Raw genomic sequence first — 56141 nt, forward strand, 5'->3', positions numbered from 1 at the left:
ACGGCGCCCCGAGGTTGACGATGAGCAACGCCGCCGGCGGCGGCAGCGTCAGCCGGGCGTACGGCGGCGCACCCTCCAGGTAGTAAAGGTCGTCGATCAGCCCGTCCAGCGGCGGTCGCGGCACTCTGGACACGTACTCCACGCCCACAGCATCGCCGACGCCCCGCCAGCATCGCGCGCGGGGATGCGGCGCCGACACCGCGTGAACAGCTTCGTGGCGTCGACAACAAGATCTCCACACTCCAGAAAGCTCGGTCGGCGCTCGCTGGTCTTCTCACCGCCACAGAACGCCCGGTCGATTGGCGATCAACCGCATAACGGGATTCCTGCTCCACGCGCAGGGAATGGTCGCTAGCGAAGGCTGACCCCAGTTGACCGTGAGCGCAGCCCTTGGCCGATGCTTCCTCTTGCGACAGAAGGAAGTTCGACCCAAGGGCCGCGGGGGTTAGTGTGCATGATGGCGGGCGCGAAGGCGCGCTCGGAGAGCTGGCGGCGTTTCGTTCTAAAGCATCACCGGAACAACTCGGCGTTGCGCGCCGCCCACTGAGCGACCGATTCGGCGGGGGTTCCTGTCAGCTCGGCAACGAACCCATTGGCCTGCTGAGCGTCGGCGACGCCGTCGGCAATCAATTCGAGATACCAACCGACTTCGTCACCCATGACTGGACGCAGCGCCTCCTCGGCCTCGGCCCTGCTGCACTGCTCGAAGGTGACGTTCACGCCGATACCGACGCCGATCTGCTCGGCGATCTGCGCACGCGTCAGCGCCTGCGGCCCGGTGAGCTCGTAGGACCGGCCGTAATGCGATTGCTCGGGCTTGACCAAAAGCGTTGCGGCCACGCGGGCGATGTCGTCCATCGAGATCGGCGCCTCGACCACGGACGGATATGGCTCGCGGACCGTGCGCGTGGCCTTGATGGGCTCGGACCACATCGCGAAGTTCTCCAGAAACTCCCCAGGCCCCAGCTGGGTGTTGACCACACCGGACGCTGTGATGGTGTCGGAGTGTTCTTGCCAGTGCGCACCGCCCGAGAGCGCGACGACGTACTCAACCCCTGCCTTCTTTATCAGGTCGAGCGTGGCGTCCAGCGTCTGCGGCAGCGGCGCCAGATAGACCCGTTCCACGCCGTCAAGAGCCGCGGGCAGCGACTCAGGATCGCCGAGGTAGCCGGTGATGGTATCCACACCGTCGGGCAGCTTGGCCCTGGCTGGGTTCTTGGTCAACGCGCGGATATCGTTGGCGCCCAAGTCGATCAGGTGATCAACAATGCGGCGGCCGATGTTCCCAGTAGCACCCGTCACGAGAATGGTCATGATTTCACGCTACGTGGTACCCATGACAGAATCGTGGGCATGCAAGCGGTGCTGTTCGACATGGATGGCACCCTCGTCGATTCCGAAAAGCTCTGGGACGTCTCGCTGGCGGCGTTGTACACCGAGCTCGGCGGCACGCTAACACCGCAAGTCCGGGCATCGATGGTGGGCGGCTCGGCCGAGGACACCATCCGGACCGTCTACACCGACCTCGGTTTGGCCATGGACCCGGTGGCGATGGCCGACTCCGACCGCTGGCTGCACGAGTACACCGCTGAGCTGTTCGCGGGCGGGTTGCCGTGGTGCGATGGCGCGCAGGAGTTGTTGGAAGCGCTTGCCGCCGAAGGAACCCCCATGGCGTTGGTCACCAACACCCAGCGCGCGCTCACCGAGAGCGCGTTGAACAGCATTGGACGCCACTACTTTTCTGCCACCGTGTGCGGCGACGAGGTACCGAGTGGCAAACCCGCGCCTGACCCCTATCAGCGGGCGGCGGCACTGCTGGACTTGCCGCCGTCGGCGTGCCTTGCCATCGAGGACTCGGTCACCGGCACCACGGCCGCCGAAGGCGCCGGATGCCCGGTGTTGGTGGTACCCAACGACGTAGCGGTGCCCCCAGGACCGCGGCGTCGGCACATCTCCTCGCTCGCGGAAGTGGCCGTCACCGACCTGCGGCAGGTTTTCGCCGAACTCAGCACACAGTTCGGAGAACGCACCGCCTGACGTGGCCGTAAGTGATTGACTGTGACTTCCATCACGCAACGCTGCGGAAGGGTGTCACATGACTCACGGACCTGTTGGCGATTCCGCAGCCAGTGTGGAGTACGAAGAAACCGAGCATGCCGGCCGCGTGATCCGTATCGCGTCGGTAGCCGCCCTCGGTGGCCTGCTGTTCGGCTATGACAGCGCGGTGATCAACGGCGCGGTCTCGGCGATCGAGGATGAGTTCGGCGTCGGCGGGTTCAAGCTCGGCTTCGCCGTAGCGTCGGCGTTGCTAGGGGCGGCTCTTGGCGCTGTCACCGCAGGCAGGCTCGCCGACCGGATCGGCCGGGTGGCCGTCATGAAGATCGCGGCGCTTCTGTTCTTGATCAGCGCGATCGGTGCGGGCCTCTCCTACAATTTCATCGGCAGCAACGACGACCATTACTTCGGGCTGCCGAGTGGCGTCTGGATGCTGGTCGTCTTCCGGATCGTCGGCGGTATCGGCGTCGGCGTGGCCTCCGTCATAGCTCCGATGTACATCGCGGAAACCTCGCCGCCGCGCATCCGCGGAAGGCTCGGCTCGCTGCAACAGTTGGCGATCGTGACTGGCATCTTCCTGTCACTGGCAATCGACTACCTGCTGGCGGCGCTAGCCGGTGGTTCCGGCGAAGAGTTGTGGTTGGGGCTGGAGGCCTGGCGCTGGATGTTCATCGCGATGGCGCTCCCGGCCCTGCTCTACGGTGTGCTGGCCTACACCATTCCGGAATCACCCCGCTACCTCGTTGCGAAATACCGCATTCCTGAGGCACGCAAGGTCTTGTCGGTATTGCTCGGTGAGAAGGCTCTCGAGCTCACGATCACCCGAATCCAGGAGTCGCTGAAAGCCGAGAAGCCGCCGTCATGGAGCGACTTGCGTAAGCCGACCGGTGGCATCTACGGCATCGTCTGGGTGGGCTTGGGGTTGTCGGTGTTCCAGCAGTTCGTCGGCATCAACGTGATCTTCTATTACTCCAACATCCTTTGGGAGGCCGTGGGATTCGGCGAAAGCGCCGCGTTCATCATCACGGTCATCACGTCGGTGACCAACATCGCGACCACGCTGATCGCGATCGCGCTGGTGGACAAGGTCGGCCGTAAACCGCTGCTGCTCGTTGGTTCGATCGGGATGGCGGTCACGTTGGGCACGATGGCGGTCATCTTCGGCCTCGTCGCAGAACTGCAGCCCAACGCCGAAGGGGAGTTGGTGCCGATCCTGCCTGGCGCCTCCGGTCCGATAGCCCTGATCGCCGCCAACCTCTTTGTGGTCGCGTTCGGCATGTCGTGGGGGCCGATGGTGTGGGTGCTGCTCGGTGAGATGTTCCCCAACCGCATCCGGGCGGCCGCGCTCGGCCTCGCCGCGGCGGGCCAATGGGTCGCCAACTGGTTGATCACCGTGACCTTCCCCGGGTTGCGCGATCACCTTGGCGCCGCGTACGGCTTCTACGCGGTGTGCGCGTTGTTGTCGTTCGCGTTCGTCTGGCAGTGGGTGGAGGAGACCAAGGGCATGCACCTCGAAGACATGCATCGCGAGGCCCATGCCGCGCATCCCGCTGCCCACTGATGTCCGTCGCGGCGAAACCGCCGTGACTTCGCTCGCGTGCGCGTGAAACAATCGCGTGCCGTGAAGACCTTCGAGGACCTGTTCGCCGAACTCACCGAGCGTGCCCGCACCCGGCCCGCCGGTAGCGGCACCGTCGCCGCGCTCGACGGCGGCGTGCACGGGCTTGGCAAGAAGATCCTCGAGGAGGCCGGCGAGGTGTGGCTGGCCGCCGAACACGAGAGCGACCAAGCGCTGGCCGATGAGATCAGCCAGTTGCTGTACTGGACGCAGGTCCTGATGATCTCTCGCGGTCTGACCCTCGACGACGTCTACGCGAAACTGTGAACGGCAATCTGCGCGTCGCCGTGCCCAACAAGGGCGCGCTATCCGAACCCGCCGCCGAAATCCTGTCGGAGGCCGGGTACCGCCGGCGTCGGGACCTCAAAGACCTCACCGTCCTCGACCCGGCCAACAACGTGGAGTTCTTCTTCCTGCGACCTAAGGACATCGCGATCTACGTCGGTTCGGGACAGCTGGACTTCGGCATCACGGGTCGCGACCTCGCGCAGGAATCCGATGCACCGGTCCGCGAGCGACTTGCACTGGGCTTCGGGGGATCGACCTTCCGATACGCGGCGCCTGCCGGACGCGAATGGCGTGTCGAGGACCTCGCTGGCAAGCGGATCGCCACATCTTTTCCCCATCTGGTGCGAAAAGACTTGGCGGCGCGTGGGATTGACGCAGCGGTCATCCGGCTCGACGGCGCCGTGGAGATTTCGGTGCAACTCGGTGTTGCCGACGCCATCGCCGACGTGGTGGGCTCGGGCCGCACACTTGGACTGCATGACCTGGTGGCCTTCGGCGATCCGCTGTGCGATTCGGAGGCCGTGCTGATCGAAAGCGAAAACGCCAGCACCGAAAGTGCGGCCGCGCGCGATCAACTGGCGGCGAGGGTTCAGGGCGTGGTGTTCGGCCAGCAGTACCTGATGCTGGATTACGACTGCCCGCGCACCGTGCTCGACGCGGCGACCGCTGTCACACCGGGGCTGGAGTCGCCCACTATCGCCCCGCTCGCCGATCCGGCGTGGGTCGCGGTGCGCGCGCTGGTGCCGCGTCGCGATGTCAACGCCATCATGGACGAGATCGCGGCAATCGGGGCCAAGGCGATCCTGGCCTCCGACATCAGGTTCTGCCGCTTCTGATTCGGCGCGTCCCGCGTCAATTTGCGTGTTAGCGTCCGGGTGTCGTTTTCACCGGTCCGAGAGGTTGCCATGACACAGGTCCTCGTTATCGTGCTCGCTCTACTGATCGGCGTGATCGCCGGCCTGCGGGCCTTGACCGCACCCGCGGTGGTGGCCTGGGGTGCGTTCCTGGGCTGGATCGACGTCGAAGGCAAGTGGTCGGAGTGGATAGCACATCCGATCACCGTCACGATTCTGACCATTTTTCTGCTGGTCGAGTTGGTCACCGACCAGCTGCCTAAGACCCCGAGCCGTAAGACTGCGCCACAGTTCATCACTCGACTGCTGATGGGTGCCTTCGCCGGCGCGATCATAGGCAGCGCGTTCTTCCATACCTTCAGCGCAATCGGGGCAGGTATCGTCGGCGCCGTCCTCGGCACGATGGCTGGCGCCGAGGCGCGTCAGCGTCTGGCATCGGCGCGCGATGGGCAGGATCGCCCTGGCGCGATACTCGAGGACATCGTGGCCGTCGGGGGCGGTTTCCTGATCGCGTTCCTCGTCAGCCTCCTCTGAACGGCCCACAGTGACAGAAAAATTCGACGCGATCATCGTCGGTGCCGGCCAGGCAGGTCCACCGCTGGCAGGCAGGCTCACGCAGGCGGGCCAAAAAGTTGCCGTCATCGAACGCCAACTGGTCGGCGGCACCTGCGTCAACTACGGCTGCATCCCGACCAAGACGCTGGTGGCCAGCGCCCACGCGGCCCACCTGGCCCGCCGCGGCGCCGAATACGGCGTTGGCACAGGCGAAATCACCGTCGACATGGCGAAGGTGAAGGCGCGCAAGGACAAAATCATGCTCGACGACAGGCACGGCCTCGAGTCGTGGATCGACGGGATGGCCGGTTGTACGTTCATCCGCGGGCACGCCCGCTTTGAAACTCCGCACACGATGCGCGTTGACGGGCAGGTGCTGGAGGCCGACAGGATCTTCCTGAACGTCGGCGGCCGCGCGGTGGCGCCCGACATGCCAGGGCTGTCCGACATCGACTACCTGACCAACGTGTCGATCATGGAACTCGACACGCTCCCAGAGCATCTCGTGATCATCGGCGGCAGCTACATCGCCCTTGAGTTCGCGCAGATGTACCGCCGCTTCGGTGCGCGTGTCACGGTGATCGAAAAGGGTCCCCGCCTGACGTCGCGGGAAGACGAGGACGTTTCGGCGGCCATCAAGGAGATTCTGGAAGCCGAAGGCATCAACGTCGTCGTCGGCGCCAATGCTATTCGATTCACCAAGCGCAACAACGGATTTGAGGTAGTTCCCAGCGAGGGCGCCGAACCTATCGAGGGCACACACCTATTGGTCGCGGTCGGGCGTGCACCCAATACCGATGACTTAGGACTGGACAAAGCTGGGGTGACGACCGATGAGCGCGGCTTCATCATCGTCGATGACCAGCTGCGCACCAACGTCGAGCACATCTGGGCGATGGGCGACTGCAACGGGCGAGGTGCGTTCACGCACACCTCATACAACGACTTCGAGATCGTCGCCGCCAACCTGCTCGACGACGACCCGCGCAGAGTGAGCGATCGGATAACCACCTACGCGCTGTACATCGATCCGCCGCTGGGGCGTGCGGGCATGACGGTCGACCGGGTACGCAAATCAGGCCGAAAAGCGTTGGTGGGCAAGCGGCCCATGACCCGGGTTGGGCGTGCGGTGGAGAAGGGCGAGACCCAGGGTTTCATGAAGGTGGTTGTCGACGCGGAGACGGAGGAAATCCTCGGCGCGGCGATTCTCGGCGTCGGCGGCGACGAGGTCATCCACGCGATCCTGGACATCATGACTGCCAAGAAGCCCTACACCGCGATCTCGCGCACCATGCACATCCATCCGACGGTCAGCGAGTTGGTCCCGACGATGCTGCAGGAGCTGAAGCCGCTGCAGTAGCGGACCGGCCGACGTTGAGCTGGCGCGTCACCAACGCGACCCGGTAGCCGAGGTGGTGGCATGTCCGCACATCGGAGGGGTGCACCTGGTCGGGGTTGGCGTCGACGTCGGTCTGGGCACCCGCACCCAGCCAGAAGCCGAGCCGGTTGAGGTCGTCCTCGCTGCCCGTCGAACTGTTCCAGCCCGCGCCCAAACCGAGATTCACCCAATGCATGTGGTGCTGGGCGGCGAAGACGGCCATCGACACCAGGGTGTTGACCTTGTCGCCGCTCTTGGCTCCGGAGTTCGTGAACCCTGCCGCGACCTTGTCCCGCCAGCTGCCGTTCATGCAGCGGCGTCCGGTTTGTTCGGCGAATGTCTGGAAGCCGGCCGACACGTTGCCCATATACGTCGCGCTGCCGAACACGATGCCGTCGGCGGCGTCGAGCAGATCCCACTGTGCATCGGTCATGCGGTCGACGGCGATGACGCTCACGGCGGCGCCGGCCTCCCTGGCGCCGGCCGCGACGGCGTTGGCCAGCACCGCGGTGTGCCCGAATCCCGAGTGGTAGGCGATCGCCAATTCTGGTGCGGCTATATGAGAACCGTTGTGCAGCATTCTAATTCGACTCCTGTCGGAATTGATTGACTTCCTGGCGCCGCGTTGTCCAATCCGGCATTTCCGTGCCGGACAGGTAGGCCGCCAGGCGATCGAGGTAGGCGTGGGTGCCGGCGAGGAACCCGCTGGCATTCCGCACGCCGAGGCCTCGATGAGTGAACCGGAGCAGGGTGCCGTCACCGTCGGCGGTTAATTCGTAGCGCACCACACCGTCCTCGACGATCGGTTGCTTCCATTCGTGTTCGAGGACATTGGGTGGGTCCCAGACGAGTATGCGGCCGGTCATGCGCTTGCGTTCGGGTGGCAACGGCGGACCCGTTGCCACCATTTCGATCATCCCGCCTTCGCGGGCATCGATCGTCGTCTCGCCGAACCACTGCTCGCGTTCGTTCGGATCGGTGATCGCCGACCAGACGATGTCGATTGGAAACGGCAGGCGCCGTTCGAAGTTCAGCACTGCACGGTCGCCGTCGACCGTCAGTCGCCCAGCGGGTCCACTCATCGTGACTCCTTGTGCTTGCGTTGCAGGTGTCGCTCGAGGGCATCGAGGTGATCGGCCCAGTAGCGGCGGTATCGGTCGATCCAGTCGTCGATCGCGACGAGTCCGTCGGCGCGCAGTGCATAGATCCGGCGCTGGGCGTCGGGGCGGACCTCGACAAGCCCGACTTCGCGTAGGACACGCAGATGCCGTGACACCGTCGGCTGGGTGAGGCCGGGAAGGGTCTCGACCAGTTCGCCTGCCGTGCGTTCACCGTCGAGGAGTGCGTCGAGCAGCGCGCGCCGACTCGGTTCGGCGACCGCTTCGAAAACATCCATGAGACCAGTATTGCAGAACGTCTATATAGACGCAAGCAAATATAGACTCTCAGCCGCGAGCGGCGCGAAGCAGGCGCAGCTGCCCGATCTCCGAGATGTTCTTGGTCAGTTCGATATTGACCCACAGCACGGTGTGCGCGACGGTCCGTCCGGCGTCGGCGCTCCATGGAAACGACGACGGAGCGCCCAGGTCGTCAGCGTTGGCGAGGACTTCGCGCCAGCTCGCTGACAACTCGCGCAGGCGCGCCACCGCGGCGGCACCGCTGCCCGGCCATGTGACGTCCGTGCGGTCGCGGGGCGTCGCACCGGTCAGGTGGTCGATGGTCACCGACCACCACCAGTCGATGTGCCACGTCAGCCATCCGATCGTGGGCACCGGCAGCGGGTCGGGCTCGTAGTCAGCCCAGTCGGGCCGCCACACACCGTCGGCGTCGGGGCGTACCGTCCAACACAGTGGCGCAGGCTCCCACATGAAGTCATCGTCGACGAGCGCCGACAGGTGCAGGTCGGCCAGCGCCCAAGCGAGATCGAACTGCCAAAGCAAACCGTCGATCATGGCCGCCGCTGCACCAACAGCGTCTGCGCCACATTGCCGATAAACCCTTGGCGGTCAAAGATTTCCGCGCTTGTGACGCCGATTCCGTCCGGGCCGATCGACCCCCGCGAGCGCAGCGCGAAGTCATTGCCTGCGGGTAACCGGTGTAGGTGCACGACCGTGTCGGTGTTCATAAACATGAACTGCTCGGGATCCAGTGCCGCGCCGGCTCCGTTGGCGCAATCGGCCACCAACGCCAGCCGCTGCAGGTCGGTCATCACCTCGTCGTCGACCAAGTGCTCGAGCGGACTGAGCCACACCACGGCGGCCTCGCCCTCAGCGGTGAGCTGCCTGCGCCAGCTCACCGCTTCGAGGTATCCGGTTGCGCCTTCCCAGCTGTGCGGCACCGCAATCGGATCACCTTCGACCAGCGGGGGAAAGCGATCGGTGACGACGTCGGTGGTGTCGCTTGTGGCCAGTAGCCACGCGCTCAACCGGGCGACCGCGCGGTGGCTCCCGTCCGGACGCGGCGCCGACATCTCGGCAGCCATCATCGAGATGCGTGAACCGGGCCGCTGCACCCACGCGCGAACCCGCACTGGCGCAACGGGGATCGCGCCGAGGATGTCCAGGGTCAACCGCCCGACACGCAATCCGGTGTCTACGGCGAGCTCCTCGACGAGCTTGGTCATCAGGGCCAGCGGCGGTGAACCGTGCTGGATTTCGGGATCCCAGTTGCTGCGGGTGCCGTCAGTGGATTCGAACACTTGAAAGTCGCCGTCGGCCTGCAGCCGACGGTAGTGAGCGCCGATCACGCAGCAGGCTCCGCGGAGCGCAGCACTGTGTCGTCTTCGGAGGCCGAGCCCTCGTCGAGCTTTTCCGGCCAACCCGGATACGGGGGCGGAGTGCCGCCGAACGCCGGACAGTGTGAGTGGTGGGCACACCAGTCGCACAGCCGCGACGGATGCGGACGGAAATCGCCTGTCACACCGGCGGATTGGATCGCGCGCCAAATCGCCATCAGGGTCTTCTCGAAGCGCAGCAGCTCGTCGAGGTCGGGGGAGTAGTCGAGGATCTGGCCGTCGGCCAGGTACAGCAACCGCAACCGGGCGGGGAGCACGCCCCGCGACCGCAGCAACGCGACCGCGTAGAACTTCATCTGGAACATGGCCTTGAACTCGGCGAGCGCCCGGGCCTCCGGCGGCGCCTTGCCGGTCTTGTAGTCGACGACGCGCAGCTCGCCGGTGGGCGCGACATCGATGCGGTCGACGAACCCGCGCAGCAGTGTGCCGTCTTCGAGTTCGACCTCGACACGCTGCTCGCAACACTGCGGGTCGAACCGCGTCGGGTCCTCGAGCCGGTAGTAACCCGATAGCAGCGCGCGCGCCTCGTCGAGCAGCTCGGCCCGCAGCGCCGGTTCGATGTCGTCGGCCAGGTCGGGCTGCTCGGCGACGATACGCTCCCAAGCGGGGTCGACGAGCGTCATCGCGGTGTCGCGGCCACGCTCGGCGGCGGGCAGGCCGTAAAGCTGCTCCAGGGCGGCGTGCACCACCGAGCCCCGAACCTGCGCGGTGGACGAAGGCTCTGGCAGCCGGTCGATCGCGCGGAACCGGTACAGCAGCGGGCACTGTTTGAAGTCACTGGCTCGCGATGGCGACAGCGCCGGACGCCGCGGGGCGGGCTCGTCACTCATAACAGCAGCGTAGGACGGCCCTCCGACAACCCCGCGCACCCGTCGCGGCGCGTCTACTGGCAGGCTTGCGCTGTGCCAAGGACCGGTCCGTTCGCCGTCGGTGATCGAGTGCAGCTCACCGACGCCAAAGGCCGGCACTACACGATGTTGTTGACGCCCGGCGGTGAGTTTCACACCCACCGTGGCCTGATCGCCCTCGACACCGTGATCGGGCTGCCTGAGGGCAGTGTGGTCAAGTCAACCAGCGGCGACCAATTCCTGGTGCTGCGGCCGCTGCTCGTGGACTACGTGATGTCGATGCCGCGCGGTGCCCAGGTCGTGTATCCCAAAGACGCGGCGCAGATCGTGCACGAAGGCGACATCTTTCCCGGCGCGCGGGTGTTGGAGGCCGGTGCCGGTTCCGGGGCGCTGACATGCTCGCTGCTGCGCGCCGTCGGGCCCGAGGGCCGCGTGATCTCCTACGAGGTACGCGACGACCACGCCCCGCAAGCTGCGCGCAACGTCGAGACGTTCTTCGGTGAGCGCCCGGCGAACTGGGAGCTGGTGATCGCGGACGTCGCGGCGTACGACGGTCCGGAGGTGGACAGGGTCGTGCTCGACATGTTGGGGCCGTGGGAAGTCCTTGATGCCGTCGCAGGCGCACTGGTGGCAGGCGGCGTCCTGATGATCTACGTCGCGACCGTCACCCAGCTGTCGCGGACCGTGGAGGCGCTGCGCGAGCAGCAGTGCTGGACCGAGCCGCGCGCGTGGGAGAGCATGCAGCGCGGCTGGCATGTCGTCGGCCTCGCCGTGCGCCCACAACACACGATGCGGGGCCACACGGCATTTCTGATCAACGTGCGCAAATTGGCGCCGGGCGCCGTCACGCCCATGCCGCTGCGGCGCAAGCGCCAGATCGGCGGCAGCGTCTAGTCGTCGGTGCCGCGGCGAAGCGCGCGGCGCACGGACAACAACTCCATCTCAGGACGCGACGCCACCAATCGTTCGGCGGCGTCCAGCACGTCGACCACGTGCGCGCGATCCGCGGCCACCACAGCCATGCCGACATTCGCGCGGCGGTGCAGATCTTGCGAGCCGGTCTCGGCGGCCGACACTGCGAATCGGCGCTGCAGTTCGGCGATTACGGGACGGATCGTCGATCGCTTCTGCTTGAGCGAACGCACGTCGCCAAGCAGCAGGTCGAACTCCAGCCAGCCGATCCACATGCCTGCTGGCTCAGCGAGTCGGTGTTGCCGTCGGCTCCTGGCCCAGCTGCAGCAGCATGTCGGCGGTCTGCCGGGTCACCTGCCAGGAGCCGTGGGTCGGGCTGAACTCCATCGGGAACGTGAAGTCGCCACCAGCCTGACGGTTGGCGGTCTTGATGATGATGTTGGCGACGACATTGCCCGGATGGGCTTGGGACCACGTGAGGTCGGTGGCCTCGAAGGTCAATGGCGTGAACCCGCCGTCGCGCAGTGCACGGCCGAACCGGTCCAGTGCCGCAGCGTCGTCGGCCGTCGCGTGTTCGACGAGGGCCACCTTGTCGGCGCCGGGGACATTGACGTCTGCCAGCCGGGCCATCACGTCGGTAAGTGCCGTGGGCGGCGGCAGTGGATCCATCGCGGGCGGCGGCGAAACCGGCGCCGCTGGTGGCTTGGTGATCGGCGGCGGTGACTCGACAGCCGCGGGCTGGCCGGACTTGTCGTCACCACCACACCCGGATAGCCCGAGCGCCGCCGCGATAGCGACGGCGCTCAGGACTGCTGCACGTGTGGTGCGACGCACCGGCTGCCTAGCCGACAGCCGACATCAGCGCCATGAGCGAGTCCTTGGACATCTGCCAGCCGGTGGGGCTGGGGCCAGGAACGAACGTGATGTTCTGGCTCGCGACACCGCCGGTGGCAGCCGTCGCGGTGACGTCCGCGGTGACCACGGCGCCGTTCTGGTTGACGTTCGCCAGGGTGAACGACAGCGGGAACTTGCCGTCGGCCTGTGCCTCACGCAACTTCGAGTCGGCGACCCGGCCTTCTATCCGGCCGATGCCTCCCTGGATGTAGGGCGCCTTACTGGCCGACAATCCGGGCGCGCCGAGTGCCTGAAGCGTCTGAAGCAGCGGAGCCTCCAGCTCGGGTGCCGGCGCCTGCGGCAGCGGGATGTCGAACACAACAGGCTGCACGGCCGGCGCGGCAGAAATCGTGCCGGATGCAATGGAAGTCACACCTGCCGCCGCTCCGCCTACTAGTGCGGCTGCTGCCACGCCGGTAACGAGGCTTTTCAGGGTCACGGTTTTCCTTTCGATGGGCCCAGCTGTTCTCAGAGGTTAACAAGTGTTGCTGGTGTGTCGAATTCCTACACCGCACACAAAGGCTGAATCGCCGGTAGCGTTGAAGTTGTTACTGCACCAATATTCGGTGCGGGAGGGAGCGCAACATGAGTGAGTCAGAGCGTTCGGAAGCCTACCCAGACGGTTTCTCGGCCCCCATGTCCAGCGATGATGCTGCCGAGTTGGAAGAGTTGCGTCGTGAGGCTTCCGTTCTGCGCGAGCAGCTGGAGAACGCGGTAGGTCCGCAGAGCGGACTGCGCAGCGCGCGGGATGTGCACCAGCTGGAGGCGCGGATTGACTCGCTCGCCGCCCGTAACGCCAAGTTGATGGAAACCCTCAAAGAGGCTCGCCAGCAGTTGCTGGCGTTGCGTGAAGAGGTCGATCGGCTGGGTCAGCCTCCCAGCGGTTACGGCGTGCTGCTCGGCGTTCAGGAAGACGACACCGTCGATGTGTTCACTTCCGGCCGCAAAATGCGCCTGACCTGCTCCCCGAACATCGACACCAAGTCACTGAAGCAGGGCCAGACCGTCCGCCTCAACGAAGCGCTCACAGTGGTCGAGGCCGGCAACTTCGAATCCGTCGGCGAGATCAGCACGCTGCGCGAGATCCTCTCCGACGGGCACCGCGCGCTGGTGGTCGGCCATGCCGACGAGGAGCGCATCGTCTGGCTCGCCGAGCCGTTGGTGGCCGCCGAGCACCTGCCGGAAAGCTACGACGACGACGAAGACGACGACGATCTGCGGCCACGGAAGCTGCGGCCCGGCGACTCGCTGCTCGTCGACACCAAGGCCGGATACGCGTTCGAGCGCATCCCCAAGGCCGAGGTCGAGGATCTGGTCCTCGAAGAGGTTCCCGACGTCAGCTACAACGACATCGGCGGCCTTGGCAGGCAGATCGAGCAGATCCGCGACGCCGTCGAGCTGCCGTTCCTGCACAAGGAGCTGTACCGCGAGTACTCGCTGCGCCCGCCCAAGGGCGTGCTCCTCTACGGCCCGCCCGGCTGCGGTAAGACGCTGATCGCCAAGGCCGTCGCCAACTCGCTGGCCAAGAAGATGGCCGAGGTCCGTGGTGACGACGCCCGCGAGGCGAAGTCCTACTTTCTCAACATCAAGGGCCCGGAGCTGCTGAACAAGTTCGTCGGTGAGACCGAGCGCCACATCCGGCTGATCTTCCAGCGGGCTCGCGAGAAGGCCTCCGAAGGCACCCCGGTGATCGTGTTCTTCGACGAGATGGACTCCATCTTCCGCACCCGCGGCACCGGCGTCAGCTCGGACGTGGAGACCACCGTGGTCCCGCAGCTGCTGAGCGAGATCGACGGCGTCGAGGGGCTGGAGAACGTCATCGTGATCGGCGCCTCCAACCGTGAGGACATGATCGATCCGGCGATCCTTCGGCCTGGCCGGTTGGACGTCAAGATCAAGATCGAACGGCCGGATGCCGAAGCGGCGCAAGACATCTTCTCGAAGTACCTCGTCGAGGAGCTGCCGGTGCACGCCGACGACCTCGCCGAGTTCGGCGGCGATCGCGGGGCCTGCCTCAAGGCCATGATCGAAAAGGTCGTCGACCGCATGTACGCCGAGATCGACGACAACCGGTTCCTTGAGGTCACCTACGCCAACGGCGACAAGGAAGTCATGTACTTCAAGGACTTCAACTCCGGTGCGATGATTCAGAACGTCGTGGACCGCGCGAAGAAGAACGCGATCAAGTCGGTGCTGGAGACCGGTCAGCCCGGTCTGCGTATCCAGCATCTGCTCGACTCGATCGTCGACGAGTTCGCCGAGAACGAAGACCTGCCCAACACCACGAATCCCGATGACTGGGCGCGGATTTCGGGCAAGAAGGGCGAGCGGATCGTCTACATCCGCACGCTGGTCACCGGCAAGAGCTCGAGCGCATCACGCGCGATCGACACCGAGTCGAACCTGGGTCAGTACCTGTAGCGGTCAGTCACGGGTCTGCGCGCGCAGCGAATAGCTGTTGGCCATGTCGTCCTGGGTGACGCATGCGTCCGCGGTTGTGGTGTCGATTCGTAGCGCGGACGTCAGCGTGCGCGGCTGGAAGGTCCAGCCGGTGGGCAGGGAAAGGCGCTTCGCCAAACCCGGCAGGTCGGACTGCGACAGCGAGGGATCGACTGTCTGGCTGAACGTCTGCATCACCCAGCGCTGCCCTTCGGGGTCGATGAGCTCGTAGACTTCGCGGCCCGCGTCGAATATGAACACCGCCTTCCGATTCACGCGATTGACCGAGTAGGGCGACGGATTCATCGACGCGAGCACCACGGTGGCTTGCCGCAGCATCTCGATACCCCCGAAGGCTTTGCGTTCCAAGGTGTCCCGGCCACTCTTGCCGATGCTGTCCATCAGCCAGTATCGCGGTCCGTTCAGCAATGCGGCCGCCGCGCCGTTCTCCGCCGCGATGGCCTGCGGGTCCAGCTTCTGCCACAGCTCGGCCGGACAGTCGTTGAGCGGAAAGGTGTTGTAGACCGTGGCCTCGGGTCCTGACTGGCCACTGTGGACGAGAAGCACCTCTCCGTAGCGCTTTCCGAACACGCCGTGGGTCAGGGTGACGTCGTTGCCGGTCACGGTTTCTCCATCTCCAGATAGGCGTCGCGGCCGGCCAGGCTCACAGCCACGTCGGCGACCAGCGGGTCGAAGAATCGTTGGCGGTACAGCGGATCGACGCTCGTGCTCACCGTGAAGTACAGCCCGGACAACACCGCGACGAAAAGCGACGTGTGTACGACGGTCTGCGGTATCGGTATGTGGATGCCGAACCACGTTCCCGCACAGGGCGGCTCGCCAACGGGGCAGCCTTCTTCCGCGGACCACAGGACTGTTACGTCGTCGGGTATCGCGATGATGCCCAACGCCATGAAGAACGCGAAGAGTCCGGCAGTGAAGAACACCACCTGGATCGCCTGCGCCACCACCATGACGGCCACGACGTTGACCTGCTCTGCCAGCGACAGCGGGGTACGGGCGGGCTGGTGGTCTGAACCAATGGCCAACGGGGTGTCGGCAAGCAGCTTGGCCGGATCGTCCTGCTCGGCGCGGTCCTCCCGCAACGCGAGGATCTCGTCCCGAATCGTGGTGACCATGAACAAAATCGCCACTAACGCCAGGAATCCGACTGTCTGCCAAAGTCTTTGACGAGTCATCCGGGCGGCCAACTGCCACAGCTCCCCGGTGAAGTACACGACCACCGTCAGCATGAGCAATGGCAGTGCACGGCTCATCAGCGTGCCAAGCGCACCGAACTGCACGATCGCAAACCGGAACGCCCACAAGACGATCGCGCCGAAGCCGAGGTACGTCAGCCAAACGGCCAGCAGCGCCACAATGGCGAACCCAAACGCCTCAGCGGCGGCGATCCCCGAGAATCCACTGTCGGCGAACGGAAGCCCGAACACGAACAGCGCCATCACCAACAGCGCCGCCGATCGCCTGCCGGCCTCACCGAGGGTGGTGTCCAGTTGATGCAGCAGATACAGCGCGAACGGGGCGGCGATCAGAAGCAACGTGAGGACGCCGAGCCGGATCACATATCCGAGGTCGGGGTCGCCATCGGTCAGTTCGGCCAGCATCATCGTTGCGGCGATCACCGCGCCGACACCGCTGACCATCGGGGCGGACCGCTCGATCAACGCCCGGGAGCGGACGCGCCGGGTTAGCACCAGGGGAAGACCGCGATGCAGGAACCATTCGTGGACCTGCCGCATGTCGGACACGGGCAACATTGTGCGCGATTGCGACGGCGTCGGCGGGTCAGCGCGCCGTGACGGCCGCGCGATACCTGTTGCGGGCTCTCAACGTGAGCCGCAGATCGTCGACGAGCGGATCGAAGAACCGTGTCCGGTACTCGGCGTCGCTGACGGTCCTGGCGCTGATGTACATGAATGTCAGCGCGCCCAGGAAGAACGTTATCTGAATCAACGAATCCGGCACCGGGATCGTCATACCGAGCAGGGTGCCGTCGCTGCGGCCGTTGCGCGTCCACGCCGCGAGCAGTTCGGGGGAGACCAGGATCAGACCGAGGATCAAAAAGAGCAGGGCGGTCATTGCCGCGATGATCACGATCTGGCTGAGTTGCGATGCGGCGACGACGAACAGGACGTTGAGCCGCTCGGCGCGGCCCAGCGGACGAATACTCGCCGGATCCGGCATCGTCTCGAACGGTGTTCCTGTCAGTCTCGCTGAGTGGTCGTCACTCGGATCGCCTGTCTGGATGATCGGTCTGACGCGGTCGGCGGTGACGGATACCACGAAGACCGCGGCGATCACGACGAGGAACAGCAGCGCGAGCCACAAACGCGGACGCGAGATCGTCGCCGCCATCAGCCACACCGGGGCGTTGAAGAAGACCAAAATCGTCAGCAACAGCAGCGGAAGGGCCCGCGTCGCCAGCGATGCCGCCGCAGCGAGATTCGACATCGTCATCTTCACGGCCCAGCCGCAGATCGAGCCTGCGCCGCAAGCGGTCAGAGCCAGAATCGCGGCGAACACCACGGCTTCGAAAACAAGGTCCACCAGTACCCGAGGGCTGGGGCCCCCGAGGACACCGCCGATGACTGCAACAGTCACCGCGACGGTCGCCGCAATGCTTCGGCCGCGCACCGTAGCGATGCGCGAAACCAGCCAGCCGACCAATGTCGCAACTGGCAGCACGAGGACGAGCAGCGCGAGGATGAACCAGTCCGTTCGGGTCGGATGGCCGTTGATGTCGATGGTGTGTTGCCCGGTGATGGCCACCACGAGCGCCGAGTTGGCCATGAAGACCGCGAACCCCGCCAGTGCGGGCGCCGACCGTGGCCACAGCCGACGGACCAGGGCACCGGGCCTCAGCACGGCGGGCAGACCTCGGTCAAGGAACCACGCATCGGCTGCCCGTCGTTGTGTCACGTCAATCATCGCGCGTCCTGCTCGGATGGCACGGTCGCAGGCTACTGCGCTGCGTCGCCTAGGCTGAGGCAATGCAGCGGATCATCGGAACCGAGGTCGAGTACGGCATTTCATCGCCGTCCGATCCGACCGCGAATCCGATACTCACATCGACGCAAGCGGTGCTGGCGTACGCGGCGGCCGCGGGGATTCAACGTGCGAAGCGCACCCGCTGGGACTACGAGGTGGAATCGCCGCTGCGTGACGCCCGTGGATTCGACCTGAGCCGCTCGGCCGGTCCGCCGCCTGTGGTGGACGCCGACGAGGTCGGCGCGGCCAACATGATCCTGACCAACGGCGCCCGGCTCTACGTCGACCACGCCCACCCCGAATACTCGGCGCCGGAATGCACCGACCCGCTCGACGCGGTGGTCTGGGACAAGGCCGGTGAGCGGGTGATGGAGGCCGCCGCCCGCCACGTTGCCAGTGTCCCAGGAGCGGCCAAGCTGCAGCTTTACAAGAACAACGTGGACGGCAAGGGTGCCTCCTACGGGTCGCACGAGAACTATTTGATGTCGCGCCAGACGCCGTTCTCGGCGGTCATCGCGGGCCTGACGCCGCATCTGGTGTCCCGTCAGGTGATCACCGGCTCCGGCCGCGTCGGCATCGGGCCGTCAGGCGACGAGCCAGGGTTCCAGCTCTCCCAGCGCTCCGACTACATCGAGGTCGAGGTCGGCCTCGAGACCACGCTCAAGCGCGGCATCATCAATACCCGCGACGAGCCTCACGCCGACGCCGACAAGTACCGGCGGCTGCACGTCATCATCGGCGACGCGAACCTCGCAGAGACGTCGACCTATCTCAAGCTCGGCACGACGGCGCTGGTGCTGGACCTCATCGAAGAGGGCATGGACCTGTCCGACCTGGCGCTGGCCCGCCCTGTGCACGCCGTGCACGTCATCAGCCGCGACCCGTCGCTGCGCGCGACCGTCGCACTCGCCGACGGCCGTGAACTGACCGGCCTTGCGCTGCAACGGATTTACCTGGACCGTGTCGCCAAACTGGTGGACAGCCGCGACCCCGACCCGCGCGCCGCCGACATCGTGCAAACCTGGGCCAACGTGCTCGATCTGCTCGAGCGCGACCCGATGGAATGCGCCGACGTGCTTGACTGGCCGGCCAAACTGCGGCTGCTCGACGGCTTCCGTCACCGCGAGAACCTGAGCTGGTCGGCGCCTCGCCTGCACCTGGTGGACCTGCAGTATTCCGACGTGCGGCTCGACAAGGGCCTGTACAACCGGCTCGTCGCGCGCGGCTCGATGAAGCGCTTGGTCACCGAGCAACAAGTGATCGACGCCGTCGACAACCCGCCGACGGACACCCGCGCCTACTTCCGTGGCGAGTGCCTGCGTCGGTTCGGCGCCGACATCGCCGCGGCCAGTTGGGACTCGGTGATCTTCGACCTCGGCGGCGATTCGCTTGTCCGGATTCCAACGCTGGAGCCGCTGCGGGGCAGTAAGGCGCACGTCGGGGCCCTGCTGGACTCGGTGGACAGCGCCGTCGAATTGGTGGAGCAGCTCACCACCTGAAACGTTCCGCCCACCTCGCGGAAGCCTTCCCGCCCACCCCCCGGCGGCGCGCTATCCCGGGCAATTCCCGCGTCGAACGGTAGTGTGGAGGAACCGGCGGGCAGCAGTAGGCCCGCCGATGACATACGCAGGAGGCAGCGATGGCTCAGGAGCAGACCAAGCGTGGCGGTGGCGGCGGGGACGACGATGACGTCACCGGTAGCACCGCTGCCGGGCAAGAGCGTCGCGAGAAGCTAGCCGAAGAGACCGACGACCTGCTGGACGAGATCGACGACGTTCTCGAGGAGAACGCCGAGGACTTCGTGCGCGCGTACGTCCAGAAGGGCGGACAGTGACCTGGCCGCATCGCGAACAGCTGGCCTTTCCCAAACTTCTCCCCGGAGCGCATTCCGTACCCATGGACTTGTCGTCCTTTTCTGACCTGCTGCGCCGTCAGGCGCCTGAACTCCTGCCCGTGAACTCCTCAGGTGCTGCGCCCATTGGCCCAAGCGATGCGTTGCCGCACGGCACGACGATCGTCGCGCTGAAGTATCCGGGCGGCGTCGTGATGGCGGGCGATCGCCGGTCCACACAGGGCAACATGATCGCGGGCCGCGACGTGCAGAAGGTGTACATCACCGACGACTACACGGCGACGGGGATCGCGGGCACGGCGGCCATCGCGGTGGAGTTCGCCCGGCTGTATGCGGTCGAGCTCGAGCACTACGAGAAGACCGAGGGTGTGCCACTGACGTTCCGCGGCAAGGTGAACCGGCTGGCGACAATGGTCCGCGGCAACCTCGGTGCCGCGTTGCAGGGCTTCGTCGCGCTTCCACTGCTGGCTGCCTTCGACCTTGACGACCCGAACCCGGAAGCGGCGGGGCGGATCGTGTCGTTCGACGCGGCCGGCGGCTGGAACCTCGAAGAAGAGGGTTATCAGTCGGTGGGATCGGGCTCCATCTTCGCGAAGTCGTCGATCAAGAAACTCTATTCGCAGGTGAATGACGCGGATTCGGCACTGCGGGTGGCGGTGGAAGCGTTGTACGACGCGGCCGATGACGACTCGGCGACGGGCGGACCAGACCTGGTGCGCGGCATCTATCCGACCGCAGTGATCCTCGGCGCTGAGGGTGCCGAGGATGTGGCGGAGAGCCGGATCGCCCAACTGGCGCGCGAGGTGATCCAAAGCCGGTCCCGTCAAGATACTTTCGGTCCCGACAGTGCTGCTCAGTCGCATGACGCGCGGGGAGATTCGTGAGCTTTCCATATTTCATATCGCCAGAGCAGGCGATGCGCGAGCGTTCGGAGCTTGCGCGCAAAGGAATTGCCCGTGGCCGCAGTGTGGTGGCGCTGGCGTACGCGGGCGGCGTGCTGTTCGTCGCTGAGAACCCGTCGCGGTCGCTGCAAAAGGTCAGCGAGCTCTATGACCGCGTCGGGTTCGCCGCCGTCGGCCGATTCAACGAGTTCGACAATCTGCGTCGGGGCGGTATTCAGTTCGCCGACACTCGCGGCTACGCCTACGACCGCCGCGACGTCACGGGCCGGCAGCTCGCCAACGTGTATGCGCAAACGCTCGGCACGATCTTCACCGAGCAGGCCAAGCCCTACGAGGTCGAGCTGTGTGTGGCCGAGGTCGCCCACTTCGGGGAAACCAAACCGCCTGAGCTGTACCGGATTACGTACGACGGCTCGATCGCCGACGAACCGCACTTCGTGGTGATGGGCGGTACCACCGAGCCGATCACAGCGGCGCTGAACGAGTCCTACTCGGAGAACCTCGACTTATCCGACGCGGTGAAGGTCGCTGTCGATGCGCTGAAGGCGGGCGCGGCCAACGGCGGTTCGGATCAGCGCACACTCGGACCCTCGACGCTCGAGGTGGCGATCCTCGATGCCAATCGGCCGCGCCGCGCATTCCGGCGGATCACCGGCTCGGCGCTGGAAGCAGTACTGCCGGAAGAGGATTCGGGTTCCGAGTCGAAGTCCGGCGAGTCATCAGACTCTTAGGGCGTTGACGACGGCCTCGGCGTCGTTTCGTTCGTTGTACAACCGCCACGCGGTGTCCGCCAGGTCGTCGGGATTCAGGGTTTCTACGGCAGCGGCACCGAACAGATCCGGATTGCCTTGCATCGCCTGGTGGATGTCGCCGCGTTCGATCAGGCCGCCGATTGTGATCGTGCCCGCATAGACTCCCGCAGGCTCCAGAGCCGCGTGAAGGGTGATCGCATAGTTGCGCAATGCGGCAGCGAAGAGGGCCAGACCGCCGAGCGATGGCATGGGCACGACACTGCTCAGGCCGCCGGCGAACAGCAGCCCGCCATCGCCGCGCGCGGTGAACTCAGGGATGAGCAGTGAGGCGAAGTCGACGGCGGGCACCACGCCTCGCACAGCCGATTCCGCGCCGGCCGCGTCAAGCGTGGTGATGTCACCGAACAACTGGGTGACCGCGGCAGGCCCGAAGTAGCCCACGTCAATGCGGCCGAACCGGGCGCGGGTGGCGCCGATGGCCGCGCGCAGGGCCGTCGGATCGGCGGCGTCGGCGGTGAACGCCGCCGCATCCACGCCGGCGTCGGCGAGTGATCGAAGGTAGCGGGCGTGGCGGGCGGAGCTTCGGGAGACCAGTGCGACGGCGTAGCCCTCGGCGCCGAATCGATGGGCTACGGATAGTCCGAGTCCAGGGCCGGCGCCGACCACGACGATGACTGGAGAAGAAGTTGAGGTCATGCTCAAGTTAGTACCACAATTTGAGTATCGCCTCAACTTAGCTAGAATCGGCTGGTGGCGACGATGCGGGCGGACGCTCTGCGCAACCGCGACCGTCTGACGACGGCCGCCGCAGAGCTGTTCGCCGAGCGCGGGGTGGACGTGCCGCTTGAGGAAATTGCGCGGCGCGCCGGGGTGAGCATCGGCACGCTGTACAACCATTTCCCAAATCGCGGCGCACTGCTCGATGCGGTGCTCCCCGAGCGACTGGCCGACATCGATCGGTTGGCCGCGGGGGCGATGTCCCATCCCGATCCGTGGCAGGGATTCGCCGGATTCCTCGATGGGCTGTTCACCATTCAGGCGGGCGACCGCTCGTTGAACGACGCGATCGCGCGCAATCCCGTCGGATCAGTCGACGTGACCGCCGAATGTGGGCGTGCCGGGGGAATGCTGGATGCGGTGGTGCGCCGCGCGCGGGACGCCGGCGCGCTGCGCGCAGACTTCCGCCGCGACGATCTGGCCACGCTGCTGTGGGCGATGTCGAAGGTGATTTCGATGTCGGAAGGCGACGACGCGGTATGGCGCCGCCACCTCGGCTTCGTGCTCGACGGGCTGCGGGCCCGCTAAGGGCAGGTCTCCTCGAGACGCACGACACCGAAGTCGATTTGGGTTTCGGTGGTGAACGTTTCGCCCGGCGGCGGTGTGGATGTGCAAACCATCCAGTGCCGGTCGCTGACCTGCATCCGGTCCTGCCCGCTGAGATCCGTCGAACCGGTGTAGGTAACCGCGCTGTGCGTCAGCGACTGAATGGCGTCCTGAGCGCCCTGCAGGTCCTTGCCGATCAGATCGGGCATCGTCCACTCGTCGGGCGCTGCCGTCGAAGGGGCCGAGCACGCAGCGATCACCATCGCGGCTCCGCACGCCGCGAATCGGCTCGACGCTCTCATCTGACCCCTTGCTGAGATCACCCGAGACTAAACCGGGTGGGTTAATTCTGCGCGTTCCTGTTGACGAGCGTGCGTATCGGGAGGACGATTTGTTGCGTCATACAGAGAACGTTGCGCTAATCGCAACAACCTAGGAGTGGGCCGCATGCCCAAAGTTGTGGTGATCGGCGCTGGCATCGTCGGTACCTCCCTTGCAGATGAGCTGACCGCGCGCGGGTGCACCGACGTCACCGTCCTGGATCGCGGGCCGCTGTTCGCGACCGGCGGTTCCTCATCGCACGCGCCGGGCCTGGTCTTCCAGACCAATCCGTCCAAAACGATGAGCACCTTCGCGCGCTACACCGTCGAAAAGTTCCGTGCTCTGCAGCATCCCGACGGGTGGGCATTCAACTCCGTGGGTGGGCTCGAGGTCGCCACCACGCCCGAGCGCTTGGCCGATCTACACCGCAAGGCGGGCTGGGCCGCTGCATGGGGAATCGAGGGTCGGCTCGTGAGCCCGGCCGAATGCCTGGACCTGCACCCGCTGCTGGACCGCGAGCGCGTCCTCGGCGGGTTCCACACACCCAGCGACGGCCTGGCCAAGGCCGTGCGCGCCGCCGAAGCCCAGGCGCGACAGGCGATGGCGCGCGGCGCGACCTTCCGGCCACACACCGAAGTCCTCGGAATCGCCGAGACGGCAGGCCGGGTCACCGGCGTACACACCACGGCAGGGGTCATCGACGCCGACATCGTGGTGTGCGCGGCCGGTTTCTGGGGCGCCCAGTTCGCCAAGCAGGTCGGGCTTGTTGTGCCGCTGGTGCCGATGGCGCACCAATACGCGCGCACCGGTCAGGTTTCCGCCCTGGTTGGCCGCAACACCGAACTGTCGGAGGCCGGGCTGCCCATCCTGCGACACCAGGATGCCGACCTGTACTTCCGCGAACACGTCGACCGCATCGGCATCGGCTCCTACAGCCACAAGCCCATGCCGGTCGACATGTCCACGCTGATGTCCGACACCGCGGGCGAATCGATGCCGTCGATGCTGCCGTTCACCGAAGAGGACTTCGCACCGGCCTGGCACGAGGCGCAGGAACTGCTTCCCGCACTGGGTGATTCAAAGGTCGAAGAGGCGTTCAACGGCATTTTCTCGTTCACGCCCGACGGCTTCTCGATCATGGGTGAGCACCGTGAGCTGAGCGGGTTCTGGGTCGCGGAGGCGGTGTGGGTCACCCACTCGGCCGGCGTCGCCAAGGCCACTGCCGAATGGATCATCGACGGCACTCCGTCCATCGACATCCACGAATGCGACCTGTACCGCTTCGAGGACGTCGCGCGCAGCCCGAAGTTCATCGAGCAGACCAGCTCGCAGGCCTTCGTCGAGGTCTACGACATCATCCATCCCTACCAGTTCCGCACCGCGCTGCGTGGTTTGCGGACCAGCCCGTTCTATGAGCGGCAGAAGGAACTCGGGGCTTTCTTCTACGAAGGTGCCGGCTGGGAGCGTCCCGCCTGGTTCGAAGCGAACGCCGAACTGGCGCAACGGCTTCGCTCCGACGGTCTGTCGTTCCCTGAGCGCGACGAATGGTCATCCCGCTTCTGGTCGCCGATCTCGATCGCCGAGGCGCACTGGACTCGGCACGCCGTCGCGATGTACGACATGACACCGCTGACCCGCTACGAGGTCGCCGGGCCCGGCGCCGCGGCGTTCTTGCAGCGGATGACCACCAACAACGTCGACAAGAGCGTCGGGTCGGTCACCTACACTCTGCTGCTCGACGAAAACGGGGGTATCAGAAGCGATATCACGGTCGCCCGGCTGAGTCCGAACGGCTTCCAGGTCGCCGTCAACGGGCCGATGGACTTCGACTGGTTGGCCCGCCACCTGCCGGACGATGTCACGCTGCGCGATATCACCGGCGGCACGTGCTGCATCGGCGTGTGGGGCCCGCTCGCCCGCGACATGGTGGCACCGCTGTGTCCCGACGACCTGTCCCATGACGCCTTCAAGTACTTCCGCGCCAAACAGACGTATCTGGACGCGATTCCGGTCACCATGCTGCGGGTGTCCTATGTCGGTGAACTCGGCTGGGAGATCTATACCAGCGCCGAATACGGTGCCGCGCTGTGGGACCTGCTCGCCGAGGCAGGCAAACCCCATGGCGTGATCGCCGCGGGCCGGATCGCTTTCAACAGCCTGCGGATCGAAAAGGGCTACCGCCTCTGGGGAACGGACATGACCGCCGAGCACAAGCCGGCCGCCGCGGGCGTGGGCTTCGCGGTGAAAATGGACAAGGACTTCGTCGGTAAGGCGACGCTGGATACTGAACCGCAGAATGTCCTGCGCAGCATCGTGTTCGACGAGCCAACCGCGGTGGTGCTCGGCAAGGAGCCGGTCTACACCGGCGGTGAGTGCGTGGGGTACGTGACGAGCGCCGGCTATTCGCCGACGATCGGCCGCACCATTGCCTATGCGTGGCTGCCGGCCACCGCCTCTGTCGGCGACAGCGTGTCGGTCGACTACCGCGGCACGCGGCACACCGCGGTGGTGCACGCCGAACCCGTGGTGGATCCCGAGATGGCCCGGATCAAGAGGTAGCGGAATGGGTTACGACGTCATCGTGATCGGGCTCGGTGGAATGGGCAGCGCCGCCGCCTACCACCTCGCCGCCCGCGGCCAACGAGTACTCGGGCTGGAGAGATTCACGCCGGCCCACGACAAGGGCTCCAGCCACGGCGGCTCTCGCATCGTCCGGCAGTCCTACTTCGAGGATCCGGCGTACGTGCCGCTGCTGTTGCGCGCCTATGAGCTGTGGGAAAAGCTCGCCGCCGATGCCGAGCGCGACGTGTACCGGCTCACCGGAGGGCTGTTCATCGGGCCGCCGGACTGCCTTACGGTCGCGGGCAGCCTGCGCGCCAGCCGGGAATGGGACCTGCCGCACGAGCTGCTCGACGCCGCTGAGATCCGCTGCCGCTACCCGAATTTCACTCCCAATCCGGGTGACATCGCGCTCTACGAGGCGAAGGCGGGCTTCGCCAGGCCCGAGATGACCGTCCAGGCCCACATCGATCTCGCCGAGCGCGCGGGCGCCACGTTGATGTTCGGTGAAGAGGTCCTCGACTGGAGCGAGACGGCCGGCGGCGTCACCGTCAGAACGGCGAACGCGACCTACAGCGCCGGGCAACTCGTCATCTGTCCAGGGGCGTGGGCGCCGCAGCTGCTCGCCGAGTTCGGCATCCCGATCACGATCGAGCGCCAGGTGCTGTACTGGCTCGACCCCGTCGGGGGCACCGACACCTTCGTCGACCATCCGATCTTCATCGCCGAAAACACCGACGGCATGCAGATCTACGGCTTTCCGGCGATCGACGGGCCGAACGGCGGGGTCAAGGTCGCGTTCTTCCGCAAGGGCATCGTCTGCACCCCGGACACCATCGACCGCACTGTGCACGACCACGAGATCAGCGAAATGCGTGACCGGGTCGCGCAATTGCTCCCGGCGCTCGACGGCCCGTGTCTGCACTCGGCGACATGCATGTACTCCAACACCCCGGACGAACACTTCGTGATCGCGCGTCACCCCGACTGCGCGAATATCACAGTGGCATGCGGATTCTCGGGACACGGCTTCAAGTTCGTCCCTGTCATTGGGGAGATCCTCGCCGACCTCGCCATCGACGGCGCGACCGGCCATCCCATCTCGTTGTTCGACCCGAAGCGACTGGTGACCACTTGACCGGCAATGTTCCCCCCCTACTCCCGCCCGCGATGCACCCACCTCCTGCACTGCGCACGACGCTCGGTGGGAACTACTACGTCAGCGACAGTGTCTTCGCCGCCGAGCAGGAACGCATCTTCGAGAACATGTGGTTCTGCGCGGTCAGGTCGTCGGATCTCGCGTTGCCAGGCAAGTTCAAAACGGTCCAGATCGGACGCGAGAGCGTGCTGCTGGTTCGTGGCCGCGACGGACTGCTGCGGGCCTTCCTGAACATCTGCCGCCACCGGGGCGCCCAGTTGTGCACCGAGCCGCAGGGCGAGGTGAAGCGCAACATCCGCTGCCCGTATCACTCCTGGACGTATGCGCTGGACGGCAAACTCATGGCCGCGCCCAACATCGCATCGCTGACCGACGAGACCGGCGCGGCCATCGACCGCTACCGGTTCGGACTGGTTCCCGTCGCGCTGACCGAGTGGCTCGGCTACGCCTGGGTGTGCCTGTCCGACACCCCGCCCCCGTTCGAAGATGTCATCGCCGAGACGACCGTGCGCCTTGGTGACTCCGACGCCATCAACCGCTACGGCATCGGTGGTTTGGACGTCGGCCACCGTGTCGTCTACGACGTGGCGGCCAACTGGAAGCTGATCGTCGAGAACTTCATGGAGTGCTACCACTGCAGCTCGATCCACCCAGAACTGGTCGGCGTGCTGCCGGAGTTCGCCAGGGGAATGGCGGCTCAGGCCAACGTCGGCCTTGGCGCCGAATTCGGTTCGCAGGTAGACGGATTCACGGTGGACGGCTCGACCGGATTCGAGCGGCTGCCAGGGATCACCGATGACCAGGACCGCCGCTACTACGCGATCACGGTCAAGCCGACGGTGTTCATCAACCTGGTCCCTGATCACATCATCTTCCACCGGATGTTCCCGATCTCGCCGTCGCGGACGATCGTCGAATGCGACTGGCTCTACACCGCCGACGTGGTGTCGTCTGGGCGGGACGTCTCGCATTCCGTAGAGTTGTTCCACCGCGTCAACGAGCAGGACTTCGAGGCGTGCGAGCGAACTCAGCCGGCGATGTCGTCACGGGCCTACCGGCACGGCGGAGTATTGGTTCCCGCCGAACACCACATCGCGGAGTTCCATCAGTGGGTAGTGTCCCGTCTCGCTGCTGAATGTCGCCGGCCGGGCGGCTCCGGCGACGGGCAGGTGGAGCGCGTGTGAACGGTGAACCAGATCTCTATATCGGTGGGCAATGGCGGCACGCCTCGGACGGCGGAACACGAGAAATCATCAACCCCGCCGACGGCAGCGTCGGCGCGGTCGTCGACGAGGCCACCCCAGATGACGCACGAGACGCCGTCGCGGCCGCGCGCACAGCCTTCGACGACGGCTCCTGGGCCGCCACCCCGGTTTCCGAACGCGCCGCGCTGCTCGACCGCATCGCCGACCTGCTGCAGCGCGACAAAGAGGATCTAGCGGCGCTGGAAACCCGGGACACCGGTAAGACCCTGGCCGAAAGCCGCATCGACATCGACGACGTCACCTCGGTGTTCCGCTACTACTCGCGGTTGGCCGGCGCCGAATCCGACCGGCTCGTCGACGTCGGCGATCCCGCGGTAATCAGCCGCGTGGTGCGTGAACCGATCGGCGTCTGTGTGCTGATCGCGCCGTGGAATTACCCGCTGCTGCAGATGTCGTGGAAGATCGCCCCGGCGCTGGCCGCCGGCTGCACGATGGTCGCCAAACCCAGCGAGGTCACCCCGCTGACCACGATCGCGTTCGTCCACTTACTGGAAGAGGCCGGCGTGCCTGCGTCGGTGGTCAACCTCGTGCAGGCCAGCGGCGCGACGATCGGGTCGGCCCTCACCGACACCCCGGCCGTCGACCTCATCTCGTTCACCGGGGGAGTGGCGACTGGCCGGACCATCGCCGAGACCGCCGCCAAACACGTCACCAAGGTGGCACTCGAACTCGGCGGAAAGAACCCGCACATCGTGTTCGCCGACGCCGAACCGAACAGCGCTGTCGACCACGTTCTGACCGGTGTGTTCCTGCATTCGGGGCAGGTGTGCTCGGCAGGCACCCGGCTGATCATCGAGGAGTCCATCGCCGACGACTTCGTCGCCGAGCTTGCCGCGCGCGCCGAGAAGATCCGGGTCGGTGACGGCATGGACCCGGCCAGTGAGACCGGGCCACTGGTCTCCGAGCAGCATCGTGCCAAAGTGGAAGCCCATGTCCAGCAAGGCATTTCCGAAGGTGCGAAGCTGGTGACCGGCGGTGCACGACCCAGCGACCCGGCGCTGGACAAGGGCAGCTTCTACCTGCCCACGATCTTCGACCAGTGCGACCGGTCGATGCGGATCGTCCAGGAGGAGACCTTCGGGCCGATCCTCACGGTGGAACGGTTCACCACAGAGGCTGAGGCGATCGCTCTCGCCAACGACACGGAATACGGTCTCGCGGCCGGTGTCCGGACATCTGATCCGGCGCGAGGCGAGCGAATGGTGCGGGCATTGCGGCACGGCACCGTGTGGCTCAACGACTTCGGCTACTACACCGCCGCCGCTGAGTGGGGCGGATTCGGGAAGTCCGGCAATGGACGCGAACTCGGACCGACCGGGCTCGCGGAATATCAAGAGATCAAACACATCTGGCACAACACCGCGCCCGCCCCGGCCGGCTGGTTCAAGGGTTAGGAAAGGACACCATCATGGTGATCAAGGAGCCGCACGCCGACAGCGGGATGGAGGACTTCGGCTATAAGGAGTCGCTGGACCGGAGCATCGGAAAATTCGCGAGCTTCGCGGCCGGCGTGTCCTACATCTCGATCCTGACCGGCACATTCCAGCTGTTCTACTTCGGCTTCGGAACCGCGGGACCTGCGTACCTCTGGTCGTGGCCGCTGGTGTTCGTGGGACAGATGGCTGTCGCACTGTGTTTCATGGAGCTGGCAGCGAAGTACCCGGTCGCCGGCTCCGTCTACAACTGGTCCAAGAAACTCGCCAGTCGCCTTGTTGGATGGACGTCGGGCTGGCTGATGCTCACGGCGTCGATCGTGACGCTGTCCGCGGTGGCGCTGGCCTACCAGCTCAACCTGCCCCGGGTGTGGAGCGGATTCCAGTTCATCGGCGACGGTAGCGGCGAATACGATTTCGCGACGAACGCGGTGATCCTCGGCACCATCCTGATCGTGTTCACCACGCTGATCAACGCGCTCGGCGTGCGGCTGATGGCCCGGATCAACAGCACAGGCGTCTTCATCGAACTGATCGCCGCCGTGCTCATCGCCTTCATCCTGGCCATCAACATCGAGCGGGGCCCGGATGTGTTCTTCTCCACCAACGGATATGGCGCCGGCGAGAGCGCAGGCTTCCTCGGTGCATTCCTGATCGCCTCGCTGGCATCGGGATACGTCATGTACGGCTTCGACACCGCCAGCTCACTCGGTGAGGAAACGGTGGAGCCGCGCCGCACCGCACCCAAGGCCATTGCGCGAGCCATCTTGGCGTCCTTCGTCATCGGCGGTGCAATCCTCGTCTTCGCGGTGATGTCCGCCCCCAATCTGGAGGACCCGGAACTGGGTGCGAGCTCGGGCGGCCTGCAGTACATCGTCGAGCAGGTGATGGGAGGGCCCGTCGGACGGATCTTCTTGGTGTGCATCGTCATCGCGGTGACCGTGTGCGCGCTGGCCGTGCACACCGCCGCGATCCGGCTGACCTTCGCGATGGCGCGTGACAACGCGCTCCCGTTCGGCGAGAAGCTTGCCACGGTCAACCCGAAGACCCAGACCCCGATCGTGCCCGCGGTGACCATCGGCATCATCGCGGTGATCATCCTGGTCATCAACATTGGTCAGCCGAAGATCTTCACGGTGCTGACGTCCATCGCGATCATCATGATCTACATGGCCTACCTGATGGTCACCGGACCGATGCTCAAGAAGCGGTTGCAAGGTCAATGGCCGCCAAAGGATCTCAAAGAGGGCGGCTACTTCACCATGGGTAGGTGGGGCCTGCTGGTCAACATCGTGGCGGTGGTCTGGGGTGTCGCCATGGCGGTGAATCTGGCCTGGCCGCGAGCGGCCGTATACGGGGAGCCCTGGTACAACACCTGGGGCGCGTTCGTCTACATCGGTCTGATCCTCGGGCTGGGCCTGCTCTGGTATTTCGTCAAGGGGCGTCATCACATCGGTTGCCTTGAGTCTCACGCGGCAACGACGAAATCCGAGGCGGTGGAACAGGCCTGATGTCTGACGCCGGAACGTTCGACTACGTGATCGCCGGCGGCGGCACCGCGGGCTGCGTGCTCGCCGCACGGTTGTCCGAAAACCCCGACGTGACGGTGTGTCTGCTGGAGGCCGGGCCGTCGGACGTCGGCGACGACAACATCCTGGTGCTGACGGAGTGGATGCACCTGCTGGACTCCGGCTACGACTGGGACTACCCGGTCGAACCGCAGGAGCGGGGCAACTCGTTCATGCGGCATGCCCGCGCCAAGGTTCTCGGCGGGTGCTCGTCGCACAACTCGTGCATCGCGTTCTGGCCACCTGCTGAATGCCTCGACGAGTGGGTGAAGATGGGTGCTGACGGCTGGAGCGCCGCCGAAGTCCTGCCCCTGGTCGAGAGATTGACCGAGACGGTGCCGCTTCGCGACGTCCCACCTGAGGATCCCTGCGGGGCAGCGGTTTTGGAGGCCGCCGCCATGGTCGGGCTGCCCACTGTGGCGTTCAACCGCGGTGAGACGGTCCGCAAGGGCGCCGGCTGGTTTCAGATCAATGCGGATGAGGGCGGCACGCGCATGTCGACCTCCGTCGCGTTCCTGCATCCGATCCTGGAATCCCGCCGGAACCTCGAGGTGCGAACCAAGTGCTGGGTCAGCGAGATCCTGTTCGATGACTCCCTTGGGGCGACGGGGGTCCGCTATCAGCGGCCCGACCTGTCCGGCTACGACGACGTGTCGGCGCGGCGCGAAGTCATCGTCACCGCAGGGGCGATCGACACTCCGAAGTTGCTGATGCTGTCTGGGATTGGCCCTGCGGATCACCTTCGAGAATTCGGCATCGATGTGCGGGTCGACTCACCGGGTGTCGGCGAGAACCTCGACGACCACGTCGAGGGGCTGGTGTTCTGGGAGGCCTCTCGCCCCATGGTGCAGACGTCGACGCAATGGTGGGAGATCGGCCTGTTCGCATGCGTCGACGAGGGCATCACGCAACCGGACCTGATGATGCACTACGGCAGCGTGCCGTTCGACATGAACACGCTGCGCCGCGGCTACCCGACCACCGACAATGGATTCTGCTTGACGCCCAACGTAACTCAGGGCCATTCACGCGGCACCGTGCGGCTGCGCACGCGTGACTTCCGTGATCGCCCGCGTGTGGATCCGCGCTACTTCACCGATCCCGACGGATACGACGAACGAATCATGCTGACCGGCGTCCGGCTGGCCCGCAAGATCGCCGAACAATCACCGTTGACGGGCTGGGTCCAGCGCGAACTCGCTCCTGGGCCCGACGCGAGGTCCGACGATGAACTGCTCGACTACATCCACCAATGCCACAACACCGTCTACCATCCGGCCGCGACCGCGCGGATGGGTGCGGTCACCGACCCGATGGCGGTCCTCGATCCTGAGCTGCGGGTCAAGGGTGTCTCGAGGCTGCGTGTCGTCGACGCGTCGGCGATGCCGAAGCTGCCTTCGGTGAACCCCAACATCACCGTCATGACGATGGCTGAGAAGTGTGCCGACCTCATCCGAAAGCGCTGACGTAGCAACCGATCTCACGTCATTCCTGGGCGACCACACGCCGTTCCAGGCGATGTCCGACGACGAGCTGGCGGCACTCGTCGCCGGTTCGACCGTGGTGGATTTTCCCGCTGGGGCTTCGGTGGCCGACTACGCGACCCGGGTTCCCGACGACGTGTGGATGGTCTACACGGGCACCGTCGCGCTACACGCCAGTGGCGACGGCATCACCATCGACACCGTCGGGCCCGGCGGCATCTTCGGTTACATGCCGCTGCTCGCCGGTGGTGGAATGGATTTCGAGGCCCGAACCACGGTTGCGAGCACCCTGATCCGGCTGCCAGGCGCGTTGGTGCGGGCGCAGTTCGCCAAGCCGGCGGGCCTGGCGTTCCTCGCCTCGTCGGCCTGGAACCTCGGCACGACCGACCGGCCCACGATCGCGCCGGCCACCGACGGCAGGCCCGTCGCCGAACTCGTGCACGGCGAGGTGCTGCTCGTCAGCCCCGACACATCCGTCCGCGACGCGGTGGTCCGGATGACCGAGCATCATGTGTCGTATGCGTTGATCAGGCTGCCCGGCGGCGGCCTCGGCATCTTCACCGACCGCGACCTGCGCACCCGGGTGGTGGCTGCGGGCCTGCCCGTTGATGTGCCGATCGGCGGGGTGATGAGCGCGCCCGCGCGCACCGTCACCGCCGATCTGACCGCCGAGACGGTGCTGATGGAGATGCTCGAATGCGGGCTGCGGCACATGCCGGTGGTCACGCCGCGCGGCAACGTCGTCGGCGTGCTGGAGGATGCCGACCTACTCGCCGCCTCGGCCCGCCAGAGCTTCATGCTGCGCCGCTCAATCGGCCTTGCCGCCAACACAACTGAGCTGCAAAAGGTGGGTCATCGCGTCACAGGCATGGCGGGCGATCTGTTCCGCAACGGGACCAAGGCGTCGGCGACCAGTGCGATCCTGTCCGTCGTCATCGACAGCCTGGTGCGCAAGGCACTCGAACTGGCGCTCGCCGAGGCCGACCATGCGCCCAGCGACGGGTTCGCGTGGCTCACCCTTGGCAGCGTGGCCCGACGCGAGGCCATGCCATCGTCGGACGTGGACAGCGCGCTGTCGTGGCGCGACGGATTGCCTTCGGCGAGTACACGATTGCGGAACATTGCTGCGCGCACACACGAGATTCTGGACGGCTGCGGACTGCCCTCGGACCGCAACGGTGCTATCGCGTTCAAGCCGAACTTCTCGCGCTCACAATCGGATTGGTTCACGGCAGCGAAGGGCTGGCTGGACGACCCGTTGCGGGATCGCGGCCTGATCTTGTCGTCCCTGCTCATCGACGGCCGCGTCGTATGGGGCGATACCGCGCTGCACTCGGTGCCTGCGGCGTACCGCCGGATGGCCGACGAACACCCGAACGCGTTGCGGCTCCAGTTGCTCGATGCGCTATCGGGCAAGGTTCGCACGCGATCGCTGCGCGACGTGCTTTCGAGGCGCGGCGGCACGTTCGACCTGAAAAGCCATGCGGTGACGCCGATCGTCAACCTCGCCCGCTGGGGTGGCCTCACCGCCGACGTCACATCGGCGACAACACCGACGAGGCTCGATGCCGCCGCGCAGGCCGGCGCGATCAGCACACGCGACGCCTCCACGTTGTGCGACGTGTTCGTGATGTTGCAGCGGCTGCGCATGGCACATCAGGTCGAACAGATTGCCGCCGGCCACACGCCTGGGGACGTGATCACGATGTCCGAGCTCTCGCCGCTCAATCGCAGCCTGCTCGGCGACGGACTGCGCGAAATCGCCGCGGTCCGCAGACGGGTCGGCAACTTCGGCATGCCGCGCGTATAGGCTTTGAAAGTAATCATGGCCAAGCGTGAGGATGTTCAACCCACCGCCGCGGTGCAATCCGTCGACCGCGCACTGCTGGTGCTGGAGATCTTGGCGACGCTGGGACAGGCCGGCGTGACGGAGATCGCCGCCGAGCTCGGTGTGCACAAGTCGACGGTGTCGCGCCTGCTCACGGTGCTGGAATCGCGCGGCTACGTCGAACAAGTGTCGGGTCGCGGCAAGTACCGGCTCGGCTTTTCGATCGCGCGGCTGGCCCGAGCCAGCAGTGCGCGTCTGGACCTGGTGAAACTCAGCCAGGACGTCTGCGACGGGCTGGCCGCCGACGCGGGGGAGACCGCCAACGTGGCGATCCTGGACGGCGACCGCATCGTCAACGTCGCCGAGGCGATCGGCCCGGCGGAGATCACGCTGCGGACATGGGTCGGTCAGAGCTGCCCAGCGCATGCGACATCCAGTGGCAAGGTGCTGCTCGCCGGACTCGACCCCGCCGACGTGCGGACCAGATTCGCGACCGGGCTGGAAGCCTTTACCGACAACACCGTTGTGAAGCTGACCGACCTGCAACGTCAACTCGCCACCGTCCGTGAACGCGGGTGGGCGAGCGTGACTGAGGAGCTCGAGGTCGGACTGAATGCGGTCGCGGCTCCGGTCTACGACGCGAACGCGCAAGTAATTGCGGCGCTGAGTGTTTCGGGTCCGTCATACCGCCTTGCGGAGGACCAGTTCGAGGAGCACGCCAAGCGCACAGTCGCCGCGGCGGAGGTCATCAGCCGCCGCCTAGGCTGGTTCGAGCACGGATAAGGACCAGCTCGGCGAACTGTTCGGGGCACTCGAGCGGTGTGAAATGCCCGGCGTCAACGGCGGAATGCAGCTGGACATCGATGAAGTAGTGCTCCAGCCGATCGGCCCACTGGCGCGGGAACAGCGGATCATGCTGCGGCCAAAGGACATCCGTCGGCGCGTGAATCTTGATGGCCCGATCGGGTGGTAGCTCGGTGAGCGACTGGGCGATCATCCCTGCGCCGGCGCGATACCAGGCGATGGAGGCGGTGAACGCGCCCGGTAGGGCGTAATCGGACACCAGGCGTTCCAAATCATCCTCGGTGACAGTGAAATTCGGGCCGGACCAGTGATTCCAGAAATGCCGCAGATAATCCCGGACCGCATCGGGGTTGCCGTCGATCAATTGAGCGGCGAGTGGCAGTTGGTGGAAGGCCTGGTACCAGAACTCGCCCTGAGCCTGCGCGGTGAGGACGCGGTCACCGGCGCCGGGCAGCGGGGGAGACAGCACCAGTGCCTGCACCAGATCGGGATGCATCCGGGCGACGCTCTGCGCGACGCGGCTTCCGACGTCATACCCCGCGAGCACGACATCGGACAGAGCCAGTTCCTTGATGAGGCCGACGACGCTGCTGGCCTGGGCGGTGGCGCTGTAGAAGTGGCGCACCGCGACGTCGTGCTTGTCAGAGCCGCCGAACCCACGCAGGTCGGGAACGATGACATCGGCGGTGTCCCCGAGCAGCGCCACGACCAGGCGGTAGTCGTGACGGTTGCCCGGCCATCCGTGCAACAAGACCACCGCCGGTGCGCCCTTTGTCCCGAACCTGTCGAAGGCCAGCCGGAACCCGTCGACCGGGGCGCTTCGCGACCACATTGGCCTATCTTGCGATTTGTCAGCTGGCTTTGTGCAGGGTTTCCGAATCACCCGTGATGACAGCGAGAATGGTGCGCCACGCGTCGGACGGTGAGTTGATCACATCGGAGTGTGCATTGGGGCCTGCCATCAACCGACCGTCGTCGTAATAGCCTGTGGGCAAATGTATTACGCCCGGCATCTCGTCGGGGTCGGCGCCATGCGGCCCGCCGGGAATACCCTGCACGGCCTGAATGAAGTCGCCGGGCGCCGTCATCGAGAAGCGCTCCACCTGCGGGTTGCGGTTGTGCCAGTCGCCGGGGTCGTCGACGCCGACGCCGGCTCCCGCCGCGGCCAAGTACAGCGTGCGGTCGGCGGTGAGCCCGGCCGCTTCGGCGGTGCCAAGGATCGAGCCGCCGTACGAATGCCCGATGTAGGTGACCGGAACCGGAGGCCCGGTGGCGGCTTTTGCGTCGACGGTGCGGTCGACATCTTCGCTGAAGGCCACGAGTCGCGGTGCCATGTCCCTGGCGTAGCGGGGATTGGCAGCGTCGACCAGGGCACTTGCCACATTGCCGCCCTGCGGGAACGGCCCGCCCAGATAGGTGATGGTCGCGACCTCGCCGCGAGTGGTCGTGACGAAGCGCCTCGCGGTCTGGGTGTTGGCCGCAGAACCCTCGATCGTCGTGTTCAGCCCCGGAACGAGCACCGCCACGCTTGTCGCTCTCGACAGATTCCCGTTGAGTTCCACCAGGGACGCCCGCCCGGGGTCAAAAGCAAGGATCTGCCGGTCGACCCGCTCGCTGCCGCCGGTTGGATCGTCGACCTCGCTCAGCAGGCTGCGGTAGAACGCGACGCGCATCGGGTCGTCTGTGTCGACGATGGCCTGGGCGATGTTGGTCCGATTCGCGGCGACGCGCATGTCCCACGGCATGCCGTCCGTGTTACCCACCTCGCGTGGGAACTCGGCGACGAGTCGCTGCCGCGCCTCGGGGGTCAGCGCGGCGATCTGTTCGGCGATGCTGTCCTGGCTCATCGACCGCCAGGCGCTAGCGGGGACGGTCTGTGCAGCGGCCGCAATGGGCGCAGGCCTGAGGGCTTCGGCGATGTCGTTGGCGGCATCGGTGTCGGCGGCTTCAAGGCGGTCCAGCGCGTCGGCGATCTGCTCGGTCAGCTCGACGGCCCGCATCACGAGCATGTCGCGGGCCACCCCTGGATCGCCGCCCGACAACGCGACCAGCAATGGCGGCGGATCGGCGTGTACGGACACGGAGCCGTCATCGGCTACCGCGAAACCCTCGTCGCGAGCGGCAGCCACCCGCGCCATGACGTCGGCGCGTGCTGAGGCGATCTGATCGGCACCATCGCGGGCGGCCACCGACGCGATGACCAACGCCCGCGCCGCGGCGTCACCCGCAGCCACGATGGTGCTCGCGCTGTCGTGCGCCGCATCAGCGGCCTCGCCGCTCCAGGAATCCACAACGGGTGCAAGCGCGTCGACTTTCGCTATCAGGTCGTCGACGGCGCCGTCCCACGCGTCCGCGAGGCGACGCAGTGAGTCCGGCTGCCAGGCCTCTGCTTGTGAGACCGTCGGCCGGGTCACCTCTCGCGGAACCGCGCGCCGTTGGAGGTGTCGGCGCGCTCGAAGGCGTCGGCCGACATATGCGCGGCCAGCGCCCAGCCGCGCATATTGGCGACTACGTCGGTGAGCCGGGCCGCGACGAGTACCGGCGCGGCGATGTTGCCGACGGCCGAACCCTGCAGCCCCTCGGGATCTAGTGTGGGCCAACGCATTCCGGCAATCGCATCCGCGGCGGCCATGACCCGGTCGGCGACCCCGCGCAGCGTTGTGAGATCAACTTCGGCGATTTCCCCCATGGCTCATGCTGACAGATCGGCGAGTGACCGCGCTGAAGTTATCCACAGGCTTTGAGGTCGCCGCGCTTGGCCCAGGACATCGGCCGGGTCGCCTCGGCGGCTGCCGCGATCTGTCAGGACACGATCGAATTGCAGGGCTTCGTTCGGTTATCGGCGCGGCTTGCGCGCCGCGTTCGGCCAGCAACCAGTAGTCTCGATGAGGTGCAGCGACGAATCATGGGCATCGAGACCGAATTCGGTGTCACGTGCACGTTCCATGGCCATCGTCGGCTGAGCCCCGACGAGGTCGCCCGCTACCTTTTCCGGCGGGTGGTGTCATGGGGCCGCAGTTCGAATGTTTTCCTACGCAACGGCGCACGGTTGTATCTCGATGTGGGCAGCCACCCCGAATACGCCACCGCCGAATGCGACAGCCTGACCCAGCTGGTCACCCATGACCGCGCCGGCGAACGGGTGCTCGAGGACCTGCTGATCGACGCCGAGCAGCGGTTGGCCGACGAGGGCATCGGTGGCGACATCTATCTGTTCAAGAACAACACCGACTCGGCTGGGAATTCGTACGGCTGCCACGAGAACTACTTGATCGTGCGCGCCGGGGAGTTCTCCCGGATCTCCGATGTGCTGCTGCCGTTCCTGGTCACCCGCCAGCTGATCTGCGGCGCAGGCAAGGTGTTGCAGACCCCCAAGGCAGCTACTTTTTGCCTCAGCCAGCGTGCCGAGCACATCTGGGAGGGCGTCTCGTCGGCGACCACCCGCAGCCGCCCGATCATCAACACCCGCGACGAGCCGCACGCCGACGCCGAGAAGTACCGTCGCCTGCACGTCATCGTCGGCGACTCCAACATGTGCGAATCCACCACCATGCTCAAGGTCGGCACTGCGTCGCTGGTGCTGGAGATGATCGAGGCCGGCGTGGCGTTCCGCGACTTCTCGCTGGACAACCCGATCCGCGCCATCCGAGAGGTCAGCCACGATCTCACCGGCCGTCGTCCGGTGCGGTTGGCCGGCGGTCGCCAGGCCAGCGCGTTGGATATTCAGCGGGAGTACTACGGCCGCGCCGTCGAATACCTGCAGACCCGCGAGCCGAACACGCAGATCCAACAGGTCGTCGATCTGTGGGGCCGCCAACTCGACGCGGTCGAGAGCCAGGACTTCGCCAAGGTCGACACCGAGATCGACTGGGTGATCAAACGCAAGCTGTTCCAGCGCTACCAGGATCGCTACAGCATGGAGCTGTCCGACCCGAAGATTTCGCAGCTGGACCTGGCGTACCACGACATCAAGCGTGGGCGCGGCGTGTTTGACTTGCTGCAGCGCAAGGGCCTGGCGACGCGGATAACCACCGACGAGGAAATCGAAGCCGCGGTGAACACCCCGCCTCAGACCACCAGGGCCAAGCTGCGCGGCGAGTTCATCAGTGCAGCGCAGGAAGCCGGCCGTGACTTCACCGTCGACTGGGTGCACCTCAAGCTCAACGATCAGGCCCAGCGCACCGTGCTGTGCAAGGACCCGTTCCGGTCGGTCGACGAGCGGGTCAAGCGGCTCATCGCCAGCATGTAACGCTCGACGAGCGCTCAGTGTTGTACGGTTTCGGCTTGAAATTTCGTACAACGACGAGCGCTCGACCGTTATCCACAGGGTCAACTGGCGGCTTCACACAAACCGAACCCACAATGCGGAAATGCCTCCAGAGCTCCGCGCCGTGTTCGCCGCGCAGGGCGGAGTTGCCACCTCACCGCAGATTTTGGCTCACCTGAGCCGGCGCGGTATGCAGCGTCGTCTCCGCAGCTCCGGGCTGGTCAAGATCTTTCCGGGCATCTACAGCCTTGGTGCACCCGACCTGTTCACTCGGCTACGCGGATTGGATGTCCGCTGCGGTGAGCAGGTCGCGGTGTGTTTAGGCACCGCCGCGGCGATCTTCGGCTACGACACCGAGGACGTCACCGAATTGCACGTCCTTAACCCGGAGGGCCACCTCCTGCGGGACCACACCGGCCTCAAAGTGCACCGGCGGCAAGGCGCACCGCTCACCAGCTACCGAGGCCGCCCGCTCACCACGCCAAGCTGGACGGCGGTCGAGGTCGCGCGGAGCTTGCACCGACCCCGTGCGTTGGCGACGCTCGACGCAGCCTTGCGCAGCCAGACTTGCGATCGCCGCGACTTGCTAGCAGCCGCTAAGGCCCAGGCAGGGCGCCGCGGCATCGTCGCGGTTCGAGACCTCATTCCGCTGGCCCGGCGCGAGGCCGAGTCACCGATGGAGAGCGAGGCCCGTCTTGTCATGCTTGACGGCGGACTACCAGAACCTGTTCTGCAGTACGAAATCGTCGACCTAGACGGGCGATTGTGGCGAGTCGACTTTGCCTGGCCGGATCGGCGGGTCGCCGTTGAATTCGACGGATTCGATTGGCACAGTTCGCGCGAAGCGCTACGAAAGGATCGCCAGAAGAGGGCTGCCCTCGAAGAGGTCGGCTGGCGGGTGTTGTCCATCGTCAGCGACGATGTGCGAAGGCAGCCCGATGTGATGCTGCGCCGCATCGATGCCCAACTCATGCGGACCGCGGCCGCGTGAGCGCTCATGTGTGTACGGTTCGGGCGCGAACTTCCGTACCAGGCTGAGCGCTCGCCACGGTCCAATCACACTAAGCTACGGCGCGTGGGAATCTCCAAGGTCGAACGGCTGATGAATCTTGTCATTGCACTGCTGTCGACCCGTACGTTCATCACCGCCGAGCGGATCCGCGAAACCGTCTCCGGGTATGCCGACAGCCCCAGCGATGAGGCGTTCTCCCGGATGTTCGAGCGCGACAAGAACGAACTGCGCGACCTTGGCATCCCACTGGAAACCGGCAGAGTCTCCCAATTCGACCCCACCGAGGGCTACCGCATCAATCGCGAGGCGTACGCATTGCCTGCGGTGGAACTGACCGCCGACGAGGCTGCCGCGGTCGCGGTGGCCACGCAGCTGTGGGAGTCGCCGGAACTGATCACCGCAACCCAAGGCGCGCTGCTCAAGCTGCGAGCGGCAGGAGTCGACGTCGACGCACCGGACTCCGGAATCGCGATCACCTCGACGGCGGTGCTGCCCGGCCTGCGCGGCTCGGAGGACGTCCTGGGAATCCTGTTGTCCGCCATCGATTCTGGGCAGGCCGTGCAGTTCCCGCACCGTCCTGCCCGCAGCGAGCCGTACACCATTCGCACCGTGGAGCCGTGGGGCGTCGTCACCGACCGCGGCCGGTGGTATCTGGTCGGCCACGACCGGGACCGCGACGCGACACGCACCTTCCGGTTGTCGCGGATCGGGCCGGAGGTGACCGCCATCGGTCCGCCAGGCGCGGTCTCAAAACCCGACGACGTGAACTTGCGGGAGATCGTGGCGCGTGTGGTCAGCGAGCCTCCGACCGGGACACATGCCCGCGTGTGGGTCGCCGAGGGCCGCGCCACCGCGCTGCGCAGGCAGGCGACAGTGGCCGGCCCACGAGTCCTCGGCGGCCGCGCAGGCCACCAGATCACCGTCGATATGGGGATGACCGACCGGCTGGCCCGCGAAATCGCCAGCTACGGAGCGGACGCCGTCGCATTGGAGCCCGAGTCGCTGCGTGACGACGTCCTGAGTCGGCTGCGTGCGCAAGCCGGCCTTGCGGACGAGGTGAAAGCATGACAACCGTGTCGACCCGGCTGGTGCGGCTGCTCAACATGGTTCCGTACTTTCAGGCCAACCCCAAGATCACCTATGCCGAGGCCGCGTCCGATCTGGGCGTCAGCGTCAAACAACTCCGCGACGACCTCAACCAGCTGTGGATGTGCGGGCTACCAGGCTACGGGCCAGGCGACCTGATCGACTTCGAATTCTCCGGCGACACAATCGAAGTCACATTCTCCGCGGGCATCGATCACCCGCTGCGGCTGACGTCGCCCGAGGCGACGGGCGTGCTGGTGGCGCTGCGGACACTGCTCGACGTGCCTGGCATGGTCGACCCAGAGGCCGCACGAAGCGCAATCGCGAAGATCGAATCGGCAGCGGGCACGGCCAACCATGGCGTTGAAGGCTCTGTGGCGGCGGTCGACGAGCCCGCCCCGGTGGAGAGCGCGGCCGCAGCGGCGGTGCGGGCCGCCGTGCGCAATGGCCGCGCCCTGGCGATCGAGTACTACTCGGCATCCCATGACGTGCTGTCCAGCAGGGTCGTCGACCCCATTCGTGTGCTGCTGGTCGCCGACCACAGCTACCTGGAGGCCTGGTGCCGGTCGGCCGAGAGTGTGCGGCTCTTCCGGTTCGACCGGATCGTCGACGCGCAGGTCCTTGACGAGCCGGCGGCGCCGCCGCGGCCCGCGGTCGAGGCCGGTCCAGACACGTCGCTGTTCGATGCCGACCCGTCGTTGCCGTCGGCGAAGCTGCTCATCGACCGCTCCGCGTCCTGGATGTTCGACTACTACCCGTTGCGCGTGATCCGCGAGCTACCCGACGGCGCGTGCGAGGCGGAGATGACGTTCGCATCCGACGAATGGATGTCGCGGTTCGTGCTGGGATTCGGCTCGGCGGTGCGTGTGCTCGCCCCGGAAGCACTGGCTCAGCGGGTGCGAGAATCGGCCGCGGCGGCGCTTCGCGCTTACGAAGTCGGTGCCGACCCGTCTGGCAGGTAGACTCGGCGAAGACTCACGGAGGTGACCAAATTGGGCGGTCTACAACCCTGGCACTGGGTAATCGTCATTGCCGTGTTCGTGCTGCTCTTCGGCGCCAAGAAGCTGCCGGACGCGGCCCGCTCGCTGGGCAAATCGATGCGGATCTTCAAGTCCGAGATCAAGGAGATGCAGGCCGACTCCAAGCCGGAGGCCACCGCGCCGCCGGCCACGCCGATCGCCTCGGAACGCGCAGACACCCCGGCCCCGACTACCGAGCAGCCATCGGATAAACACCCAGCCTGATCCACGTCGACCCGTGGACCGCGGCATCACGCCGCGTCGATAGGCGGTGTCTATAGGCAAGCCCGTGCGCACCCCCGGAGTACTCAAAAAACTCGATCCGCGTCGCCGTCGCGCGCAGGTCAATCCCGACGGCACCATGTCGCTCGTCGAGCACCTTCACGAGTTGCGGACGCGACTGCTGATCGCCGTTGCCGCGATCGTGATCACGACCGCCTTCGGTTTCTTCTGGTACAGCAACGGCGTGTTCGGCATGCACAGCCTCGGCGAATGGCTGCGCGGCCCGTACTGCGCGCTGCCGGCCTCCGCGCGTGCCGACATCACCTCTGACGGGGCCTGTCGGTTGCTTGCCACTTCACCGTTCGACCAGTTCATGCTGCGCCTCAAGGTCGGCCTGACCGCTGGCATCGTGCTGGCCTGTCCGGTCTGGCTGTATCAGCTGTGGGCGTTCATCACACCCGGTCTGTACCGCAAGGAACGCCGGTTCGCGATGGTCTTCGTCAGCATCGGCGCGGTGCTGTTCATGGCAGGCGCGGTGCTGGCCTACGTGGTGCTCGCGAAGGCGCTGAGCTTCCTGCTGACGGTCGGCAGCGACGTTCAGGTCACCGCGTTGTCCGGTGATCAGTACTTCGGATTCCTGATCAACCTGCTGCTGGTGTTCGGCATCAGCTTCGAGTTCCCGCTGCTGATCATCATGCTCAACCTCATCGGAATGCTGACCTACGAGCGGCTCAAGGCCTGGCGGCGAGGTCTGATCTTCGGGTTGTTCGTGTTCGCCGCGTTCGCGACGCCGGGCTCCGATCCCTTCTCGATGCTCGCGCTCGCGCTCGCACTGACAGTCCTGCTGGAGTTCGCCATCCAGATCGCCCGTGTTCACGACAGGCGCAAGGCCCGCCGAGCCGCGCTTGAAGACGTGCCCGACGAACAGGCGGCCGCGATCGGGGGCGTCGAGCCAATCGAACCGCCGACCACCGTGCCCACACCGGCCCGGGTGGTAGTCGATGACGACGCCACTTAGCCCACTTAGCGGGGAACTCGCCGGCTTCACCGCGCAGCTGCCGTTTCAGTTGGACGATTTTCAGCGGCGCGCCTGCCAGGCGCTGGAGAACGGGCATGGCGTGCTGGTCTGCGCACCGACCGGTGCAGGCAAAACCGTGGTCGGCGAGTTCGCGGTGCATCTGGCATTGGCTGCGGGCGGAAAGTGCTTCTACACCACACCCATCAAGGCGCTGAGTAATCAGAAGCACAACGACCTGGTGCGCCGCTACGGCCAGGAGAAAATCGGTCTGCTGACGGGCGACCAGTCCATCAACGGCGATGCCGACATCGTGGTGATGACCACCGAGGTGTTGCGCAACATGCTCTACGCGAATTCGTCTACCTTGCACGGACTTTCCTACGTCGTGATGGATGAGGTGCATTTCCTTGCCGACCGGATGCGCGGTGCGGTGTGGGAAGAAGTGATCCTGCATCTGCCCGACGAGGTGCGGCTGGTGAGCCTGTCGGCGACGGTGAGTAACGCCGAGGAGTTCGGCGGCTGGATCCAGACCGTCCGTGGGGACACCACGGTGGTGGTCGACGAACACCGCCCCATCCCGCTCTGGCAGCACGTCATGGTCGGCAAGCGGATGTTCGACCTGTTCGACTACCGCGCGTCGGAAGCGGCGAAGTCAGGGCGCGAGCTATTGGTCGATCCGGATCTGTTGCGCCACATCGCGAATCGGCGCGAGGCCGATCGGCTGGCTGACTGGCAGCCTCGTGGCCGCGGCAGGCAGGGGCACCGGGGACGCCCGACCATCTATCGGCCGCCGAGTCGTCCCGATGTGATCTCCGCGCTGGATCACGAGGCGCTGTTGCCGGCGATCACGTTCGTGTTCTCCCGCGCCGGTTGCGACGCCGCCGTCAAGCAATGCCTGCGCTCCTCGCTGCGGCTGACCACCGACGAGGAACGAGTTCGCATCGCCGAGGTGATCGATCGGCGCACCGCAGACCTGAACGAAGCCGACTTGATCGTGCTGGACTATCACGAATGGCGGGAAGGTCTGCTGCGCGGGCTGGCAGCACACCACGCCGGAATGCTCCCGACTTTCCGTCACACCGTCGAAGAGCTGTTCACCGCAGGCCTTGTCAAGGCGGTATTCGCCACGGAGACACTGGCTTTGGGTATAAACATGCCGGCTCGCACGGTGGTGCTGGAGCGGTTGGTCAAATACAACGGCGAGCAACACATGCCGTTAACGCCGGGGGAGTACACCCAGCTGACAGGGCGAGCCGGCCGGCGCGGCATCGACGTCGAGGGTCACGCGGTGGTGTTGTGGCATCCGGATGTCGAGCCCGCCGAGGTCGCGGGGCTGGCTTCGACCCGCACCTTCCCGCTGCGCAGTTCGTTCGGGCCGTCGTACAACATGACGATCAACCTCGTGCACCAGATGGGGCCGACCCAGGCGCACAAACTGCTGGAAAGCTCGTTCGCGCAGTACCAGGCGGACCGGTCGGTGGTGGGGCTGGTGCGCGGCATCGAGCGCGGCGAGCGGATGCAGGGCGAGATAGCGACTGAACTCGGTGGCCGTGATGCGCCGATTCTCGACTACGTACGGCTGCGTGTGCAGATCTCCGAACGCGAGCGGGCACAGTCACGCGCTTCACGCGTGCAACGGCGCAAGGCCACCAACGACGCGCTGGGCTCCCTGCGCCGCGGCGACATCATCATGATCACGCATGGCCGCCGCGGAGGGCTGGCCGTCGTCTTGGAGCCGGCTCGCGACGACGAGGATCCGCGACCGTTGGTGCTGACCGAAAACCGTTGGGCGGGCCGGATTTCGTCGGCTGACTACACGGGAGGGGCGGCCCCGGTCGGGTCGATGCAACTGCCCAAGCGAGTCGAACACCGCAATCCGAGAATTCGGCGGGATCTCGCGTCGGCGCTGCGATCGGCGACGTCTGGTCTGGACATGCCTTCGGGCAAGGGCAAGCGCAGTGGCCCGCCGAAGGAGCCCGACATCGATCCCGAATTGGCCTCGCTGCGTGAGCAATTGCGGCGTCACCGCGCTCACAGTCTGCCCGACCGCGAAGCAATGGCTCGACTCGCCGAGCGGTACCTGCGGATCGAACGTGACAACGAGCAGATCCGGCAGAAGGTCGCCGCGGCGACCAACTCGTTGGCCCGCACCTTCGATCGAATCGTCGTGCTGCTCACCGAACGTGGGTTCATCGACGGCGCCGGCGATGGCGACCCGAAGGTGACCGACGACGGCCGGCTGCTGGCCCGGATCTACAGCGAGAGCGACCTGTTGGTCGCCGAATGCCTTCGCGGCGGGATGTGGGAAGGCCTGGCGCCCGCGGAACTTGCGGCGGTGGTGTCGTCGGTGCTCTACGAGTCCAGGGGCGACACGCCGGGCGCGCCAGACGGTGTCGACGTACCGACGGGCAAGCTGCGGCGGGCACTGAACCAAACCCGCAGGCTGTGGACGGAGCTGCGGGCCGACGAGCAGCGACACCGCATCACCCAAAGTCGCGAGCCCGACGACGGCTTCGTTCCTGCGATCTACCGCTGGGCCACCACGGGCGACCTGACCAGCGCGCTGGCGGCATCCGACGCCGCAGGCACCGGGTCGCCCTTGTCAGCAGGCGATTTCGTGCGGTGGTGCCGCCAGGTGCTCGACCTGCTCGACCAGGTACGCAATGCCGCGCCGACGCCCGAATTACGAGCCGCCGCGAAACGCGCGATCAACGACATTCGACGCGGCGTCGTCGCTGTTGATGCGGGGTAGTGTGTGTCTCCAGCAGACCTCGATCAAGGAGAGAGATGAGCGGACCTCAGGGATCTGATCCGACGCAGCCGTGGCCCGGTCAGCAGCCGGAGTCCGGGCAGGACCAGCCGTCGAGTGACCCGTCGGCCAACCAGCCGTGGCAACCGCCGACCTCCGGGGGCGACCAGCCCACCACCGCGGCGCCCGCGTGGCAGCCTCCGGCCTACGACCCGCAACAGCAGCAGTACCCGCAATATCAGCAGCCTGCCCCAGGTTCTCAGCAGCCGGCCTATCAGCCGCCGCAGCAGTATCCGCCGACCGAGCAATACGGCCAGCAGCAGCCCACCGAGTACAACCCCTCGGCCTACCCGCCGCCCGGGCAGTATGGGCAGCCTGGTCAGTACGGCCAGCAGTATGGGCAGCAGCCGCCTGCCCAGTACGGACAGCAGCCAGGGCAGTACGGACAGCAGCCGGGCCAATACGGGCAGTACCCGCAGTACAGCGCGCCGGGGACCGAAGAGGGCTCCAAGCGCTCGCTTGCGGTTATCGGCGGCATCCTCGGTCTGCTGGCGGCGATCATCGTGGCGGTGGTCGTGGCAATCGGCTTCTTCGTGGGTCCCCGTTGGTTTGTCACCACCAAGCTGGACATTGACGCCGCGCAGACCGGGGTGCAGCAGATCCTGACCGATGAGGCCAACGGCTACGGCGCCAAGAACGTCAAGGACGTCAAGTGCAACGACGGCCAGAGCCCGACGGTGAAGAAGGGTGAGACCTTCGACTGCGAGGTCAGCATCGACGGCACCAAGCGCCAGGTGACGGTGACGTTCCAGGACGACGACGGCACCTACGAGGTCGGCAGGCCCAAGTAGGCGCTAGCTCGCAGGCAGCGCGTCGAGCGCCTTTTGCAGCCGTCCGATCGAGGACGTCACACCGTAGGTTTCGGCCAGTTTGACCACCTTGCGCGGATGCTCGGCCACCAACGGCAGCGTGTCCGACGGCGTGGACAGCGTGACTGGCGCATCGGTCGCGACCGCAACGACCGGCCGGGCCGCCTCGATGTAATCGGCGGCCGACAGCAGTTTGGTCCGATACGCCTTGGACATCTTTGATTGGGGATCGTTGGCGGCGGCCAATATCCGGTCCAGCGAGCCGTGCTGCGCCAGCAGCGTCGCCGCTGTCTTCTCCCCGACGCCGGGGACGCCGGGCAGCCCGTCTGAGGGGTCGCCGCGCATCAACGCCAGCTCGGCGTAGGCCGGTCCGGCGCGGTCGATGGGTACGCGGTAGATGTCGGCCACTTCCGCCGGGCCGTACAGCGTGGCCTTGGCCAGCCCGCGGCCCAGGTACAACACCCGGACCTTGACCGGGTCGTCGGACACCAGTTGCAGCAGATCGCGGTCGCCGCTGACCACCACGACAGGGTCGCGGCGCTCCTTGAAGGCAAGCGTGCCGAGCACGTCGTCGGCCTCGTAACCGGGCGCCCCGGCAGTGGGAATGCCGAACGCGTCGAGCATCTCCATGATCATGTCGACCTGAGGGGTGAGCTCGTCGGGCACCTCTTCGATGTCGGGCTGACCCGCGGGTTCTGGCACCGCGACCCGGTGAGCCTTGTAGGACGGGATGAGGTCCACCCGCCACTGCGGCCGCCAGTCGTCGTCGCGGCACACCACCAGGCGTGCCGGCCGTTCCCGGGCGATCAGCGTGGCCACCGCGTCCAGAAACCCGCGCAGCGCATTGACCGGCCGTCCGTCGGGCGCGGTGATCGACGAAGGCACCCCGAAGTACGAGCGAAACCACATGCTGGCACCGTCGAGAAGCATCAGGGGAGCGGCCATGCCCGCCATCCTGCCAGGGCCCTCGCGGCGATCACGGGTTGTCGATCGAGCCCGCGGGTATTCCACCCGCATGCCGCAGGTTCAAGCGTTCGCCACCGTGCATCGCAGCGCCGATTCGATGTGGAGCGAACTCGGCTCGTTCCAGGGCCTCGCACGCTGGCACCCGATGGTCGAGTCGACCCAGGGCGAGGGCGAGCAGCCGCGCGCCACTCGCTCGGTGCGGACCCGCAACGGCGTGACATGGGTTGAGCGCCTCCTCGAGGTAGATCCCGAGCAGCGCCTGTACCGGTATGAGGTGACCTCTGACGACATGCCGGTCACCGGGTTTCGCGGCGAGCTCCGCATTCGCGAGGACGGGTCGTCCAAGTGCACCGTCGTCTGGACCGCACAGTTCACGGTCACCTCCGGTGACGAAAAGACGGTCAGCGACACGGTGCGCGAGTTCTTCCGGGCCGGCGTCCGCAGCATCGAAGATCGACACGCGTCGCGGCCGGCGACCGCGTTGCGCCGGCGCGTGCGTTTGCTGCAGCGGCGCTAGGGCTCGTTGCAGCGGTAGCCTCAGCGCGTGGCTCTTGTTGTCGATCGCATCGACCACGTGGTGCTCAACTGTCGCGACGTCGACGCCACAACAGAGTGGTACGTGCGAGTGCTCGGCATGCGACGTGAGGTCTTCGGCGAGGGCCGCGTGGCGCTGGTGTTCGGAAACCAGAAGCTCAACGTGCGGCCCACCGGCGCGCCCAACTGGGAGACCGGGGCGGTCGACGCGCCCGGCTCACTTGACCTGTGCTTCATCGCCAGCGCCAGCCCCGGCGAGGTGGGCGCACACCTGCGGGCCTGCGGAGTGAAGATCACCGCAGGACCCGTTCCGAAGACCGGCGCGCTTGGCCCGATGATCTCGCATTATTGCCGCGATCCCGACGGCAATCTGATCGAGGTCGCCAGCTATTCGACCCCCGATTAGCCTGATTCCCATGACGGCCGGTCGATTCAGCACTGATGTGTACGCGCAGCGACTTTCGTTGGCCTCGAGCGCCGCGGCCGACGCCGGCCTGGCAGGCCTGGTCATCACACCCGGCTACGACATGCGCTATCTCGTCGGGTCGCGCACGCAGACCTTCGAGCGGCTGACCGCGCTGGTGCTGCCGGCGTCCGGGCGGCCGACGGTTGTGGTGCCGCGCCTTGAGTTGGCATCGCTGAAGGAATCCGCCGTCACCGAACTAGGCCTGGCAGTACGTGATTGGGTCGACGGCGAAGATCCGTACCGACTGGTGGCCGACGTGCTTGGCAGTCCGGCCGCCACGGCTGTCACCGATTCGATGCCCGCGCTGCACCTGTTGCCGCTGGCCGACGTGCTGGGTGTGGTGCCGGTGCTGGCCACCGACGTGCTGCGCCGGATGCGGATGATCAAGGACGCCGCCGAAATCGACGCGCTCCGCAAGGCAGGCGCGGCGATCGACCGCGTGCATGCTCGGGTGCCGGAATTCCTGGTGCCAGGCCGCACCGAGGCGGACGTCGCGGCCGATATCGCCGAAGCCATTGTCGCCGAAGGGCATTCGGAAGTGGCGTTCATCATCGTCGGGTCAGGGCCGCACGGCGCCGACCCGCATCACGAGTGTTCGGACCGCGAACTGCGAGCCGGCGATGTCGTCGTCGTGGACATCGGCGGGCCGTATGAACCCGGCTACAACTCCGACTCCACCCGCACCTACAGCATCGGCGAGCCGAGCCCCGACGTCGCGCGCCGGTACGCGGTGCTGCAGCGCGCTCAGCAAGCCGCCGTAGAAGCGGTGCGGCCAGGGGTCACTGCCGAGCAGGTGGACGCGGTGGCGCGCGACGTGCTGGCGGCCGAAGGACTCGCGGAGGCGTTCGTGCACCGCACGGGTCACGGCATCGGGCTTTCAGTCCATGAGGAGCCCTACATCGTCGCCGGAAACGATCTGCCGCTGCAGGAGGGCATGGCGTTCTCCGTTGAGCCGGGCATCTATTTCCCCGGCCAGTGGGGTGCGCGCATCGAGGACATCGTCATCGTCACCGCTGACGGTGCGCTCCCGGTCAACAACCGCCCGCACGAACTGGTCGTGGTGCCAGCAGGCCCGGCCCCTTCGGGCTAGTCCTCGGCGCGGTCCAGCAGGTCCGAGGAGCCGAGCACCCGCTCCACCCGCACCTCGATCACCACGCGGCGAGGATTGACCCGCGGCGTGCGATAGCGCTGGGCATAGCGCAGTTCAGCGTCGCGCACCGCCTCGGCGTCGGTGTTGACGGTGGCCTTGCCCTCCAACGATAGCCACCGAGCGCCGTCGACCTGGCTGAGCACGGCGACGCCCTGGTCATCGGCGTTCACGGCCTTCTGCGATCCGCCCGTGGTGATGACGCGCGCGATGTGGGTCTTCGGGTCGAAGGTGAAACCCACCGCGACCACGTGCGGCGAATTGTCCGAGCGCAGCGTCGTCAACATCGCCAGGTGCCGTTCGGTGAGAAACGCCAACGCGTCGTTGGTGAGCCGGGTAGTTGCCTTCGCCATCGGCATCCAACGTAGCGCAGGCAATAATCACAGCCGTGAAGGACACGGATGCCGGTCTCGTGGTGATATTCGGCGGGCGCAGCGAAATCGGGGTCGAGCTGGCCGCCCGGCTCGGCCCTGGCGCGACCGTGTTACTCGCGGCCCGTCGCGCCGACGAACTCGATGAGCAGGTCGCTGCGGTGCGGGCGGCCGGCGCGCGGGCAGTTCACGTGCGCGAATTCGACGCCGACGACCTCGAATCGCACGGCCCGCTGGTCGAGTCGATCGTGGCCGAGCACGGACCGATCGGCACCGCGGTGCTGGCCTTCGGAATCCTCGGCGACCAGGCCCTTGCGGAGAAGGAACCGGCCCACGCGGTCGCGATCGTCCACACCGACTTCGTCGCGCAGGTCAGCTTGCTGACCGTGCTTGCGGAGACGATGCGGGTCGCCGGGCGTGGAACCATCGTGACGTTCTCGTCGATCGCCGGTGCTCGGGTCCGTCGCGCCAACTATGTGTACGGATCCGCCAAGGCGGGGCTCGACGGATTCTGCAGCGGACTTGCCGACGCCCTGCACGGGTCGGGGGTGCGACTGCTCGTCATGCGGCCGGGATTCGTGATCGGGCGGATGACCGAAGGGATGGCTCCGGCGCCGTTCTCTCGGTCAGCGCCGCAGGTCGCCGACGCGACCGTGCGGGCATTGAACGGACGGCGGAGCAGTGTCTGGTTTCCGTGGCAGGTTGGCGCGCTTGCGGTCGTGATGCGGTTGCTGCCGCAATTCGTCTGGCGTAGGTTGCCGCGGTGATGAGCGCTTGCGCGAAGAACGGACAGCCATGATCGTCGTCGTGGGAATCGGCGCCGACGGCATGGCCGGTCTGGCGCAACCGTCGCGGGCCGAATTGGCCAGGGCCACCGTGGTTTACGGGTCGCGCCGACAACTCGATCTGCTCGACGAGACGGTGCGCGCGCCGCGTCGCGAATGGCCGTCTCCGATGCTGCCCGCCCTGCGGACCCTGCTCGACGGCGCCGACGCTGACGTGCACGTCGTGGCCAGCGGTGACCCGCTGCTGCATGGGATCGGCAACACGCTCATCCGGCTGTATGGGGCCAATCGTGTCGCAGTGCTGCCGCATGTGTCGTCGGTGACGCTCGCATGTTCCCGGGTCGGTTGGGCGGTGCAGGACACCGAGGTGATCAGCCTGGTCACCGCGCCGCCGCACACCGCGGTGCGGCGCGGTGGGCACGCCGTGGTGATGTCGCGCGACGGCGCGAGCCCGGCCACCCTGGCGCGGCTGCTGACCGAAACCGGACGCGGCGACTCCGAGATAACGGTGCTCGAGCAGCTCGGCGGGCCGGGGGAGCGGCGCCGTTCGGCCACCGCCCGCGAATGGGCAGTCCGGCCGCCAAGCGACGTCGACGACCTCAACGTGGTCGCGGTGCGCTACCTGCCGGACGAGCGCGTGCTGCAGGTCCTGCCCGACGACTCGTTCGCCCACGACGGCCAGATCACCAAACAATCGATGAGGGCGGTCACCTTGGCTGCGCTCGCACCACGGCCCGGCGAACTGTTGTGGGACGTCGGTGCGGGATCGGGCAGCATCGCGATCGAGTGGTGCCGCAGCGGTTCAGGCTGTGCGGCCGTGGCATTCGAACGCGACGAGCAGCGCCGAAAGCGGATAACCGCCAACGCGGTGGCGTTCGGCGTTGGGGTCGACGTGCGCGGCGAGGCACCTGCCGCTCTCGCAGGCGCGCCTGCGCCGTCGGCGATCTTCGTCGGTGGTGGACTGACCCAGCAGGGCCTGCTGGATACCTGCTTCGAGAGCCTTCCCGGCGGCGGCCGGTTGGTGGTCAACGCCGTCACGGTGGAATCCGAAGGTATTCTCGCCCAATGGTATTCCCGTATCGGTGGCGAACTACGGCGGTTCCAGCACTACCGCGGTGAGCCCGTCGGCGGCTTCACCGGTTGGCGGCCCGCGCTGCCCGTCACGCAATGGTCGGTGACCAAGCCATGACCGTCTACTTCATCGGGGCCGGGCCGGGGGCCGCCGACCTGATCACCGTGCGAGGCCAGCGGTTGTTGAGCCGCTGCCCGGTCTGCCTGTATGCCGGCTCGATCATGCCCGACGACCTGCTGGCACTGTGCCCGCCGGACGCCCGTGTCATCGACACCGGACCGCTGACGCTAGACCAGATCATCGCCGAACTCGCCGACGCGCACGCGGCAGACCTCGACGTGGCCCGGCTGCACTCCGGTGACCCGTCGATCTACAGCGCCTTGGCCGAGCAATGCCGGCGGCTCGATGCTCTGGACGTCGACTACGAAATCGTACCCGGCGTACCGGCTTTCGCCGCCGCAGCCGCCGTGCTGGGTCGTGAGCTCACCGTCCCCGGCGTGGCACAGACGGTGACGCTGACGCGGGTGGCGACGCTGTCCACCGCGATGCCGGAGGGCGAGGACCTTGCCACGTTGTCCGCGCCGGGTTCGACACTGGTGCTGCACCTGGCCGCCGCCCAGATCGATGCGATAGTCCCTGAGTTGCTTGCCGGTGGGTATACGCCCGAAACGCCTTGCGCTGTGGTGGCATTCGCCAGCTGGCCGCAGGAGATCGTGGTGCGATGTGCGCTGGCCGACCTCGCAGAGCAGGTGCACGCTGCCGGGGTGAGCCGTACCGCCGTCATCTTCGTCGGCGATGTGCTTGCCGCTGAAGGCTTTTCCGACAGCTACCTCTACTCTGCGGGACGCAGCCGCGGCGGACGTCACTGATGCGGGTGCTGCTGCTCGGGGGTACGTCTGAGGCCCGGGCACTCGCCGCGCAACTGCACCCGGACGTCGACGTGATCAGCTCGCTGGCCGGGCGGGTGCCCGATCCTGCGCTGCCTGTCGGCGAGGTACGGATCGGCGGGTTCGGCGGTGTGCAGGGACTACGCCGCTGGCTCATGGATGCACGAGTGGACGCGGTCGTGGATGCCACGCACCCGTACGCCGCGACCATCACGGGCAACGCCGCCGCGGTATGCGCCGAACTCGCTGTGCCGCACCTGGTGGTGGCCCGCCCGGCATGGCCGACAGGTGATGCGATCGTGGTGGGTTCTGATGCCGAGGCGGCGAAGACCGTGGCGGCGCAGGGATATTCGCGGGTGTTTCTGACCACGGGTCGGTCCGGCATCGCGGCCTTCGCGGACGTCGACGCCTGGTTTCTGATCCGCGCCGTCACAGCGCCGGAGGAACAGGTGCTGCCGCGGCGCCATCAGGTGATTATGTCGCGGGGTCCGTACCGCTACGACGACGAGTTGGCGCTTCTGCGCGAACACCGCATCGATGCGCTGGTGACCAAGAACAGCGGTGGCGCGATGACCCGGCCGAAGCTGGATGCCGCTGCGGCACTACAGGTTGCGGTGGTGATGGTCGACCGCCCTCCGCTACCAGCGGGAGTGACGACAGTAAGCACCGTCGACGACGCCGCGGCCTGGGTCAGATCGACTGGTAGCTGCTGATCAGGTCCAGCGTGCCAAGCTCGCGCACGGCTCGGCAGCCGCGGCTGAGCATGATCAGGATCATCTCGTCGCCGCGCTCGGTGGAGGAAGCGAAAGCTAGTCCAAGCGCCGTGATCAGCGGTGCCTGCACCACACCGAGCCGGTAGTCGCGCCAGCAGGTGTCGAAATCGTAATCCGTTACGGCATAGCCCGAGAGCGCCCGATGGTAGTCGGCGACCAGGTCCTTCTCAATCTGCGATCGCACCTCGGGGTCAAGACTCGTAGCGGTGAAATAGGCGAGATCTCGTGCGGGCAGCCCAACGCCCATGGTCTGCCAGTCGACTACGGTGACGCGAGTCCGATCGGGATCGAACAACATATTGTCGAGCCGATAGTCACCGTGCATCAGTGCGAACCGGTGCGGTTCGGCCAATAGCCATGGCGTCACCAAACCCATTGACGTGGTGAGTGTTTCCTGGTCTTCGTCGGTGATTCCTGCGCCGAGCCGCTCGATGACGATGTCGGCGGCCATCCGGGAGACGTCCCCGAGACCCTTTGCCGCGGCTTCGTCGCCCGGTTTGGGCATGGAGATGGCAGACAATTCCAGCCAGGCCGGGTCGCACCAGCTGGGGCCGTGCAATCCTGCCAGCGCCTCGACCGCCAGGCGGGCTTCGTCCCCGGTGCATCCTGCGATCTGGTCACCCTGGACCGCGGGTGCCATGTCGGCGAGCAGGAGAGCGAAATCGCCGCCGTCGTCGGTGATGTCGCTATGGAAGCAGCGCGGCACAGGGATCTCTACGTGATCCGCGACGTCGGTGTAGAACTCGACCTCCGACCGGTACCCGAGGGCGACCCGCTCGCGGACGGCGTCGTCCTGTGCGGGCAGCTTGATCGCGAAAGAGCCCGGCAGGCCGGAGTCCGTGGCATACGTCGCCGACACCCGATACGTGGCGCCGGTCTGCCCGGTGCCGATAGGCGTGACACCGACGTCACGGACGTCTGCCGCCAAAACGGCGGACAGCCAAGCCGGCGTTACATCTGAGGGCTTCCGTGGAATGTCGGTCACGCCGCGCAGACTAACTCACGACGGGTAGCGACGAGGCGTGAAGACCCGGTCGTCATACCACTGCGTCTGCGACGACCCGATGATGAGCAGGCAGCGCATGTCAACCTCGGCCGGCTCCAGATCCGCCAGCCGGACCACCTTCACCTCTTCGCGCGGGCCGGACACATCACGGCCGATCACCACGGGGGTGCCGGGGTCGCGATGCTCCAGCAGAAGATCGCGCATCGCACCGACCTGCCATGTGCGGCTCTTCGACGCCGGGTTGTAGATCGCCAGCACAAGATCGGCTTTGGCGGCGGCGGTGAGCCGCTCGGCGATGACGTCCCACGGTTTGAGCCTGTCTGACAGCGAGATGACGGCGTAGTCGTGGCCAAGCGGTGCGCCGACCCGGCTGGCGACGGCCTGTGCCGCCGTCATCGCCGGAATGACGCGCACCTGCACGCCCGGCCATTGCTTGGCCTCCTCCAGCACCGCGGTCGCCATCGCGAACACACCCGGGTCGCCGGAGGACACCACCGCAACGGCGCGGCCCTGCTCGGCAAGCGTGCAGGCCAGCCGGGCACGCGCAGGCTCGTCGGTGTTGTCGCTGGGATGACGGCGTTGGCCGTCCTTGGATCCGACGCGGTCCAGGTAGGGGCCATAGCCGATGAGGTCGGTGGCCGCCGCAAGTTCGCGGCGGCTCTGCGGCGTCACCCAGTCGGTGTCACCAGGGCCGAGTCCCACCACGGCGACGCTGCCGGTGCCCGGTGGTCGGCGGGCGCCCCCTGGCAGCATCGCCAGCGAGAAGTACGGCACCGAGGCGTCGTCGACCTCACCCGCGGGCAGTACCCGCTGGTTGGCCGTGCTGGCCCGCTCCACATAGAACGCATCATCGAGCCGCCCGGTTGACGAAAGTGCTTCGCGCACAGCGGGATAGGACCGTCCAAGTTTGAGCACCACCGCGGCGTCGGTGTCGGCGAGCCTGCGCTTCAACTCGTCGACCGGCAGCGTGCCTGGCAGGATCGTCAACACCTCGTCGC

Annotated in this window: 58 protein-coding genes (1 of these 58 running past the window's edge); 36 read left to right on the forward strand and 22 right to left on the reverse strand. The window is 66.4% G+C overall.

Going from position 1 to position 56141, the window contains the following annotated elements; genetic code table 11:
* Positions 1-510: 510 nt before the first annotated feature.
* Positions 511-1314, reverse strand: coding sequence for an SDR family oxidoreductase (locus tag VFH65_RS19395; RefSeq protein ID WP_353323643.1), 804 nt, complete (start codon positions 1312-1314; stop codon positions 511-513).
* A gap of 39 nt (positions 1315-1353) precedes the next feature.
* Between VFH65_RS19395 and VFH65_RS19400 the strand changes: the two genes are divergently transcribed.
* From VFH65_RS19400 to VFH65_RS19425, 6 genes are all read left to right on the forward strand, one after another.
* On the forward strand, positions 1354-2037 hold the full coding sequence (locus VFH65_RS19400) for an HAD family hydrolase (protein ID WP_353323644.1): 684 nt from the start codon (positions 1354-1356) through the stop codon (positions 2035-2037).
* 58 nt (positions 2038-2095) lie between these two features.
* Positions 2096-3616 carry a sugar porter family MFS transporter gene (locus VFH65_RS19405; protein ID WP_353323645.1) on the forward strand — a complete coding sequence of 507 codons (1521 nt, stop codon included), beginning with the start codon at positions 2096-2098 and terminating at the stop codon, positions 3614-3616.
* A gap of 42 nt (positions 3617-3658) precedes the next feature.
* The gene (locus VFH65_RS19410; protein WP_353323647.1) at positions 3659-3940 is read left to right on the forward strand and encodes a phosphoribosyl-ATP diphosphatase; all 282 of its coding nucleotides are present in this window, start codon (positions 3659-3661) and stop codon (positions 3938-3940) included.
* A gap of 8 nt (positions 3941-3948) precedes the next feature.
* Positions 3949-4797 carry an ATP phosphoribosyltransferase gene (gene hisG, locus VFH65_RS19415; protein ID WP_353323731.1) on the forward strand — a complete coding sequence of 283 codons (849 nt, stop codon included), beginning with the start codon at positions 3949-3951 and terminating at the stop codon, positions 4795-4797.
* A gap of 69 nt (positions 4798-4866) precedes the next feature.
* Positions 4867-5349: a DUF4126 family protein gene (locus tag VFH65_RS19420; protein ID WP_353323649.1), complete on the forward strand. Its 483-nt coding sequence runs from the start codon at positions 4867-4869 to the stop codon at positions 5347-5349.
* A gap of 10 nt (positions 5350-5359) precedes the next feature.
* Positions 5360-6730 carry an FAD-containing oxidoreductase gene (locus VFH65_RS19425; protein WP_353323651.1) on the forward strand — a complete coding sequence of 457 codons (1371 nt, stop codon included), beginning with the start codon at positions 5360-5362 and terminating at the stop codon, positions 6728-6730.
* Here VFH65_RS19425 and VFH65_RS19430 read toward each other — a convergent pair.
* From VFH65_RS19430 to VFH65_RS19455, 6 genes are read right to left on the reverse strand one after another with little or no spacing between them, the layout of a single operon-like run.
* Positions 6681-7328 carry a flavodoxin family protein gene (locus VFH65_RS19430; RefSeq protein WP_353323653.1) on the reverse strand — a complete coding sequence of 216 codons (648 nt, stop codon included), beginning with the start codon at positions 7326-7328 and terminating at the stop codon, positions 6681-6683. The genes VFH65_RS19425 and VFH65_RS19430 overlap by 50 nt on opposite strands.
* A gap of 1 nt (position 7329) precedes the next feature.
* Positions 7330-7830, reverse strand: a complete 501-nt coding sequence (locus tag VFH65_RS19435; RefSeq protein WP_353323655.1) for an SRPBCC family protein — start codon at positions 7828-7830, stop codon at positions 7330-7332.
* The gene (locus tag VFH65_RS19440) at positions 7827-8144 is read right to left on the reverse strand and encodes an ArsR/SmtB family transcription factor (RefSeq protein ID WP_353323656.1); all 318 of its coding nucleotides are present in this window, start codon (positions 8142-8144) and stop codon (positions 7827-7829) included. Before VFH65_RS19440 ends, VFH65_RS19435 begins: the two co-directional genes overlap by 4 nt.
* Positions 8145-8193: 49 nt before the next feature.
* Positions 8194-8700 carry a DinB family protein gene (locus VFH65_RS19445; RefSeq protein WP_353323658.1) on the reverse strand — a complete coding sequence of 169 codons (507 nt, stop codon included), beginning with the start codon at positions 8698-8700 and terminating at the stop codon, positions 8194-8196.
* Positions 8697-9494, reverse strand: a complete 798-nt coding sequence (locus VFH65_RS19450; RefSeq protein WP_353323660.1) for a thioesterase family protein — start codon at positions 9492-9494, stop codon at positions 8697-8699. Before VFH65_RS19450 ends, VFH65_RS19445 begins: the two co-directional genes overlap by 4 nt.
* Entirely contained in the window at positions 9491-10372 is an 882-nt protein-coding gene (locus VFH65_RS19455) for a RecB family exonuclease (RefSeq protein WP_353323662.1), read from the reverse strand. Before VFH65_RS19455 ends, VFH65_RS19450 begins: the two co-directional genes overlap by 4 nt.
* 72 nt (positions 10373-10444) lie before the next feature.
* Here VFH65_RS19455 and VFH65_RS19460 point away from each other — a divergent pair, with 72 nt between their 5' ends.
* Positions 10445-11284 (forward strand): tRNA (adenine-N1)-methyltransferase, encoded by an 840-nt coding sequence (locus tag VFH65_RS19460; protein ID WP_353323664.1) that lies wholly within the window; start codon positions 10445-10447, stop codon positions 11282-11284.
* Here the strand turns inward: VFH65_RS19460 and VFH65_RS19465 are convergent.
* The 3 genes from VFH65_RS19465 to VFH65_RS19475 are packed head-to-tail and all read right to left on the reverse strand — an operon-like array spanning position 11281 to position 12635.
* Positions 11281-11577, reverse strand: a complete 297-nt coding sequence (locus tag VFH65_RS19465) for a DUF503 domain-containing protein (protein WP_353323665.1) — start codon at positions 11575-11577, stop codon at positions 11281-11283. The genes VFH65_RS19460 and VFH65_RS19465 overlap by 4 nt on opposite strands.
* Before the next feature lie 10 nt (positions 11578-11587).
* On the reverse strand, positions 11588-12136 hold the full coding sequence (locus VFH65_RS19470; protein WP_353323667.1) for a hypothetical protein: 549 nt from the start codon (positions 12134-12136) through the stop codon (positions 11588-11590).
* Between the two features lie 7 nt (positions 12137-12143).
* Positions 12144-12635, reverse strand: coding sequence for a hypothetical protein (locus VFH65_RS19475; RefSeq protein WP_353323669.1), 492 nt, complete (start codon positions 12633-12635; stop codon positions 12144-12146).
* Between the two features lie 146 nt (positions 12636-12781).
* On the opposite strand from VFH65_RS19475, the gene arc reads away from it, so the two are divergent.
* Positions 12782-14617 carry a proteasome ATPase gene (gene arc, locus VFH65_RS19480; RefSeq protein ID WP_353323671.1) on the forward strand — a complete coding sequence of 612 codons (1836 nt, stop codon included), beginning with the start codon at positions 12782-12784 and terminating at the stop codon, positions 14615-14617.
* Positions 14618-14620: 3 nt separating this feature from the next.
* On the opposite strand, the gene VFH65_RS19485 is transcribed toward arc, so the two are convergent.
* Genes VFH65_RS19485 through VFH65_RS19495 form a run of 3 tightly spaced genes read right to left on the reverse strand, consistent with a single transcriptional unit; the run spans position 14621 to position 17584 of the window.
* Positions 14621-15259 (reverse strand): hypothetical protein, encoded by a 639-nt coding sequence (locus VFH65_RS19485; protein ID WP_353323673.1) that lies wholly within the window; start codon positions 15257-15259, stop codon positions 14621-14623.
* Positions 15256-16413 (reverse strand): hypothetical protein, encoded by a 1158-nt coding sequence (locus VFH65_RS19490; RefSeq protein WP_353323675.1) that lies wholly within the window; start codon positions 16411-16413, stop codon positions 15256-15258. The genes VFH65_RS19485 and VFH65_RS19490 overlap by 4 nt, the downstream gene beginning before the upstream one ends.
* 28 nt (positions 16414-16441) lie before the next feature.
* Entirely contained in the window at positions 16442-17584 is a 1143-nt protein-coding gene (locus VFH65_RS19495; RefSeq protein WP_353323676.1) for a hypothetical protein, read from the reverse strand.
* Positions 17585-17646: 62 nt separating this feature from the next.
* Here VFH65_RS19495 and dop point away from each other — a divergent pair, with 62 nt between their 5' ends.
* The 4 genes from dop (at position 17647) to prcA (ending at position 21129) form a co-directional block, all read left to right on the forward strand.
* Complete coding sequence (dop, locus tag VFH65_RS19500) at positions 17647-19143, forward strand: pup deamidase/depupylase (protein WP_353323678.1); 1497 nt, start codon at positions 17647-17649, stop codon at positions 19141-19143.
* Positions 19144-19283: 140 nt separating this feature from the next.
* Complete coding sequence (locus VFH65_RS19505) at positions 19284-19478, forward strand: ubiquitin-like protein Pup (protein ID WP_353323679.1); 195 nt, start codon at positions 19284-19286, stop codon at positions 19476-19478.
* Between the two features lie 62 nt (positions 19479-19540).
* Positions 19541-20380: a proteasome subunit beta gene (prcB, locus tag VFH65_RS19510; RefSeq protein WP_414688460.1), complete on the forward strand. Its 840-nt coding sequence runs from the start codon at positions 19541-19543 to the stop codon at positions 20378-20380.
* On the forward strand, positions 20377-21129 hold the full coding sequence (prcA, locus tag VFH65_RS19515; RefSeq protein WP_353323681.1) for a proteasome subunit alpha: 753 nt from the start codon (positions 20377-20379) through the stop codon (positions 21127-21129). Before prcB ends, prcA begins: the two co-directional genes overlap by 4 nt.
* On the opposite strand, the gene VFH65_RS19520 is transcribed toward prcA, so the two are convergent.
* Complete coding sequence (locus tag VFH65_RS19520) at positions 21118-21846, reverse strand: SDR family NAD(P)-dependent oxidoreductase (protein WP_353323682.1); 729 nt, start codon at positions 21844-21846, stop codon at positions 21118-21120. The two genes, prcA and VFH65_RS19520, sit on opposite strands and share 12 nt — an antisense overlap.
* A 63-nt stretch (positions 21847-21909) precedes the next feature.
* Here VFH65_RS19520 and VFH65_RS19525 point away from each other — a divergent pair, with 63 nt between their 5' ends.
* Positions 21910-22455, forward strand: a complete 546-nt coding sequence (locus tag VFH65_RS19525; protein WP_353323732.1) for a TetR/AcrR family transcriptional regulator — start codon at positions 21910-21912, stop codon at positions 22453-22455.
* Here VFH65_RS19525 and VFH65_RS19530 read toward each other — a convergent pair.
* Positions 22452-22775: a hypothetical protein gene (locus VFH65_RS19530; RefSeq protein ID WP_353323683.1), complete on the reverse strand. Its 324-nt coding sequence runs from the start codon at positions 22773-22775 to the stop codon at positions 22452-22454. The two genes, VFH65_RS19525 and VFH65_RS19530, sit on opposite strands and share 4 nt — an antisense overlap.
* Positions 22776-22920: 145 nt before the next feature.
* Between VFH65_RS19530 and VFH65_RS19535 the strand changes: the two genes are divergently transcribed.
* Genes VFH65_RS19535 through VFH65_RS19570 form a run of 8 tightly spaced genes read left to right on the forward strand, consistent with a single transcriptional unit; the run spans position 22921 to position 34873 of the window.
* Positions 22921-25353 (forward strand): GcvT family protein, encoded by a 2433-nt coding sequence (locus VFH65_RS19535; RefSeq protein WP_353323685.1) that lies wholly within the window; start codon positions 22921-22923, stop codon positions 25351-25353.
* 4 nt (positions 25354-25357) lie between these two features.
* The gene (solA, locus tag VFH65_RS19540; RefSeq protein ID WP_353323686.1) at positions 25358-26491 is read left to right on the forward strand and encodes an N-methyl-L-tryptophan oxidase; all 1134 of its coding nucleotides are present in this window, start codon (positions 25358-25360) and stop codon (positions 26489-26491) included.
* 32 nt (positions 26492-26523) lie between these two features.
* Positions 26524-27696: an aromatic ring-hydroxylating oxygenase subunit alpha gene (locus VFH65_RS19545; protein ID WP_353323687.1), complete on the forward strand. Its 1173-nt coding sequence runs from the start codon at positions 26524-26526 to the stop codon at positions 27694-27696.
* The gene (locus VFH65_RS19550; protein ID WP_353323688.1) at positions 27693-29171 is read left to right on the forward strand and encodes an aldehyde dehydrogenase family protein; all 1479 of its coding nucleotides are present in this window, start codon (positions 27693-27695) and stop codon (positions 29169-29171) included. Before VFH65_RS19545 ends, VFH65_RS19550 begins: the two co-directional genes overlap by 4 nt.
* Before the next feature lie 14 nt (positions 29172-29185).
* The gene (locus VFH65_RS19555; protein WP_353323689.1) at positions 29186-30721 is read left to right on the forward strand and encodes an APC family permease; all 1536 of its coding nucleotides are present in this window, start codon (positions 29186-29188) and stop codon (positions 30719-30721) included.
* Positions 30721-32244 carry a GMC family oxidoreductase gene (locus VFH65_RS19560; protein ID WP_353323690.1) on the forward strand — a complete coding sequence of 508 codons (1524 nt, stop codon included), beginning with the start codon at positions 30721-30723 and terminating at the stop codon, positions 32242-32244. The genes VFH65_RS19555 and VFH65_RS19560 overlap by 1 nt, the downstream gene beginning before the upstream one ends.
* Positions 32219-34072 carry a putative nucleotidyltransferase substrate binding domain-containing protein gene (locus VFH65_RS19565; protein WP_353323692.1) on the forward strand — a complete coding sequence of 618 codons (1854 nt, stop codon included), beginning with the start codon at positions 32219-32221 and terminating at the stop codon, positions 34070-34072. The genes VFH65_RS19560 and VFH65_RS19565 overlap by 26 nt, the downstream gene beginning before the upstream one ends.
* A gap of 15 nt (positions 34073-34087) precedes the next feature.
* Positions 34088-34873, forward strand: coding sequence for an IclR family transcriptional regulator (locus VFH65_RS19570; protein ID WP_353323693.1), 786 nt, complete (start codon positions 34088-34090; stop codon positions 34871-34873).
* Here VFH65_RS19570 and VFH65_RS19575 read toward each other — a convergent pair.
* The 3 genes from VFH65_RS19575 to VFH65_RS19585 are packed head-to-tail and all read right to left on the reverse strand — an operon-like array spanning position 34839 to position 37583.
* Positions 34839-35726, reverse strand: a complete 888-nt coding sequence (locus VFH65_RS19575; RefSeq protein WP_353323694.1) for an alpha/beta fold hydrolase — start codon at positions 35724-35726, stop codon at positions 34839-34841. The genes VFH65_RS19570 and VFH65_RS19575 overlap by 35 nt on opposite strands.
* Positions 35727-35745: 19 nt before the next feature.
* Positions 35746-37308 (reverse strand): alpha/beta hydrolase, encoded by a 1563-nt coding sequence (locus VFH65_RS19580; RefSeq protein WP_353323695.1) that lies wholly within the window; start codon positions 37306-37308, stop codon positions 35746-35748.
* Positions 37305-37583 (reverse strand): DUF7162 family protein, encoded by a 279-nt coding sequence (locus tag VFH65_RS19585; RefSeq protein ID WP_353323696.1) that lies wholly within the window; start codon positions 37581-37583, stop codon positions 37305-37307. The genes VFH65_RS19580 and VFH65_RS19585 overlap by 4 nt, the downstream gene beginning before the upstream one ends.
* A gap of 201 nt (positions 37584-37784) precedes the next feature.
* Between VFH65_RS19585 and pafA the strand changes: the two genes are divergently transcribed.
* The 8 genes from pafA to VFH65_RS19625 all read left to right on the forward strand — a co-directional run bounded on the left by pafA (position 37785) and on the right by VFH65_RS19625 (position 47118).
* Positions 37785-39143 (forward strand): Pup--protein ligase, encoded by a 1359-nt coding sequence (gene pafA / locus VFH65_RS19590; RefSeq protein ID WP_353323697.1) that lies wholly within the window; start codon positions 37785-37787, stop codon positions 39141-39143.
* Positions 39144-39264: 121 nt separating this feature from the next.
* A complete protein-coding gene (locus VFH65_RS19595; RefSeq protein WP_353323698.1) occupies positions 39265-40152 on the forward strand; it encodes a DUF559 domain-containing protein in 888 nt (295 codons plus the stop codon).
* Between the two features lie 111 nt (positions 40153-40263).
* Complete coding sequence (locus VFH65_RS19600) at positions 40264-41241, forward strand: helix-turn-helix transcriptional regulator (RefSeq protein ID WP_414688461.1); 978 nt, start codon at positions 40264-40266, stop codon at positions 41239-41241.
* The gene (locus VFH65_RS19605; protein ID WP_353323701.1) at positions 41238-42221 is read left to right on the forward strand and encodes a helix-turn-helix transcriptional regulator; all 984 of its coding nucleotides are present in this window, start codon (positions 41238-41240) and stop codon (positions 42219-42221) included. Before VFH65_RS19600 ends, VFH65_RS19605 begins: the two co-directional genes overlap by 4 nt.
* A gap of 30 nt (positions 42222-42251) precedes the next feature.
* Positions 42252-42503, forward strand: a complete 252-nt coding sequence (gene tatA, locus VFH65_RS19610; RefSeq protein ID WP_353323734.1) for a Sec-independent protein translocase subunit TatA — start codon at positions 42252-42254, stop codon at positions 42501-42503.
* A 64-nt stretch (positions 42504-42567) separates the two neighbouring features.
* Complete coding sequence (gene tatC / locus VFH65_RS19615) at positions 42568-43518, forward strand: twin-arginine translocase subunit TatC (protein ID WP_353323702.1); 951 nt, start codon at positions 42568-42570, stop codon at positions 43516-43518.
* A complete protein-coding gene (locus tag VFH65_RS19620; RefSeq protein ID WP_353323703.1) occupies positions 43502-46270 on the forward strand; it encodes a DEAD/DEAH box helicase in 2769 nt (922 codons plus the stop codon). Before tatC ends, VFH65_RS19620 begins: the two co-directional genes overlap by 17 nt.
* Before the next feature lie 35 nt (positions 46271-46305).
* A complete protein-coding gene (locus VFH65_RS19625; protein WP_353323704.1) occupies positions 46306-47118 on the forward strand; it encodes a DUF4333 domain-containing protein in 813 nt (270 codons plus the stop codon).
* 3 nt (positions 47119-47121) lie between these two features.
* Here the strand turns inward: VFH65_RS19625 and VFH65_RS19630 are convergent, their stop codons facing one another.
* Positions 47122-48081: a 5'-3' exonuclease gene (locus VFH65_RS19630; protein ID WP_353323705.1), complete on the reverse strand. Its 960-nt coding sequence runs from the start codon at positions 48079-48081 to the stop codon at positions 47122-47124.
* A gap of 70 nt (positions 48082-48151) precedes the next feature.
* Here VFH65_RS19630 and VFH65_RS19635 point away from each other — a divergent pair, with 70 nt between their 5' ends.
* From VFH65_RS19635 to VFH65_RS19645, 3 genes are read left to right on the forward strand one after another with little or no spacing between them, the layout of a single operon-like run.
* Positions 48152-48619: an SRPBCC family protein gene (locus VFH65_RS19635; protein WP_353323706.1), complete on the forward strand. Its 468-nt coding sequence runs from the start codon at positions 48152-48154 to the stop codon at positions 48617-48619.
* 27 nt (positions 48620-48646) lie between these two features.
* Entirely contained in the window at positions 48647-49042 is a 396-nt protein-coding gene (locus VFH65_RS19640) for a VOC family protein (protein WP_353323707.1), read from the forward strand.
* Positions 49043-49052: 10 nt separating this feature from the next.
* Positions 49053-50192, forward strand: coding sequence for a M24 family metallopeptidase (locus VFH65_RS19645; protein ID WP_353323708.1), 1140 nt, complete (start codon positions 49053-49055; stop codon positions 50190-50192).
* Here the strand turns inward: VFH65_RS19645 and VFH65_RS19650 are convergent.
* Positions 50189-50608: a F420-dependent biliverdin reductase gene (locus tag VFH65_RS19650; protein ID WP_414688459.1), complete on the reverse strand. Its 420-nt coding sequence runs from the start codon at positions 50606-50608 to the stop codon at positions 50189-50191. The two genes, VFH65_RS19645 and VFH65_RS19650, sit on opposite strands and share 4 nt — an antisense overlap.
* A gap of 29 nt (positions 50609-50637) precedes the next feature.
* On the opposite strand from VFH65_RS19650, the gene VFH65_RS19655 reads away from it, so the two are divergent.
* Genes VFH65_RS19655 through VFH65_RS19670 form a run of 4 tightly spaced genes read left to right on the forward strand, consistent with a single transcriptional unit; the run spans position 50638 to position 54077 of the window.
* Positions 50638-51387 carry an SDR family NAD(P)-dependent oxidoreductase gene (locus VFH65_RS19655; protein ID WP_353323711.1) on the forward strand — a complete coding sequence of 250 codons (750 nt, stop codon included), beginning with the start codon at positions 50638-50640 and terminating at the stop codon, positions 51385-51387.
* 28 nt (positions 51388-51415) lie between these two features.
* On the forward strand, positions 51416-52594 hold the full coding sequence (gene cbiE / locus VFH65_RS19660) for a precorrin-6y C5,15-methyltransferase (decarboxylating) subunit CbiE (protein WP_353323712.1): 1179 nt from the start codon (positions 51416-51418) through the stop codon (positions 52592-52594).
* Positions 52591-53346, forward strand: a complete 756-nt coding sequence (cobM, locus tag VFH65_RS19665) for a precorrin-4 C(11)-methyltransferase (RefSeq protein ID WP_353323713.1) — start codon at positions 52591-52593, stop codon at positions 53344-53346. The genes cbiE and cobM overlap by 4 nt, the downstream gene beginning before the upstream one ends.
* A complete protein-coding gene (locus VFH65_RS19670; RefSeq protein WP_353323714.1) occupies positions 53346-54077 on the forward strand; it encodes a cobalt-precorrin-6A reductase in 732 nt (243 codons plus the stop codon). Before cobM ends, VFH65_RS19670 begins: the two co-directional genes overlap by 1 nt.
* Here the strand turns inward: VFH65_RS19670 and VFH65_RS19675 are convergent.
* Complete coding sequence (locus VFH65_RS19675; RefSeq protein WP_353323715.1) at positions 54055-55122, reverse strand: phosphotransferase family protein; 1068 nt, start codon at positions 55120-55122, stop codon at positions 54055-54057. The two genes, VFH65_RS19670 and VFH65_RS19675, sit on opposite strands and share 23 nt — an antisense overlap.
* 15 nt (positions 55123-55137) lie before the next feature.
* Positions 55138-56141: the 3' portion of a precorrin-2 C(20)-methyltransferase gene (locus tag VFH65_RS19680; protein WP_353323716.1), read on the reverse strand. The gene runs 457 nt beyond the window's last position; only the last 1004 of its 1461 coding nucleotides appear in the window; its start codon lies off the right edge, out of view; it ends in the stop codon at positions 55138-55140.

This window comes from Mycobacterium sp. (assembly GCF_035697385.1).
Taxonomy (GTDB): domain Bacteria; phylum Actinomycetota; class Actinomycetes; order Mycobacteriales; family Mycobacteriaceae; genus Mycobacterium.

Excerpts from the sequence above, each read along its gene's own strand:
- arc (WP_353323671.1), top strand. The coding sequence starts at position 12,782 with ATGAGTGAGTCAGAGCGTTCGGAAGCCTACCCAGACGGTTTCTCGGCC.
- VFH65_RS19535 (WP_353323685.1), top strand. The coding sequence starts at position 22,921 with ATGCCCAAAGTTGTGGTGATCGGCGCTGGCATCGTCGGTACCTCCCTT.
- VFH65_RS19445 (WP_353323658.1), bottom strand. The coding sequence starts at position 8,700 with ATGATCGACGGTTTGCTTTGGCAGTTCGATCTCGCTTGGGCGCTGGCC.
- VFH65_RS19670 (WP_353323714.1), top strand. The coding sequence starts at position 53,346 with ATGCGGGTGCTGCTGCTCGGGGGTACGTCTGAGGCCCGGGCACTCGCC.
- VFH65_RS19530 (WP_353323683.1), bottom strand. The coding sequence starts at position 22,775 with ATGAGAGCGTCGAGCCGATTCGCGGCGTGCGGAGCCGCGATGGTGATC.
- prcB (WP_414688460.1), top strand. The coding sequence starts at position 19,541 with ATGGACTTGTCGTCCTTTTCTGACCTGCTGCGCCGTCAGGCGCCTGAA.
- VFH65_RS19585 (WP_353323696.1), bottom strand. The coding sequence starts at position 37,583 with ATGGGGGAAATCGCCGAAGTTGATCTCACAACGCTGCGCGGGGTCGCC.
- VFH65_RS19635 (WP_353323706.1), top strand. The coding sequence starts at position 48,152 with ATGCCGCAGGTTCAAGCGTTCGCCACCGTGCATCGCAGCGCCGATTCG.
- VFH65_RS19605 (WP_353323701.1), top strand. The coding sequence starts at position 41,238 with ATGACAACCGTGTCGACCCGGCTGGTGCGGCTGCTCAACATGGTTCCG.
- VFH65_RS19395 (WP_353323643.1), bottom strand. The coding sequence starts at position 1,314 with ATGACCATTCTCGTGACGGGTGCTACTGGGAACATCGGCCGCCGCATT.
- VFH65_RS19520 (WP_353323682.1), bottom strand. The coding sequence starts at position 21,846 with ATGACCTCAACTTCTTCTCCAGTCATCGTCGTGGTCGGCGCCGGCCCT.
- VFH65_RS19490 (WP_353323675.1), bottom strand. The coding sequence starts at position 16,413 with ATGTTGCCCGTGTCCGACATGCGGCAGGTCCACGAATGGTTCCTGCAT.
- VFH65_RS19400 (WP_353323644.1), top strand. The coding sequence starts at position 1,354 with ATGCAAGCGGTGCTGTTCGACATGGATGGCACCCTCGTCGATTCCGAA.
- VFH65_RS19645 (WP_353323708.1), top strand. The coding sequence starts at position 49,053 with ATGACGGCCGGTCGATTCAGCACTGATGTGTACGCGCAGCGACTTTCG.
- VFH65_RS19430 (WP_353323653.1), bottom strand. The coding sequence starts at position 7,328 with ATGCTGCACAACGGTTCTCATATAGCCGCACCAGAATTGGCGATCGCC.
- VFH65_RS19650 (WP_414688459.1), bottom strand. The coding sequence starts at position 50,608 with ATGCCGATGGCGAAGGCAACTACCCGGCTCACCAACGACGCGTTGGCG.
- VFH65_RS19630 (WP_353323705.1), bottom strand. The coding sequence starts at position 48,081 with ATGGCCGCTCCCCTGATGCTTCTCGACGGTGCCAGCATGTGGTTTCGC.
- VFH65_RS19555 (WP_353323689.1), top strand. The coding sequence starts at position 29,186 with ATGGTGATCAAGGAGCCGCACGCCGACAGCGGGATGGAGGACTTCGGC.
- VFH65_RS19495 (WP_353323676.1), bottom strand. The coding sequence starts at position 17,584 with ATGATTGACGTGACACAACGACGGGCAGCCGATGCGTGGTTCCTTGAC.
- VFH65_RS19525 (WP_353323732.1), top strand. The coding sequence starts at position 21,910 with ATGCGGGCGGACGCTCTGCGCAACCGCGACCGTCTGACGACGGCCGCC.
- VFH65_RS19600 (WP_414688461.1), top strand. The coding sequence starts at position 40,264 with ATGAATCTTGTCATTGCACTGCTGTCGACCCGTACGTTCATCACCGCC.
- VFH65_RS19625 (WP_353323704.1), top strand. The coding sequence starts at position 46,306 with ATGAGCGGACCTCAGGGATCTGATCCGACGCAGCCGTGGCCCGGTCAG.
- cbiE (WP_353323712.1), top strand. The coding sequence starts at position 51,416 with ATGATCGTCGTCGTGGGAATCGGCGCCGACGGCATGGCCGGTCTGGCG.
- VFH65_RS19435 (WP_353323655.1), bottom strand. The coding sequence starts at position 7,830 with ATGAGTGGACCCGCTGGGCGACTGACGGTCGACGGCGACCGTGCAGTG.
- VFH65_RS19505 (WP_353323679.1), top strand. The coding sequence starts at position 19,284 with ATGGCTCAGGAGCAGACCAAGCGTGGCGGTGGCGGCGGGGACGACGAT.
- VFH65_RS19560 (WP_353323690.1), top strand. The coding sequence starts at position 30,721 with ATGTCTGACGCCGGAACGTTCGACTACGTGATCGCCGGCGGCGGCACC.
- VFH65_RS19545 (WP_353323687.1), top strand. The coding sequence starts at position 26,524 with ATGCACCCACCTCCTGCACTGCGCACGACGCTCGGTGGGAACTACTAC.
- VFH65_RS19420 (WP_353323649.1), top strand. The coding sequence starts at position 4,867 with ATGACACAGGTCCTCGTTATCGTGCTCGCTCTACTGATCGGCGTGATC.
- VFH65_RS19455 (WP_353323662.1), bottom strand. The coding sequence starts at position 10,372 with ATGAGTGACGAGCCCGCCCCGCGGCGTCCGGCGCTGTCGCCATCGCGA.
- VFH65_RS19440 (WP_353323656.1), bottom strand. The coding sequence starts at position 8,144 with ATGGATGTTTTCGAAGCGGTCGCCGAACCGAGTCGGCGCGCGCTGCTC.
- cobM (WP_353323713.1), top strand. The coding sequence starts at position 52,591 with ATGACCGTCTACTTCATCGGGGCCGGGCCGGGGGCCGCCGACCTGATC.
- VFH65_RS19575 (WP_353323694.1), bottom strand. The coding sequence starts at position 35,726 with ATGTGGTCGCGAAGCGCCCCGGTCGACGGGTTCCGGCTGGCCTTCGAC.
- VFH65_RS19620 (WP_353323703.1), top strand. The coding sequence starts at position 43,502 with ATGACGACGCCACTTAGCCCACTTAGCGGGGAACTCGCCGGCTTCACC.
- dop (WP_353323678.1), top strand. The coding sequence starts at position 17,647 with ATGCAGCGGATCATCGGAACCGAGGTCGAGTACGGCATTTCATCGCCG.
- VFH65_RS19465 (WP_353323665.1), bottom strand. The coding sequence starts at position 11,577 with ATGTGGATCGGCTGGCTGGAGTTCGACCTGCTGCTTGGCGACGTGCGT.
- VFH65_RS19570 (WP_353323693.1), top strand. The coding sequence starts at position 34,088 with ATGGCCAAGCGTGAGGATGTTCAACCCACCGCCGCGGTGCAATCCGTC.
- solA (WP_353323686.1), top strand. The coding sequence starts at position 25,358 with ATGGGTTACGACGTCATCGTGATCGGGCTCGGTGGAATGGGCAGCGCC.
- VFH65_RS19405 (WP_353323645.1), top strand. The coding sequence starts at position 2,096 with ATGACTCACGGACCTGTTGGCGATTCCGCAGCCAGTGTGGAGTACGAA.
- VFH65_RS19595 (WP_353323698.1), top strand. The coding sequence starts at position 39,265 with ATGCCTCCAGAGCTCCGCGCCGTGTTCGCCGCGCAGGGCGGAGTTGCC.